Consider the following 55988-nt stretch of genomic DNA (forward strand, 5'->3'; position numbering starts at 1 on the left):
GCCTGGAACGCGCGCGTCACTTCGGCCGGGGAAAAGACGACTTCGAGCGGCACGTTCAGAATGGTCGCGTACGTGCGCAGCTGATCGACGGCCGCGATCCGGTACGTATCGGATGTGATGAAGCCGACTTTCCGGCCGGCCTTCAGCGTTTGCTCGGCGGCCAGCTTCGCGATCGACGTCGTCTTGCCCACGCCCGTCGGTCCGACGAAGTGCACGACTCTCGTCTCGCTCCCGATCCGGCCGTCCTCGAAGCCGCTCAGCCACGCCAGCAGCGTGCGTTCCGCGATCCCCCATACGGCGTCGCGATCGGAGCCCCCGCCGATTGCGGAATGGGCCGCGTCCGTCGCCGCCAGTTCGGCTTCCACCGCTTCGAGAAGCCGTTCGCTCCACGGTTCGCCGACCTCCTGGGCCGTCAATCGGTCGTGGAGCGCCTGCAGCGCTTCCGGTCTGGCCGCCAGCTGCTGCTGCTTCGACATGCGCATGATCCACTGCTTCATGTCGCGTATCTCGTTCATGAGCGCCTCCTCGGTCATGCGGCTCTTCATGGGCTGCATGGACGCCGCCGACGGCTCGGCTGCGATGCGGGCCGCGACCGGCGCAACCGCGCGCGAGTGCGGCACCGAATCGGCCGCCCCGGCCGCATCCGACTGCGGCTCGGCCGGTTCCGCGCTGCGCGCGCGCTCCGCCGCGGCCGACGGGCCCGCCGCCGGCTGCGCCGTGCGCGCGGCATAGACGGCCGCGGGGCCGCCACCCGCGGGCTTCGGCTCGCGGGCCGCCGCCGGAGCGGCTTGTCCGCCCGCCGCCGGAGCGACCGGCTTCTCGCGGCTCGCCGCCGCCGCGGACAGCGTCGCGGCCATCGCGGCGGCCGCTTCCGGCGTCAGGGACGCCCTCGCCGCCGGCGCCGGTCTGGCCGCCGGTTTGGCGTGATCGGCGCCGTTCGATTCGGCCGCCGCGATCACTTCCGTTTTTTTCTTGCCGAACAGGCCAAGAAATCCGCCGACGCGAATTTCCTTCGTATTCAGGATGACGGCGTCCGCACCGAGCTCGCTGCGGATCATGGGCAGTGCCTCCGGCAACGCGTTGACGACGTAGCGTTTCACCTTCACAGATTCACCACTCCCATGCTTTGAACTTCAATGCTCGGTTCCAGTTCGCTGTACGACAGGACGGGCACGTCCTGCATCGTGCGCTCGACGATTTGGCGGAGGTACATGCGGATCGTCGGCGACGCGAGCACGATCGGCTGGTTGCCGGACTGAATTTGCCGGTTCACCTGTTCGTTCAGCTTCTGATAGATCGTCTGCGTCGAAACCGGGTCGAGCGCCAAGTAGCTGCCTTGATCGGAGCTTTGCACCGATTCCGCGATTTTCTTCTCCAGCGACGGCCCGACGGTAATGACGCGCAGCGTGTCGCCCTGGTGGCTGTACTGCTGCGTGATTTGCCTCGAGAGCGCCTGGCGGACGTATTCCGTCAAAATATCGGGATCCTTCGTGAAGGGACCGTGATCCGCCAGCGACTCGAAGATCGTCACCATGTCGCGGATCGAAATCTTCTCGCGGAGCAGCTTCGCCAGCACCTTCTGAACGTCGCCGACGTTCAGAATCGAAGGAATGAGCTCGTCCACGAGCGCCGGGAACGCATCCCTGACGTTGTCGATGAGCGCCTTCGTCTCCTGGCGGCCGATGAGCTCGTGCGCATGGCGCTTGATCAGCTCCGTCAGATGCGTCGCGACGACGGACGGCGGATCGACGACGGTATATCCGGTCAGCTCCGCCCGTTCCTTCATCGCCTCGTCGATCCAGATCGCCGGCAGGCCGAACGCGGGCTCGGTCGTCTCGATGCCGACGATGCCTTCGTCGTCGAAGCCCGGGCTCATGGCCAAGTAATGGTTGAGCAGCAGCTCGCCGCGCGCGACGGTATTCCCTTTGATTTTGATGACGTACTCGTTCGGCTTCAGCTGAATGTTGTCCCGGATCCGGATGACCGGCACGACGAGTCCGAGCTCCAGCGCGCACTGACGGCGGATCATGATGATCCGGTCGAGCAGGTCCCCGCCTTGCTGCGTATCCGCCAGCGGGATGAGGCCATAGCCGAATTCGAATTCGATCGGATCCACCTGGAGCAGGCTGATGACGCTCTCCGGGCTGCGGACCTCTTCGATTTCCTGCTCCTCGACCATTTGTTCTTCGGCCTGCTGCCGCTTCGCCAGATTTTGCTGCATCCGGTAGCCCGCGAACGCGATCACGGCCGCGAACGGAAGCGTCGCGAGCGGTCCGATCGGCGTCGCGATGCCGAGCAGCCCGACCGTGCCCGCCACGATGTACAGCAGCTTCGGGTAGCGGAACAGCTGGGACGTCACGTCCTGCGCCAGGTTGCCGTCGGAGGCGGCGCGCGTCACGATCAGGCCGGTGGCGGTAGAGATGAGCAGCGCCGGAATTTGGCTGACCAGGCCGTCGCCGATCGTCAGCACCGAGAACGTGTTCAGGGAATCGGAGAACCCCATGCCATGGACCGCCATCCCGATGACGAAGCCGCCGATCAGGTTGATGAACAAAATGATGATGGAAGCAATCGCGTCGCCCTTGACGAATTTGCTCGCGCCGTCCATGGAGCCGTAAAAATCGGCTTCGCGCTCGATTTTTTGCCGGCGTTCCTTCGCGCCCTGCTCGTTGATCAAGCCGGCGTTCAGATCCGCGTCGATGCTCATCTGCTTGCCCGGCATCGCGTCGAGCGTGAACCGCGCGGCCACCTCGGCGACGCGCTCGGAGCCCTTCGTGATGACGATGAACTGCACCACGACCAGAATCAGGAACACGACGAAGCCGATGGCGATCTGGCCGCCCGCCACCCAGTTGCCGAACGTGCCGACGACCTTGCCCGCGTGCGCGTGCGCCAGGATGTTGCGCGTCGTGGAGATGTTGAGCGCCAGCCGGAACAGCGTCGTGATGAGCAGCAGCGCCGGGAAGATCGAGAATTGCAGCGCGTCCTGCGTGTTCATGGAGATGAGCAGGATCATCAAGGCCGCGGAGATGTTCACGATCAGCAGCACATCGAGCAGCGGAGTCGGAATCGGAATGACCATCATCAGCACGATGCCGATAATTCCGACGAGTATGGATAAATCCCTGGCTTTCATGACGTTCCCTCCACCATCGATGATGCGACGTTATTTCACTCGGTTCTTAAGCTTATATACATAGGCCAGCACTTCGGCCACAGCTTGGAACAAGTCGGCCGGCACCGTATCCCCGATATCCGTCCGCTCGTACAGCGCTCTGGCCAGCGGCTTGTTTTCCATCGTTATGACGTCGTGCTCCTTCGCGATCTCCCGGATCCGAAGCGCGACGAAGTCCATCCCTTTCGCGACGACCTTCGGGGCTTCCATTTTCGTGCCGTCGTACTGCAGCGCGATCGCGAAGTGGGTCGGGTTCGTGATGACCACGTCCGCCTTCGGCACCTGCTGCATCATGCGTTGGAGCGCCGCGCGGCGCTGCCGTTCGCGCATTTTTCCTTTAATGAGCGGATCGCCTTCGGCTTTCTTGTGCTCATCCTTGATGTCCTGCTTCGACATGCGCAGGCTCTTCTCGTGCTCGAACCGTTTGTAGAAATAATCGAAGACGGCGATCGCGACGAGAATCGCGCCGATCTCGACGCCGAGCCGGATCGTGACGCTCGCGATGAAGCCGAAAATGTTGCCGATCGACACGGTGGCCAGTCCTAGAATGCGGTCTTTCTCGCTCATGAGGGTCGCATAGACGACGAGTCCGATCACGAGCAGCTTCAAAATGTTTTTGACGAACTCGACGACGGAATGCATCGAGAAAATATTTTTCAACCCTTTGACCGGGTTAAGCTTGCCGAATTTCATTTTGAGCGGTTCGCCCGTGAAGAGAATGCCGATCTGCATGTAATTGCCGAGCAGCGCCACCAGCAGGGCGATGACGAAAATCGGCGCAAGCAGCGTCAGCCCTTGCATCATCAGGTCTGAGAACAACGTCACGACGTTCTCGGTCGTCACGTCCATCAGCAGCTTCTGTTCCAGCAGCAGGCCGAACAAGGACATGAGCCGTTCCTTGTAGTACCCGCCGAGCATCAGGAAGCTGAGGAAAACGAACAGAAGGATGAACGCGGCCGGGAGCTCCGGACTCTTGGCCAGTTGGCCTTTTTTGCGCGCTTCCTCCCGTTTTTTCGGCGTTGCGCGCTCCGTCTTTTCCTGGGAGAACAGCTGCAAGTCAAGCGCCCAACGGTAATTCTTCATCGCGGAATCCTCCCACTCAAGATGCCGGACCTTGCAAGATCGAAAAGAGCTTCTGCATCGCGTCGAACATCTGCGCGAAGATGTGCTCGTACAGCGTGACCAATCCCGGCATCAGGACGGCCAGCATGAGGAAGCCGACGAGAATCTTGATCGGAATGCCGATGACGAATACGTTGTACTGCGGCGCGGTCCGGGCGAGAAACCCGAGCCCGACGTCCGTCAGGAACATCGCCGCGACGAGCGGCGCGGACATCTGGAGCGCCAGCATGGACGTCTGGGCGAACATCTGAACCAGGAAGGTCGAGATGCTCCCGGTCTTCAGGTGCAGAAACAGCGTGTTGGACAGCGGAATCCAATCGTAGCTTTGCAAGAGCGCGGACAGCAGGTAATGATGCCCGTTGATCGAGAGAAACACCAGCGTCGCGATCATTCCCTTGAAATTGCCGAGGAGCGGAGCCGAAGCCCCCGTCATCGGGTCGATGATGCTCGCCATGCCGAAGCCCATCTGCATGTCGATGAAGCTGCCGGCGGTGTTGATGACCGCGAAAAACAAGTAGGCGGCGAACCCGAGCAGGACGCCCGCCAGGATCTCGCGAACGATGGCCAGGATGTATTCGGCGTCCGGCACGATGGTTTGCTTCATGCCGTACGTCAGAAACACGAGGAGCGATACGAAAAAACAGAGTCCGATTTTAAACGTCTTCGGCACGTTTCGCGTTGAAAAGACCGGCGCCACGACGAAAAATGCTGTAATTCGACAAAAAATAAGCAAAAAAATAGGAAACCCCTTGTAAACCAGCTCCACCCGACTCACAGCCTATCCGATGTATTTATACAAGTTGTTCAGCAGGTTGTAAGTGAAATCGACCAACGTGTTCAAAATCCATGGACCGAACAGCAGCACGGACAGAAGGACCGCCGCCACCTTCGGCACGAAAGCCAGCGTCTGCTCCTGGATTTGCGTCGTCGCCTGAAAAATGCTGACGATCAATCCGACGATCAGCCCGACGACCAGCATCGGGGCGCTTGCTTTTAACACCGTATAGACCGCCTGTCCGGCCAGCGCGATGATGAAGTCCGTACTCATGATGCACTCCTTCCCAGCAGGGCTATGTCGTGTTAAAGCTGAGCAATAGCGACTTGACGACGAGATACCAGCCGTCCACGAGCACGAACAGGAGGATTTTGAACGGCAGCGAAATCATGACGGGCGGCAGCATCATCATCCCCATCGCCATCAAGGTGCTCGCGACGACCATGTCGATGATGAGAAACGGGATAAAAATCATGAAGCCCATTTGGAACGACGTTCGCAGCTCGCTGAGCGCGTAGGCCGGAACCATGACGGTGATCGGAATGTCCGAGTATGTCTTCGGCGTCTCCGTCTTGGTGTATTTCATGAATAGCTCGAGGTCCTTCTCCCGCGTCTGGTTGAACATGAATTTCTTCATCGGATCCGCCGCTTTGCTGAGCGCTTGCGTCTGCGTCAGCTCGCCCTTCAAGTAAGGCTGGAGCGCGGCGTCGTTCACCGCGCCGAGCGTCGGGGACATGATGAAGAACGTCAGGAACATCGCGAGGCCGACCAGCACTTGGTTCGGCGGCATCGATTGCGTGCCGAGCGAGGTACGCACGAAGCCGAGCACGATGACGATTCGCGTGAAGCTGGTCATGAGAACCAAGATGCCCGGAGCCACGCTGAGCACGGTAATGATGAGCAGCAGCGACAAGGCGCTCGTTCCGGGCGATTCGCCGCTTTCGCCGCCGATGTTGACGCTGACGTTCGGGAGCGGTTCCGCGAACGCGTGCGCATGGAACAGCAGTCCGGCGAACAGGAGAGCCAGCGTCGTCAATACGATTTTTTTGTTCATTCGTCCAGCAACCGATCCTTGTGATTTTGCTCGTTAAGCAGGTCTTCGACTTTCTGTTTCCGGTCGGCCTGGCGCTTCATTCCGTCGTTCAGCAGCTCCTTGAACGACACGGCCGACGACCAGTTCTCGTCCGCCGGCGCGGAAGGCGTCTGCTTGTTGCGAAGCCGACCCAGCCATTCGGCCATCGTCGGCGGGTTCCACGCGCGGCCGTTCTGCTGCTCGATGGCGTCCAGGATGGCCGCCACGGCTTCGGGATCGTCGATTTTGTCCAGCATCGTAATGTCTTCCCCCACCCCGACCACGTACAACCGCCCCGACAGCTCGACGACCTGCAGCGACTTGTTCTGGCCGAGCGGAATGCCGCCGAGCGACCGCAGCGCCTTATTGGTGCCCCAGCCGCGGTTGCGGCTGGCCAGCCACTTGATCAGCAAGACGATGAGGCCGATCACCAGCAGGAGCGCGACGATGACCCAGATCAAATAGCCGATGCCGGTTCCGGAGCCGAAGTCGGGCTGGCTTTCGTCCGCCGAAGGCGCCGCCGACGCGAGGCTCGCCGTCGCCGGCCAAGCGGAAACGGCCGCTCCCGCGAGCCGGAATCCTTTCCGAACCTTCATTCGGTTAACCCAGCGTTTTCTTGATCGCTTCGATGACGCGGTCGGCTTGGAACGGCTTGACGATGAAATCCTTCGCGCCGGCTTGGATGGCGTCGATGACCATCGCTTGCTGGCCCATGGCCGAGCACATGATGACTTTGGCGTTGCCGTCGATTTTTTTGATTTCTTTCAGGGCGACGATGCCGTCCATCTCGGGCATCGTGATGTCCATCGTGATCAGGTCCGGCTTCAGTTCCTTGTACTTCTCGATCGCCTGCGCGCCGTCCTGCGCCTCGCCGACCACTTCATAGCCGTTCTTCGTCAAAATGTCGCGGATCATCATTCTCATAAAAGCTGCGTCGTCAACGATCAAAATGCGGTTTGCCATTGCTTCTTCCCCCTAGATGTTATTGTAACTTTTGAATCCGATCCCATTGACTGACGATGTCGGTTACCCGAACTCCGAAATTTTCGTCGATAACGACAACCTCGCCTTTCGCGATCAGCTTGTTATTGACCAAAATGTCCACGGGCTCGCCCGCCAGCTTGTCCAATTCAATAATGGAACCTTGAGACAATTCAAGAATATCTTTGATTTGCTTCTGTGTCCTTCCTAATTCTACTGTGACCTTCAACGGAATGTCGAGCAATAAATTGAGGTTGGAATCGTCCGTTTGCACGTACGGCGCGCCTTGAAAATTCGCGAATTGGACCGGCTGAACCGTCGCGCTCCGGTTCTGCATGGCGCCGTAAGTTTGCGGCCCCGCGGGCGGCGCGGCGGCATACTGCGGCATCGGCGGCTGCGCGTAAGCCGGGGGCTGCTGCATCGGCGCGGCTGGCGGCTCCGTCGGCATCGTCGTCGGCATAGGCGACGGCGCAGGCGCAGGCGCGGATGCGTACGGCTCGGCGTACGAAGCGGCGGTTTCCGCCATCGTCGCATGGGCCGCGGCGGCGACGGGTGCGGCCGTCGGCGTCGGTGCCGGCGCTGCGGCCGGTGTAGGCTCGGATGCTCCGCCCATCAGCGTGTCGACCATTTCCTTCGCGAACGCGATCGGCAGCAGCTGCATGATGGTGGAATCGATCAGATCGCCGATCATCAGGCGGAACGATACTTTAATGAAGCGATCGTCGGGCGGCAGGTTTTCGACGCCTTCCCCATTGGACACGTCGAGAATGTTGATGCCCGGCGGCGAGATGTTGACGAACCGGTTGAAGATGGTCGACATCGACGTCGCCGAAGAGCCCATCATTTGGTTCATCGCCTCTTGCACGGCGCTGATGTGAATCTCGTTCAGCTCCGATCCGAGCAGCTTCCCTTCGCCGCCCAGCATGAGATCCGCGATCGTCTGCGCGTCCTTCGTCTTGATGACGAGCGAATTGATGCCTTGGAAGCCGTCTACATAGCTGACCGACACGGCGACGTGCGGGCGCGGGAATTCTTCGTCCAGCTCGCTGCGGCGGATCAGGGATACCTGCGGGGTCGTGATGTCGACTTTGCGGCCGAGCAGCGTCGAGAGCGCGGTTGCCGCGCTGCCGAACGTAATGTTGCCGATTTCCCCAAGCGCGTCCTGCTCGATCGAGCTCAAATAGGTGTTCAATTCTTGTTCCCGGCTCAGCGGCTCCGGCGCCGAAGCGGGCATATCGGGCTCGTCGGAGGTTTGACGCAGCAAGGCATCGATCTCTTCTTGCGATAAGTAATCTTTACTCGTCATATTCTTCTTCGACTCCTTCGGTGAGAACTTCATTGATCTGAACGGCCATGCGATCCTTGACCGATCCGGGACTTCCGACGAATTTTAACTTGTCCCCGACTTTGATATCCAGCCCCTGATCGATGGATTTGTTCAATGAAATGACATCCCCAATCGAAAGACCCAGAAACTCGCGAATCGAAATGCTGGAGTTGCCGAGTTCGCAAACGATCGGCAGCTTGGCCTTGCTGACCCGCTGCTTCAGCACCTCGATCTCCTCGGGCGCCCGCGTCTTCTTCTGCGAAACGAACCAATGGTGGACGGATAGGCGCGGCATGATCGGCTCGATGACGACGTGCGGAATGCAGAGGTTGATCATGCCCGTCGTGTCGCCGATTTTGGTGCTGAGCGATATGAGCGCGATCGTCTCGTTCGGCGAGACGATCTGCATGAACTGCGGGTTCGTCTCCAGCGCTTCGAGCCGCGGCTGAAGATCGACGATCGTCTTCCACGCCTCCTGCAGGCTCTCGAACGTGCGGCTGAATATCCGTTCCATGATCGTCGTCTCGATTTCCGTCAAGGCGTTGATCTTGGAAGGCGCCAGCCCCTGGCCGCCGAGCATGCGGTCCAGCATCGCGTAAGCGACGTTCGGATGCACTTCGAGCACCATGCGGCCTTCGAGCGGCTCGGCTTCGAAAATGTTCAGAATCGTCATCTTCGGGATGGACCGGATAAATTCGTCATACGGCAGCTGTTCGACCTGAACGACGTTGATCTGAACGAACGTGCGAAGCTGCGCGGAGAAATAAGTGGTCAAGTATCGCGCGAAGTTTTCATGGATCCGCGTCAAGCTCCGGATATGATCCTTCGAGAACCGGACGGCGCGCTTGAATTCGTAGACGCGGATTTTTTTCTGCGTTTCTTCCTTCTTCAGTTCCTCCGCGTCCATCTCGCCGGACGACAAGGCGGCAAGCAGCGCGTCGATCTCGTTCTGCGACAAAACGTCAACCATTTTTCTCACCTCCTTGAACGGAATGCGGCAAAATCCTGATGCTTACAGCTTCGTTACGATATAGTCCGTGATTTCGACGTTGATGAGCTTGCCGTGCGGCAGCTCGGGATTTATCAAATTAAGCAGTTCCGTGCAAAGCTTGTCTTTCCCCTGCGAGCCGTTGATTTCTTCCGGTTTCATGTCGGAAAGCGTTCGAATGATGATCGGCTTGATCTGGATGTCCTTGATTTTATCGAAATCTTTCTTCGTCGACTTTTCGTCCAGTTGAAAAGCTAAGCCGAGAACCGCAACGTAATCGGAGTCCACTAAATTCGTTTGAATCTTGTCGATCGTGCTGGTCAATTCCACGCGTTTATCCGCGGAAAGCTTCTCCGTCTTGACGTCCGCCGCTTCGTTGGCCGCTTTGGCCGACGCGTTTTGGGTACCGCCTCCGTCGATGACGGAGTTGAACAGAATGACGGCCACGACCGCGATCAGCGTGATCGCGAGCAAGGTGGTAATGAGCCAAGGCAGCATTTTCTTCATGGGAATGTTCCCTCCGTTTGATCGCTCTTAATGGTCGCCGCATAGACGCCGATCGACCGAAGATAAGACTGTATGGAGGAAATGACGTCGTTTGCTTTCTCCAACACCAGTATTTTTTTGCCCGTCGTGAGCGTGATCAGCGTGTCGGGCGTTTCTTCGACTAACTCGATGAGCAGCGCGTTTAGATGTACCGTCTTGCCGTTCAAACGCGTTACAGCAATCATGGGCTTCCTCCTTAACCTGTCGGGGAGGCGGTCGCGCCTCCCCTCGGCTGTTTACCTAGTGTTTAAGATTGACGACCTCTTGCAAAATCTCGTCCGAGGTCGTGATGATCCGGGAGTTCGCCTGGAAGCCGCGCTGCGCGACGATCATTTCGGTGAACTCGGACGTCAGATCGACGTTCGACATTTCCAACTGCCCGGCGATGATGGCGCCCGTGCCGGCTTCGGGATCGTTCGCCGTCGTCAGCGTCACTTCGCCGTCCACGTTCGCGTTCGGCGTCATGCGGTACAGGTTGCCGCCGATTTTTTCCAAGCCGTTCGGGTTCGTGACCTTCACGATGCCGAGCTGGATGCCGGTCGCCGTCGTCGTGCCGTCCGCGTTCACGGCGATGATGCCGCCGTCCTGCGCGATCGAGAACGCTTTGACCTCCGCGGGATCGAGCACGATCGGCGCGCCGTTGGAATCGAGGACGAACATGCCGTCGCCGTTCACCATTTGGCCGGCCGCGTCGACCTTGAAGTCGCCCGCGCGGGTCAGGTAAGGCGTTCCGCCGTCCGCGTTAGGCGCTACCGCGAAGAATCCGTCGCCGTCGATGCGCACGTCCGTCGGCACGTTGGTCGTCATCGCGCTGCCCGGCGTATGGATCGTGTCGATCGAGGCGATGGCCACGCCGAGTCCGACCTGCTTCGCGTTCACGCCGCCGGTGGTGCCTTCCTCCGGACGCGTGACGCCGGAGACCGTCTGGCTCAAAATATCCTTGAACATGACGCGGCCCGCCTTGAAGCCGACCGTATTCACGTTCGCGATGTTGTTGCCGATAACGTCCAGCTTCGTTTGGAACCCTCGCATGCCGGATACGCCGGAGTACATTGATCTTAACATTCGATGGACAACCTCCCACGGGTTATAAGTCGATTCGGAATTGCGTCGTGCGGGCGAATCGTTCGTTCGGGCCGCTTCCTTCGATCCGCGGCCCGCGGCTTCCTGGCTGCAGGTCCGGCCGCTTTACGACACGATGACCGCGCTGTCAATCTGGGTGAACACGTTGCCTTGCATGGAGTTGCCGTCCATGGCCGTCACGACGGTCCGGCTGGGTACGTTGACGATCATGGCGATGTCCCGGTACACGACCAGCGAATCCTTCGCGCCTTTGGCGGCGGCTTGGTCGATGGCTTGGCCGATCTTGGTCAACGCGTCCGGCTTGAGCGTGATGCCCCGTTGGGCGATGCGCTGTTCGGCGTGATGGCTGAAGTTCAGGACGGTGCGGTCCAGCACGTCTTTAAATGAAGCGTTGCCCGCCGCGCCGTCGGTTTGCGCCGGCTTGCGTATCGGCGCGCCGGCCGTCAAGCGCAAATGGCCGATTTTCATGACGTCATCCATTCGCGGCTTCACCGCCTTCGTCGCCGCCATCGCTTCCGTTGCCGGCTCCGCTAGCGTCGCCGATCGATACGATGTCGTCCAGGCTGACGTCGGCGTCGCCGACGCGCGCGTACTGCGCATGGTCTTTGATGATGATGGAGTCGACGATGCCGTTCTTCGGAATCATCTCGCCCGTATCCGAGTAGTCGTACCATTCGACGTTCTTGCCGATCATCGAGGAGGCCATCCCCAGATTCTGGCGAAGCGCCGAAAGCTGGTCCGCCATGTTCACGAGCTGCTCGACCGATGTGAACTGCGCCATCTGCGCGATGAAATCCTTATCCTGCAGCGGCTGCATCGGGTCTTGGTTCTGCAGCTGCGTTACGAGGATTTTCAAGAAATCGTCTTTGCCCAACGATTCGTCCGCCGGCTTGTTCGCCGCCTTCTGCACGTTGCTCGAGCTGTAATAAGGCCACACATTGGTAGTGGATGCGCGATCTCCCATTGGTTCGCGTCACCTCCGTTCCTTGGAGTTGGCGCTAAGCGCTGCTTGTCAGCGGATATCGGTTAAGCGATCGTATGGATGCCTCTTCCGAGGCCCAAATCCCGGTCGACCGCTTGCTGCGTCGTGACGGTTTCGAGGTCGGACGAAAAGTCGATTTCGTCGATCGCCTCGCCGCGGGACTTGTTCCGCTTCGGCGCGTCGTGTTCCTGGCCTTGATGGCCTTGGCGCTGTTGGAACGGATTGCCGCTCTGTACCGCCGACTGCGAGACGACCAGCTTGTCGACCTGCAAGCCTTGCGATTGCAGCGCGGAGCGCAATTGCGCCAGCTGGGTCTCCAGCATGTCCTTCGCCGATGCGGTGTCCGTGACGAACTGCGCGGTCAGCGTGCCGTTATGCACGGAAATAGTCACGTTGACTTGGCCCAGATGCTCCGGAAACAGCGTCAGCAGCGCTTGGGAAGCGCCGTTCTCGCCCGCGGTCACGTTGAACTGCTTCACGACGAGCCCTTGAATCGTCCCCGCGAACTGTTGGACCGGCACCGGCTGCGAGACGACCGTCTTCGGAAACGCCGCGGTCATTCGCGGCAGTTCGAAGGCCGCGCCGGCAGGCAGCGTGGCCGAATCAGGCGCTTCCGGGACCGCGCCGGCTTGCGCTTCTACGGCACCGTCGCCCTCCGGCTTCCGCGACGCGTCCAGCACGCTCGCATGGAGCATGCGATGCGCCATGCGCTGAAGATGGATGCTGGCTTGCGGCGCGGCGTCCTGCGATGTCGTCGTCAGCGCGCTGACCATGTCGGCCGAATCCGCGACGCTTGCTCCGTTATCCGCGGACCGCGAGGCGGCAGTGGCATCCGCCTTCGGCGACTTGCCGCCGAGCAGCGCTTCGAGCGCCGTCAGTTCCTTGCCGATCAGCGCGAGCTGATCCCGATTCGTCGGCGCTCCGTTTGGCTGCCGAAGCAGCTCGCCGAGATCCGTCAACGCTTCCTGCAAACCGGCTTTCAGCTCATCGCTATCCGGCGCGGCTTCTACCAGCGTATTCGCGGCCGGTTGCTGCGGCATCGGTATACCCGCGAGCAGGCTGAGCAAATTATCCAACTGCTGCAGCGCATCGCCCAAATCGGCGTTCGAAGGCGCGTCTGGCGGCTCGTCGTCCGTTTGCGGCTCATCGGTCTTGCCGCCCTCGGTCAACCCCAGCTGCCGAAGCAGCGCTTCGATCGCCTTCAGGAGATCCGCGGCCGATCCATGCTCGCCGAGCGGCGAAGCCGGCGTCCCCGGCGCGTTGGCGACGCCGGAAGCGGTCTCTCCGCCGGGCTGGGCGTTCGTCCCTTTCCCCTGCGCGCCGGTCATCGTCTGCGCGAAGGCCCGATTGAACTTGACGCCATCCGAGCCCTTCGCCGTGGACGCGTTTCCGGCTGCCGGAGCAGGCGAGGGAGAAGCGGCGGTTATCGGCATTTGCATATGTTTCACCTCCTTTCGACGATGGCGTAAAGGCGGTTTCCTTACTTGCCGACCATAAGATTCGATACCAGCTGCGCGGTAACGGCTTTATTCGCCGTCGACATCTCCGCGATGATTTTCGAGCGGGAGGCGTCGCTTACGGCGTTCAAGATGCGCAGCACCTTGCTCGGGCTGACGTCGGCCATTTTGAGCAGCAGGTCGGCCGCGCTTTTCGGATCCATCGCCGAGAACGTCGCGTTCAGCTGCGTCGCGCTCAGCACGGACTCCGATTGCGTCGAAGCGGCTTCCTGCTTCTTCACCCGCGCTTGCAGCGCCGCGATCTCGCGGTCCTTCGCCGTCTTCGCGTCCTTCAGCATGACCGCCGCGTCCGCCGCTTTCGCCGGCGTCATCTTGGCGAGAACGTTCGCCCGCTCCTCCGGCCGCATCGCGTCCAGCACGAGCACCGCTTCGGCGGTTTCCATGCTCTCCATGATCGGTGCCGCTTTGCTCGGCGTCATCGTGCCGAACATCGAAGCCAATTCGCCGATCTTGCTCTGATAAGCCGCATCGTCGAGCGCCTTGTCGGCGTTCGATTGCTTCAGCTGGTCCACCTGCTGCTGAAGCTCCTTGACCGAGCCGTTCAGCTTCTCGTTCTCCGCGGCCGTCTTGCTCAGCTCGGCTTCCTTCGCGGTCAGTTGCGATTGAAGCTCGGCGATCTTCGCCGTCGCGTTGGCCGACTTGACCGTCTCTTCGTCCGCCGCCTGTCCGTCCTTCGCGGCCGGATCGGGCAAAATGCGGTTCAAGAACGGAATGTCGTTCCCGATCTCCAGCGCCTTGTTCCGCAAATTAAAATTGAACAACGTGACGAGCACGCCGAGCAGGATGAGCGTAAACAAGATCGGCGTCACGAAAAACATGAACCGCTCCATACCGCTGTAGCCTTGCTTCTCCATTTCCAAATCTGACATACTAGGTCCCTCCCTCGGGCATCGGCTCCCGATTCGCGCAAAGGCTTCCGTCCTTGTTAAGGCGCCGCGTACATGAAACGTACGGAAGCGAGCTCGTCCGATTCATGCTGTTCCTTCACCGTCATCTCGGCCATGAACCGCTTATGCGCATGTTCTTTCGTCTTCAGCCATACTTTTTCGTCTACCATCCGGTCCGACAACGTCTTTCTGCCCGCGTCCACGGCCGATTCCGCCTTTTTCACGTCGCCGATTTTGCGGAGAATGCCGTCGTCCAGATAATCGATGTACGTTTGGATCGTCATGATCTCCGAGAGCGATACCGCGCGAAGCGATGCGTTCTGCAGCTTCTCGCTCCAGACGGCGCGTTCGGATTGCAGCTGCCGGAGGCTCTGTTCTTCCTGCGCCAGCTTGCCGACGACCACGGACAGCTGCCATTCCGCCTGCGATTTCTCGCTTGTTTTCAAATCGACGATCTTCTGGTAGGCATAGTGAAATCGAGCCATGGATCAAGTTCAACTCCCGTGATGGATGTAAAATTCGTCGATCAGCCGGTCGCGCGACGCGTCGTAATCGATCTTCTCGTTCGTCTTCTGCGTCGCGTAGGACCGGATGAGATCGTTGGCTTCGATCGCCTGATCGATTTTTTCGTTCGAACCCCGCTGGTACGCCCCGATATTGATGAGGTCTTCCGAATCTCTATAAATGGCGAGCAGCCGCTTCAATTCGTTGGCGGCATCCTGCTGTTCTTCCGGCACGATTTCTTTCATGACCCGGCTAATGGAAGCCAGAATGTCGATGGCGGGAAAATGGCCCTTGTTCGCCAGCGCCCGGCTGAGCACGATATGGCCGTCCAAGATGCCGCGGACCGCGTCCGCGATCGGCTCGTTCATATCGTCGCCGTCGACGAGCACCGTGTAGAAAGCGGTAATCGTTCCCTTCTGCCCCGTCCCGGCCCGCTCCAGCAGCTTCGGCAGGGCGGCGAATACGGAGGGCGTATAACCGCGGGTCGCCGGCGGCTCGCCGATGGCCAGCCCGACTTCGCGCAGCGCCATCGCATAGCGGGTGACGGAGTCCATCATCAGCATGACGTTCATGCCGCGGTCCCGGAAATATTCCGCGATCGTCGTCGCGATCAGCGCGCCTTTGATTCGTATGAGCGCCGGCTGATCGGACGTGGCGACGATGACGACGGAGCGCGCAAGCCCTTCCGGACCGAGGTCTTTCTCGATAAACTCAAGCACTTCGCGGCCGCGCTCGCCGATCAAGGCGATGACGTTGACGTCCGCGGACGTATTCCGGGCGACCATCCCGAGCAGCGTGCTCTTGCCGACGCCGGAACCGGCGAAGATGCCGACGCGCTGGCCTTGCCCGACGGTCAGCAGGCCGTCGATGGCGCGGACGCCGATGCTGAGCGGCTCTTTCACCCTCGGACGCATCAGCGGATTGTTCGGCTGATTGTGCGTCGAGTGGTGCGGCATCCGGCTCGGGATATGGGAACCGTCAAGCGGCTGCCCCAACCCGTCCAGCACCTTGCCGAGCAGCTCGGAGCCGACCTGCACGGTGAGCGGCTTGCCGGTGCCGACGACGTCGCAGCCCGGACCGATCGATTGCAGCTCGCCGAGCGGCATCAGAATGACTTTGTTGTCGCGGAACCCGACGACCTCCGCTTTGAGCGGTTTCGACGATTTCGCGGGGTAGATCAGGCACACGTCGCCGATGCTGGCATCGGGGCCTTCCGATTCGACGGTCAGTCCGATGACCTGCGTCACCTTCCCGTTTACGCGAACGGAATCGATCGGCCGCATATGCTCGATATAGCGTTCGGCGTCCAACCGGTTAGGTTTCATCGTCGCCGCCTCGCTCTTCCGCCTGCAGGGCAAGCTGGATCAGCTCGCGTTTGATCTCGGACAGCTGCGTGTCGATCCGGGCGTCGATGCTTCCGAACGAGGAGCGAATGACGCACCCGTAAGACTTGACGGACACGTCCGGAACGATCTGCAGCTCGGCTTGGGAATCGATGACGAGCGACAGCTCTTCGCGCGCGGCCTGCACGTAGGCCAATTGCTGCGGCGAGACGCAGAGGGTGATTACGCCTTGCTCGCGGCGCCGTTCCAACGCTTTGCGTATCATATCGAGCGACCACGCCGGCTCGACGGTCAGCTGCTTTTGTATGATTTTCTCGGCGATCGCCGCGCTGAGCGCGACGACGAACGGCTCGGCTTCCTGAATGATCTGTTCCTTCGTTTCGTAGGACGAGTCCAGGATCGATCTGGCTTCCGTCAGCATCGCTTCCCATTGGGCGCGCACTTCGGCTTCGGCCCGGGCCTTGCCTTCCTCGAACCCGAGCGCGTGGGCTTCGCCGCGGATGCGTTCCATCGTCTCCTCGTCCTGCAGGCGCTTCTCCAGCCACCATTGGTCGATTTGCGCGGCGGCTTTCGCGAACAACGTTTCGATCTGTTCGCCGGTCTCTTGAAGACGCTGGTTGGCGAACGCCTCGGCATCGCCGAGAATTTGGTCGCGGAGCGTAACCGTTTCGGCGCTCGGCCCGGCAGGCGCTTCTGGTTCGGCCGGTTGGACGTAGCGGTTATACCATTCAAGCCGTTTTAAATCTTCGACCGAGATGACGTTCGTCGATTTATACAACTTAGACAATGATGTCATCCCCTCCGCCGCGGGCGATGATGATTTCGCCGGACTCTTCCAGCCTGCGGATCGTCGCTACGATGCGCGTTTGCGCTTCTTCGACGTCGCGCAGCCGGACGGGACCCATATATTCCATTTCTTCCTTGAACGTCTCCGACATGCGTTTGGACATGTTCCGGAAAATCGCTTCGCGCACTTCTTCGCTGGCGACTTTGAGCGCAAGCTGCAGGTCGGCGTTCTCGATGTCGCGGATAATGCGCTGAATGGAACGGTTGTCGATGTTGACGATATCCTCGAACACGAACATCCGTTTTTTGATTTCTTCGGCCAATTCGGGATCTTGGATTTCGAGCGCGTCCAAGATCGTACGCTCCGTCCCGCGGTCGACGCCGTTCAAAATTTGCACGATTGATTCAATACCGCCCGCGCTGGTGTAATCTTGGGTAACGGTCGCGGACAACTTCTGTTCCAGCACGCGTTCCACGTAGGAAATGACCTCCGGCGACGTGCTGTCCATCAAGGCGATGCGTCTCGCGACCTCCGCCTGCTTCTCCTGCGGCAGGGACGACAAGATTTGCGAAGACTGATCCGGCTGCAAATACGAGAGCACCAAAGCGATCGTCTGCGAGTTTTCGTTCTGGATGAAGTTCAAGATTTGCCCGGCATCCGCTTTGCGCGCGAAATCGAACGGGCGAACCTGAAGCGTCGCCGTCAGGCGGCCGATCACTTCCATCGCTTTCTGCTCGCCGAGCGCTTTCTCCAGAATCTCGCGGGCATACGTGATGCCGCCTTGCGAAATGTATTCCTGCGCGACGCAGATTTGGTGGAATTCGTTCAAAATCGTTTCTTTGTCGAGGGTGTCGACTTTGCGCACGTTCGCGATTTCGAGCGTGAGCTGCTCGATTTCCTCTTCGCGCAAGTGCTTGAAGATTTGCGCCGATACTTCAGGACCTAGAGAAATTAGCAAAATGGCTGCTTTCTGCCGACCGCTGAACCCTTGTAATTTCGCCATTCCGGCCACCTCTATTCTTCAACGAGCCAAGTCCGGAGCAAATTCACGAACTCTTCCGGTTTGCGCTTGGCGAGCGTTTCGAGCTGCTTGCGAACTTGACTTTCGTTTTGGACGCTATCGAGATCGATCGTCGGGTACTCGACTTTGCCCGGCGCCGCGGCCAGCTCTTCGACGAGCTCCGCTTGTTTCCTGCGGCGGACGACGACGTAGCCGAGACCGCCGATCATCGCGAGCGCCGCGAGGCCCAGGCCGATCAGCCAGCCCGTCGACAGTCCGGAAGACGCCGCGGCTCCGCCGTTGTCGATAAAACTTTGAGCCATGACCGAAACTTTTTTGTCGATCAGCGCGTCATTATTGACATCTTGTCCGGACTCGATCAACTGGGACCGAACGAGCGACGTAAGCACGTTCGTCATCTCCGTTTTCGCTTCGGCACTTAACTTTGATTTTTCTACGCCGATACTAATAGAGAGATCTTTAATGACGTACGGCCCGGACTCGATTTGAATGTTGCTCTTGTTGTAATCGTAATTGGTCGTCCGGCTGTTCTCCTCCGAGCTTCCGCCCGTGGCGGTATCCGCCGTATAGCCCGGCACGTCGGTCGCGCCGGTGCCGGCGACGCCGCCAGCCGAGCTTCCGCCCGTCGCGGATTTGGACGAGGTCGACTCGCTTAGGACGATGCCGTTATTGTTGTTGTTCTCGAGCGGAGATACGAGCTGCTGGTCCGACTTCTTCTTATCGAAGTTGATGGAGCTGGAGACGTTCACGACCAAATTGTCCATGCCGACCATCGGCGCCAGGAACGATTGGATCTTTTGTTTCAAGTCGTTTTCATATTTGCGCTGAATTTGATAATGCGTCTCCAGCAGATCGCCTCCGGCACCCGCGCCGCCGACATCGCCGGATGCGAGCAGTTCGCCCTCCGGACTGGAGATCGTAATGTTTTCCGGTTTGATGTTCGGGATTGACGTTTTAACGAGATTGTAGTAACCGTCGACTTCTTTCTGAGTCGGCCGGTACCCCGGGCGAAACGTGATCATGATCGACGCGGACGCTTGTTCCTTCTCCTCCGTCGTCATGAACGGCGTCGATTCCGGCAAGTTCACGAGCACGTTCGATTTTTGCACGCCCTGCATGCCGTTCAGCAAGCGCTGGACTTCCCCGTTCAGGGCGCTCCGGTATTTCACGTCGAATTCGCGGTCCGTCGAACCGAACATCGAGGAGCTGTCGTTGAAGGATTCGAAGCCGATGGAACCGTTGCGGACGATGCCCTGGGACCCCGCCTCCACTTTCACTTTCGCGGCGTCGGCCGTCGGTACCGATATCGTCTGGCCCGCGTCGGACAGCTTATACGGAATCTTGCCGGCATCCAAATACTCCATGACCGCGGCCGCATCCGTGCTGTCGAGATCGCGGAACGCGACTTCGTAATGCGTCTTCGAAAACAGCACGGTCAACAGGATGATCGTCAGGATCAGGATCGCGGCGGACGCCCCCAGCCAAATCTTCTGTCTTTTCTCTAGTACGTTCCAATACTGAGCGACTCTCGCTCGATATTGGGCAAATTTCTCGTTCACGATTCCACCTCACTGTTAGCTTCTAATGCTGGGAAAGAGGCCATTAGATTTGCATCCGCATGATCTCCTGGTAGGCTTCAATCACTTTGTCGCGGATTTGTGAGGTAAGCTGCAGACTGAGTTCGGCTTGCTGGCTCGCAACCATGACTTGCGACACATCGACGTTGCCGAGCATATATTGATCGTTCATCGTATGTACGTTTTGTTCCTGGGCGCTTACGCCGTCAAGCGCCTTTTGCAGGAAATCGCCGAATGTTTTTGTAATGTCGGACGGCGAAGAAGTACTAAGGCCGTTCGATTCGGCCGGTTTGACGGTCTGGAGCTGCACCGGATTGAACGTCATCGGGTTAATCAACTGTAATCCCTCCGCGGTTTCTCTGTTTACTTGCCGATTTCAAGCGCTTTGACATACATGCTCTTCGTGGCGTTCAGCGCCGTGACGTTCGCCTCGTAGGAACGCGAAGCGGAGATCATGTCCACCATTTCCTTCAGGACGTCGACGTTCGGCATCTTTACATATCCATTCTCGTCCGCTTCGGGATGCGTCGGATTATAGACCAGCTTGGAAGGGGTCGTATCCTCGATGATTTTCGAAGCTTTCACGCCCGGCGCCGATGCGGAACCGTTCATTTGGCTGTTCAAGGCGTCGGCGAACGATGTCGAACCCGGTTCAAGCACGACCATTTTGCGTTTGTAAGGTTCATAGCGTCCGTTTACGTATGAAGCTCTAGTCGTTTCTGCATTCGCGATATTCGAAGAAATAACGTCCATGCGGAGGCGCTGAGCCGTCAGCGCCGAAGCGCTGGCGTCGAATCCGTTAGTCAATCTCATCATCAGCTTCTCCCTTGGATCCCGATGCGCATCATTTTCACATCATGGCTAATCTGCTGTACATAAAAGTTGTAATTCAGTTGATTTTTGGCGAGAAGCGACATTTCTCGATCAATATCGACATTGTTGACGTCGTTATTCATGACGCTCGTCTCGTCGGTCACGACCTGAGTCTCTGGCACTGCCGCGGATAGGCCGATCGGAATATGCCTTGGATCCGTGCGCTTTCCGCTTAATTGAAGCGTTCCCGAGCCCATGCTCTGCTCTAACAGCTCTTCGAACATGACGTCGGACCGCTTGAATTTTGGCGTATCTACATTTGCGATATTGTTGTTTATGACGCGTTGGCGCATTTCCGATGCATTCAGCGCGCCCTGTAAACGACTGAATTCCGGGCCGTTCAACAAATTCACCAAAAAACCCCACTTTCGAGTGCTTGTGTTGTTAATATTCAACAGAATCCTTCGCATTCCTTCTTCGTTCGACAAAGAATTATTAAATTTATGAGAGCTTCTTGTCGAACAAATCTGCCAATCTAATCTTCCTCAACTTCCTAAATTATTACAATAAGAAAAAAGCCCTATCTTTGTCGAAGATAGGACTTAAAAAGGGGCTATTTGTACTGGTTTCGGAATGAAAATGTAATGAAAATTTAATACTTTAGCTTTTGTTTTTTTTCAGCTCCTGGAGAAGCTGCGCATTCAAGATCCGGATATAGGTCCCTTTCATACCTAAGGACCTGGTTTCGATCACGCCGGCGCTTTCCAGTTTTCGCAGCGCGTTGACGATGACCGACCGGGTGATGCCGACGCGGTCCGCGATCTTGGAGGCGACCAGCAGTCCTTCCTTTCCGTCCAACTCGTCGAAAATATGCTCGACCGCTTCCAGCTCGCTGAAGGACAGCGATCCGACCGCGACCGCGACGACGGTCCTGCTTCTCGCTTCCTGCTCGATCTCTTCCGCTCGCTCGCGCAAGATTTCCATGCCGACGATCGTACTGCCGTACTCCGCCAAAATGAGTTCGTCGTCGCCGAACGGCTCGGAGCTGCGAAGCAAGATCAGCGTGCCCAATCGATCGCGGCCGCCTACGATCGGGACGACGGTCATAATTTCTTGGGCGCCCATCATCGGGAACGACTCCGCGATGCCGCTGTCGGATTTCACGTTCGTCGCCGTTTCCTGCATGTTCATGAAACGGTCGTTGCTCTCGGGAGACAAGCGGAGCTCGCCGGCTGGCAGCGCCCTCAGCTGCTCGTGCTGATAAGGCCCCGCCGCCGCGGATCCCAGTACTTTCCCTTTGCGGCTGACGACGAACACGTCGGCTTGAATGGTCGTACTCAGAACCTCCGCCATCTCCCGGAAGTTGAGCGCCCCTCCGGCCGCGCGCTGCAGCAGCCGGTTGAGCGTTCTTGTCTTTGCCAATAAAATCATTGCCGTTTGCCTCCTACTTTCCTGTCCGTTCCTTACAGTATATATTGACTCAGATCGCGATTTTTCGCAATATTGCCCAGCTTCTCGCGCACGTATTCCGGCGTGATGGTCATTTCTTCAAGCGACAGCTCGGGCGCTTCGAACGACAGATCCTCGAGCAGCTTCTCCAAAATGGTATGCAGTCTGCGAGCCCCGATATTTTCGGTGTTTTTGTTCACGTCCGCCGCGATCGAAGCCAGCTCCCGCACGGCTTCGTCCGAGAACGTGATTGTAATGCCCTCGGTTTCGAGCAGCGACGTGTACTGCTTCGTCAGCGCGTTCTTCGGCTCCGTCAAAATCTTTACGAAATCCTCAAGACTCAAATTCGTCAATTCCACCCGGATCGGGAACCGGCCCTGCAATTCCGGAATGAGATCGGAAGGCTTCGCCATATGGAAAGCGCCGGCCGCGATGAACAGCACATAGTCGGTCTTGACCGGACCGTACTTCGTCATAACGGTCGAGCCTTCGACGATCGGCAAAATATCGCGCTGTACGCCTTCGCGGGAAACGTCCGGACCGGAGCCGCGGGACGAGCTTGCGACCTTGTCGATCTCGTCGATGAAGATAATGCCCGACTGCTCCGCCCGGTTAACGGATTCGGCGATGACGTCGTCCATGTCGATCAGCTTGTTCGCTTCCTCCTGGGTGAGCGCCTTGCGCGCCTCCTTGATCGGCAGCTTCCGCTTCTTGGAGCGCTTCGGCATGAGCTGGCCGAACAGCTCCTGCATGTTCGCGCCCATGCCCATGCCTTCGTTGCCTTGTCCCGCCAGCATGTCGAGCATGTTCGGCGAATTGTCTTCGACCTCGATCTCAATGATCTCGTTTTCAAGCTTGCCGGTCGCCAACTGCTCCTTGACCTGCTTGCGTCGCTCTAGAACCGACGCGCTTTCTTCCGGCTCCGCTTCCGGTTCTTTAGACCCGGAGGAAGAGTTGCCGAACAGCATTTCCAGCGGGTTTTTCGACGACTTGGCTTTTACGGACGAAGGCACCAGCATCGCGACGATCCGTTCGTTCGCCATCGCTTCCGCCTTGTCCTTCACCTTCTCCGTCTTCTCCAGCTTGACCATGCGGATCGCCGTTTCCACGAGGTCGCGGACCATTGATTCGACGTCGCGCCCAACGTAGCCGACTTCCGTGAACTTCGTCGCTTCCACCTTGACGAACGGCGCATTGACCAGTTTGGCCAGCCGTCTCGCGATCTCGGTCTTGCCGACGCCTGTCGGCCCGATCATGAGTATGTTTTTCGGTACGATTTCGTCGCGAATCGCTTCATCCAAGCGGCTGCGGCGATAGCGGTTGCGCAGGGCGACCGCGACGGACCGCTTCGCTTGCTTCTGGCCCACGATGTATTTATCCAGCTCGGCGACGATCTGTTTCGGTGTCATAGCTTCGTTTGGCATCTCGAATCCCTCCGATTTACGTCCAAATATTCCTTATACTAGCAGTCTATTCGATTTCTTCCACAATAATATTCCGATTCGTAAACACGCAGATGTCGGCCGCGATTTCGAGCGCCGATCTCACCATGTCCTTCGCTTCGAGCTGCGGCGCGTGCTGACGGATGGCTCTTGCGGCCGCAAGCGCGAAGCTGCCGCCGGAGCCGATCGCGAGGATGCCGTCGTCCGGTTCGATGATCTCCCCGCCCCCCGAAATAAGCAGCAGTCCCGTCGCATCCATGACGATCATCATGGCTTCCAGCTTGCGCAATACGCGGTCCGAACGCCAATCTTTGGCCAGCTCCACCGCCGCGCGCTGCAGGTTGCCGTGATGCTCCTCCAGCTTGCCTTCGAATTTCTCGAACAGCGAAATCGCGTCGGCGACCGATCCCGCGAATCCGGCGATGACTTGGCCGCGGTAAAGTCGCCGTACTTTCTTCGCGCTGTGCTTCATGACCATGCTGTTCCCGAACGTCACCTGGCCGTCGCCGGCAATCGCGCCCTTCCCGTTGTGGCGGACCGCGCAGATCGTCGTAGCATGAAACTCCATATTCATCGTAAACCCTCCTTCATCGAAATGGACCAAGCATGAACGGCTATGTATGTCGGAATAGAGAAAATGCTAATCGTGGAAATAGCTTGATTTTTGAAAAAACTTCAAAAAAAGTAAACAGCGGCCGCTTGTCGTTCGTTGCTGCCGCTGTTGGCTTATCCTGAACCGCATGCTTTGCGGTTAATCGTACAGCGCTTCGGTTTTGCCGGCGTCCGCCAGCTGCGACTCTTTGAACCGAGCCAGCTGCTCGAGCGCCCGGTTAGCGATCGCGTCGTTCTTGTCCTTCTTGCTGCGCATCCGCTTCTCGAGCGGCGGGAAGAGGCCGAAATTAGCGTTCATCGGCTGGAAATGCTTGAAATCCGCCGTCGTAATGTATTGCGCCATGCTGCCGAGCGTCGTATCTGCCGGGAAGACGACGGGCTCCAAGCCCTTCGCGACCCGTCCGGCGTTGATCCCGGCGATGAGCCCCGATGCCGCCGATTCGACGTATCCTTCTACGCCGGTCATTTGGCCGGCGAAGAACAGATTGTCGCGTTTGTTCGTCTGGTAGGTCGGCTTAAGCAACCTCGGCGAGTTAATGAACGTATTCCGGTGCATGACGCCGTACCGCACGAATTCCGCGTTTTCCAAACCCGGAATCAGGGACAGGACGCGCTTCTGCTCGCCCCACTTGAGATGCGTCTGGAAGCCGACCAAGTTGTACAGCGTGCCTGCGGCATTATCCTGACGCAGCTGCACGACCGCATGGGGCAGCTTGCCCGTATGGGGATTAATCAGTCCGACGGGCTTCATCGGCCCGAACAGCACGGTCTGCTTGCCGCGGCCCGCCATGACCTCGATCGGCATGCAGCCTTCGAAGTACTGCTCCTTCTCGAATTCCTTCACCTCGGCCGTCTCCGCCGTAATGAGCGCGTCGTAGAACCGTTCGAACTCCTCTTCCGTCATCGGGCAGTTCAGATATGCCGCCTCGCCTTTGTCATACCGGGAGGCCAAATATACTTTCGACATATCGATGGAATCCTTCTCGACGATCGGCGCGGCGGCATCGTAGAAATAAAAATATTCTTCGCCGAGCAGCCCTTGAATTTGCGCCGAGAGACGCGGGGCCGTGAGCGGCCCGGTCGCGATCAGCACGATTCCGTCGGTTGGGATTTCCGTCATTTCTTCCGTACGCACGTCGATCAGCGGATGTTCCTTCAGAATCCGCGTCACGTCGCCGGAGAAGCCGTCGCGATCGACGGCGAGCGCGCCGCCAGCCGGAACGGCGTTCCGGTCCGCGCAATCCAAGATGAGCGAGTTCATGCGGCGCATTTCTTCTTTCAATACGCCGACCGCATTGGTCAATCCGTTCGCGCGGAGGCTGTTGCTGCATACCAGCTCCGCGAATTGGTTCGTATGGTGAGCCGGCGTTTTGGTAGCCGGCCTCATTTCGTAAAGCGTAACCGGCACGCCTTGCGAGGCGATTTGCCAAGCGGCTTCGCTGCCCGCGAGACCCGCGCCGACGACCGTAACACGTTGCACTTCAGACACTGCGTTTACCTTCCTTTCAATTCCGAAGCCTTCCTCTACAATTCAGCGGATTCCGGCTCTTCCACCACTTCTTCGTTATGTTCGCATTGGGTGCAGACGAGCTTCGCGCCGCTTCGGTTGCGTTTCTCGACCATGAGCCCGCCGCAATTCGGACACGGCTTGCTCGCCGGTTTATCCCAGGAGACGTAGTCGCATCCCGGATACTGGTCGCAGCCGTAGAAGTACCGTCCCTTCTTGCTGCGCCGCTCGATGATTTTGCCGACTTTGCATTTCGGGCAAGCGACGCCGATGTCTTTGACGATCGGTTTCGTATTCCGGCATTCCGGGAAACCGGAGCAAGCCAGGAATTTGCCGAAACGCCCCATTTTGAAGACCATATGCCGTCCGCATTTCTCGCAAATTTCATCGGACACTTCGTCCTGCAGCTCGACTTCCTTCATTTCCTCTTCGGCGACCTCAAGCCGCTTCTCGAACGAATCGTAGAAATTGCCGAGCACGCGGACCCAGTCCACTTTGCCGTCTTCCACGTGGTCAAGGTCTTCTTCCATATGAGCGGTAAATTCGGCATCCAAAATTTCAGGAAAAAATTCCTCCATCATTTGAATGACGAGCTCGCCAAGCTCCGTCGGAATGAACCGTTTCTCTTCCATCGCGACGTAACCGCGCTTCTGGATCGTCTCCAGCGTCGGCGCGTACGTACTTGGCCGGCCGATGCCGATTTCCTCCATCATGCGGACGAGACGCGCTTCGGAATACCGCGGCGGCGGCTGCGTGAAGTGCTGCTTCGGCTCGACGGCATCCGCCGCAATCGATTCCGCGACGGCGAGCGGAGGCAGGAACTTCTCTTCGTCGGCCGCGCCTTCGTCATCGCTGCCTTCCACGTAAATCTTCATGAAGCCCGGGAATTTCACCTTCGACCCGACGGAACGGAAAATGGCGCCGTTGCCGACGTTGAAGTCGACCGTCATCGTGTCCAGCACCGCCGAAGACATCTGGCTCGCGACGAACCGCTCCCAGACGAGCTTATACAGCCGGAATTGATCGCGGCTCAAAAATTCCTTCACCGTTTCGGGGTCGCGCAGCACGGATGTCGGCCGTACCGCTTCGTGCGCGTCCTGCGCGTTGCTGTTCTTCTTGGCATACACGCGCGGCTGTTCCGGCGCGTAGGTCGGTCCGTACTTCTCTTCGATATAGCCTTTCGCTTCTTCTTGCGCGACCGGCGAGACACGCGTCGAATCCGTTCTCATGTAAGTAATGAGACCGACGGTGCCTTCCTTGCCCAAATCGACGCCCTCGTAAAGCTGCTGCGCCACGGACATCGTCTTGGACGCGCGGAAGCCAAGCTTTCGCGCCGCTTCCTGCTGAAGCGAGCTCGTCGTGAAAGGAGCCGCGGGATTGCGCATCCGTTCCTTCTCTTTCACTTCGCTTACGGTAAACGGAGCGGATCCCATCGCGTCCAGCACCGTCTGCATTTGCGCTTCGTTGCCGAGTTCCAGTTTCTCGCCGTTCAGCCCGTAGAACTTGGCTTCGAACGCCGTGTTCCCTTTTTTCAGCTGCGCGGTGATGGTCCAATATTCTTCCGGCACGAACGCGTCGATCTCGTTCTCGCGATCGATGATCAGCTTCACGGCAACGGACTGCACGCGGCCCGCGGACAGCCCTTTTTTGACTTTCTTCCATAATAGAGGGCTGATTTTGTAGCCGACGAGCCGGTCCAAGATCCGGCGCGCCTGCTGCGCGTTCACCAGATCCATATTGATCGGCCGCGGCGTCTTGAACGCGTCTTTTACGGCCTGCTTGGTAATCTCGTTAAATACGACGCGGCACGTATCGCTCTCGTCGATCTCGAGGTAATGCGCCAAGTGCCACGCGATCGCCTCGCCTTCGCGGTCGGGGTCAGCCGCGAGATAAACTTTTTTTACTTTTTTGCTGGCATCTTTCAGTTCCTTCAGGACACTGCCTTTGCCGCGAATGGTAATATATTTGGGTTGAAAGTCGTTTTCGACTTCGACGCCGATTTGGCTCTTGGGCAAGTCACGGATATGACCCATCGACGCTTTGACGATAAATTTGTTGCCGAGATATTTGCCGATCGTTTTTGCTTTCGCCGGCGACTCGACGATGACCAATGAATCCGCCATGGCGTGCCCTCCTCTCCGCTTATTCGTTACAATACACTATATATGGAACCGGGATGCTGTTCAATCTTCCGTTTTATAGTTAAATTTATCAGAACTGAATGCAAAAGTCCAAACGGGAAGCCCGAGAGCTCGTGCAGCTCGTCCGTCGTGCGCGCTTCTTCCCGCAAAAAACGATAGATCAACGCCTCGTTTTCGTCCAGCGCGACGTCTGCTTCAACCGCGGTTCCGGCCTTGTCCGGACTAGCCGTACGGCCGAAATCAAACAGCCCCTCGTACTCCTCGAGAATGTCCTGAACCGATGCCACGAGCTTCGCGCCTTGCCGAATCAAGCCGTTCGTACCCGCGCTCTTCGGAGACGAGACCGGCCCCGGAACGGCGAAGACGTCTCTCGACATGTCCAGCGCTTGATCCGCCGTGATGAGCGACCCGCTACGCTCGGCGGCCTCCACGACAACGGTGCCGTGCGACAAACCCGCGATGATGCGATTGCGCTGCGGGAACAACCCGGGATGAAACGGCGTGTTCGGCGGAACCTCCGAGACGATCAGCCCTTGGCTCGCGATTCGCTGGTAGAGCAGCCGGTTCTCGGCGGGATATACGCGGTCTACCGGCGTCCCCAGGACGGCGATCGTGCTGCCGGCGCCATTCAGCGCTCCTTCGTGCGCAAGCGCGTCTATGCCGCGCGCAAGGCCGCTCACGACGGTAACGCCTCTCTCCGACAGCCCTTCGGCCAGCGAAGACGCCGTCTTCCTCCCGTAAGACGTCGGCCCTCTCGTGCCGACGATCGCGATCGCATGCCGCCTCAGCAGTTCGGCGCGACCGATGAGATAAAGCACCCAAGGCGGCTGCGGCGATTCTCGGAGAAGTTCCGGGTAGTCATCGTCGAAATAGGTCAAGTAGGATATCCCCCGCTCGCACGCTTGCAGCCGGCGTCTAACGGGATCAACGGTTGAAAACGCATTCGTTAATGCCAGCGCCTGTTCCGGCTTCAGCCCGACGGAGCTGATCCATGCTTCCGGCTTGAAGCGTTCATAATCCGGCCATTGGCCGCTTTCGACGGCCTTGCGTACCGACTTCCAGCCGACGGACGGCGTTTCGTGCAGCGTGATGAGCGCTTCCGCTCTACGATTCAATTCGTTCATTGGAATGTCCCAGCCCCTTAAGGACCCGCATCCTATTTTGCTTGAGGCATCAACAGAATGCAAGCCGATTTTTGCAAAACAATAAAAAAAAGCAACCTCTCCGGCCCGTCAAGGGGTTGGAAAGGTTGCTTACCTTCTAGAATGGACTATGCGATTCAAGCGAACGTTAGTGCGTTTTGCACTTCTCGAGCATGCCGCGCTCTTCAAGCACGCTGACGAGCGTGGAGCCCATTTCGGACGGCGTAGGAGCAACGCGGATGCCGCATTTCTCCAGCGTCGCGATTTTTTCGGCAGCGGTACCTTTGCCGCCGGAAATGATGGCGCCCGCGTGGCCCATCCGTTTGCCCGGAGGCGCCGTTGCGCCGCCGATGAAGCCGACGACCGGTTTCGTCATGTTCGCCTTGATCCACTCGGCCGCTTCTTCTTCCGCGGAGCCGCCGATTTCGCCGATCATGATGACCGCGTAGGTGTCCGGATCATCGTTGAACATGCTCAGGATGTCGATGAATTCCGAACCTTTGACCGGGTCGCCGCCGATGCCGACCGCGGAGGATTGTCCGATGCCGCGGGTCGTCAGCTGATGAACCGCTTCATATGTAAGCGTTCCGCTGCGGGATACGACGCCGACGTGGCCTTTCGTGTGAATATAGCCCGGCATGATGCCGATTTTGCATTCACCGGGCGTGATGACGCCCGGACAGTTCGGTCCGATCAGACGCGTTTTGCGGCCTTCCATATACCGCGTCACTTTGATCATGTCGATGACCGGAATGCCTTCGGTGATGCAGATGACGAGATCCAGCTCCGCGTCGACGGCTTCCATGATGGAGTCTGCCGCGAAAGCCGGCGGTACGTAAATGACCGATGCGGTCGCGCCCGTCTTGGCGACGGCGTCCGCCACCGTATTAAAGACCGGAAGCGATACGACCGATCCGTTTTCGAGCGTGATATCGACGTTTGTGCCGCCTTTGCCCGGCGTTACGCCGCCGACCATTTGCGTGCCGTAATCGAGTGCGCCTTTCGCATGGAACAATCCCGTAGCGCCAGTAATGCCTTGGGTAATGACTTTCGTGTTTTTGTCTACCAAAATGCTCATCGAGACTCACATCCCCTAAATGAATTCGTGTGCCGCCAAATCGCGACAATAGTTAACTTACTTCACAAGCGCGACGATCTTCTGAGCACCGTCGGCCATGGAGTCCGCAGCCACGATGTTCAGTCCGGATTCGTTCAACATTTTTTTGCCGAGCTCGACGTTCGTGCCTTCGAGGCGAACGACCAGCGGACGGTCGAGACCAAGCTCTTTCGCCGCGGAAATGACGCCGTCCGCGATGATGTCGCACTTCATGATGCCGCCGAAAATATTAACGAAAATGCCCTTAACCTTCTCGTCGGAGAGAATGATTTTGAACGCTTCCGTTACTTTTTCTTTCGTAGCGCCGCCCCCTACGTCCAGGAAGTTGGCAGGGTCGCCGCCGTAATATTTGATAATGTCCATCGTCGCCATTGCCAGACCGGCGCCGTTGACCATGCAACCGATGTTGCCGTCGAGCGCGATGTAGCTCAGATCGAATTTGGATGCTTGGATTTCCTTCTCGTCTTCCTCTTCCAGGTCGCGCAGTTCGACAACGTCCTTATGACGGTACAGCGCGTTGGAATCGAAGTTCAGCTTGGCGTCGAGCGCCATGACGTTGCCGTCGCCCGTTACGACAAGCGGATTGATTTCGGCAATGGAGCAGTCCTTGTCCACGAATGCCGCATACAGCGAGAGCATGAACTTGGCCGCTTTGTTGACGAGCTCGTTCGGGATGTTGATCGCGTAAGCGAGCTTGCGCGCTTGAAACACTTGAAGTCCGACGGCAGGGTCGATGACTTCTTTGAAGATTTTCTCCGGCGTGCGCGCCGCGACTTCTTCGATCTCCGTGCCGCCTTCTTCGGAAGCCATCATGACGATGCGTCCCGTTACGCGGTCCACGACAAGACCGATGTAGTATTCCTTCTTAATGTCGCAGCCTTGCTCGATGAGCAGGCGTTTCACTTCTTTGCCTTCCGGTCCCGTTTGATGCGTGACCAGTACTTTGCCAAGGATTTGGCTTGCGTACTCGCGCACTTCGTCCAAACTTTTCGCGACTTTGACGCCGCCGGCTTTACCGCGGCCGCCCGCATGGATTTGCGCTTTCACAACGGTTACGGGCGTGCCCAGCGATTTTGCCGCTTCAACAGCCTCGTCCACGGAGAATGCCACTTTGCCTTCCGGCACGGCAACCCCATATTGCTTCAGCAATTGTTTACCCTGATACTCATGGATATTCATTTACGAAAATCCTCCTATCCGCAGTTAAATCCTACGTATGTACACAAAACCAATAAGTATTGTAACACGATTCGATATGGCTTTCCTAATTTTTTAGGACGAAAAACCAGCTTTTTTGATATCATTTTCATCTCAATGCGAGATGAAAGCGGACTACTTTCCCACGGTTTGGGGATGTCTTGATCCAGACCCTAGTATTTCCAAAGACCATCAATTTATTGATACGGAACACATGTTCGTCATGGATCGATTGTAACATCTTCAAACGAAGAGAGCAACGGATGCACTTCGCTTAATGCGAACTGCGACGCCTCTTAGATGGGACAAGACCAGCAGCGCCGCGCGCAGTTCGAAGGTTACTCGGCATTCTGCGCGGTTGACAATGATTTTGCTCCTCCATTAAGATGAATGGAGAATGATTTTGCAACGGTTCTGTGAGGAAGCACCTTCGGCCGAATTCAGCGCGGAGGTGTTTTTTGTCATGTACACGCAAATATGCAGCGGCAGCGTCTACGGCGTCGAAGGGCGAATGATTGCCGTGGAGGTGGACATATCGAGCGGTCTGCCGCAGGTCAACGTCGTCGGCCTGCCGGATCCCGCGGTGAGGGAATCCGTCGAACGCGTGCGGGCGGCGGTCAAGAACTGCGGGTTTGCGTTTCCGATGGAACGGATTACCGTCAATCTGGCGCCGGCGGATTTAAGAAAAGAAGGAACGGCTTTCGATCTCGCCATCGCCGCCGGGGTACTGGCCGCAAGCGGCCAGCTGCGGAGCGCGTTGTTTCGGGATTTCCTCGTCCTGGGCGAACTGGCCTTGAACGGCGAATTGAGAGCGGTCCCCGGGGTGCTGGCCATGGTCGAGCAAGCCAAGCAGCGCGGCATCTCGAAGGTGCTGCTGCCCCGCGGCAACGCCGCCGAAGCCGCTTGCATCGAAGGCATGGAACTGTTCGCCGCCTCCCATCTGCGCGAGCTGGGCGATCCCAAATCCGACCGACAATCGTGGGAAGCGCTTCGATATGATTCTGCGGGCGATGCGGAACTTGCCCCGCCCGCTGGCGCCGGTTACGGCGGTAACGCTGCGGGGCACGGCGACTTCGGAGACGTGCTGGGGCAGCATCACGCGAAGCGCGCTCTGTTGATCGCGGCCGCCGGCAGTCACAACGTCTTGTTGGCCGGACCGCCGGGCACGGGGAAAACGATGCTCGCCAAACGGCTCCCCGGGATTATGCCGCCGCTTCAGGAAGAGGAGGCGCTGCAGGTCACGAAGATCTACAGCGCGGCCGGCAAGCTGCCCGGCGGAATTCCGTCGCTAATGCGGGAGCGGCAATTCCGGAGCCCGCACCATACGATATCCGCGGCCGGCTTGATCGGCGGAGGGTCCATCCCCCGGCCGGGCGAAGTGACGCTTGCGCACCGCGGCGTGTTGTTCTTGGACGAGCTCCCCGAATTTTCGCGGGCCGCGCTCGAGGTGCTCCGGCAACCGCTCGAGGACCGGGAAGTGACGATCGCCCGTTCGCGCGCGGTCTTCCGCTTCCCCGCTTCCTTTCTGCTCGCGGCCTCTATGAATCCATGTCCGTGCGGTTACTACGGCCATGATTCAGACGATCAGCGCTGCATTTGCTCCGAAATTCAAATCGCCCGATATCGGGCGAAAATATCCGGTCCGCTCCTGGATCGCATCGACATGCACATCGAGGTGCCGAGACCGCTTGCTTCGGAGGGGTTGACGAGCGGCATGACGACGTCGGAGATGCGCGCGATCGTGCTGCAAGCCGTTCGCCGGCGTTCGGAGCGGCCAAGCGATAGCCGCGGGCTCGGCGAATTGGCCGGCGCGTCGCTGCGCAAAGCGGTCGAGATGACGAAAGCCGCGGAAGAGCTGCTCCGCAAAGCGTTCGATTCGCTGGGCGTGAGTCTGCGGGCGCATGACCGCATTTTGAAGCTAGCCCGAACGATCGCCGACCTCGACGGCCAAGATCGCGTCGACCAGGAGCATGTGGCGGAAGCAATCGGCTACCGGAGCTTGGATCGCAAGCTGCATACGTTATGACGTGCGCGGCAATCTTAACTGTCCCCCGTTCGCCGTCATCGCCGTTTGCCACGCAATCAACATCGCCTTGTACCCGCTCCAAAAAGAGATGCCGCGCCGGCATCTCTTTTTGCATCCCTATTGTAGTTTAAAACGCGGCTTCCACGTGCCGAAGCTCTACGACTTCGAAGATTTCCGGCGCTATGTCCCGTTGGCGAAGCGTGATGGCAATGACATCGAATCGCAGGCGCGATCCATGCAGCTTGTTCATCGACAGGTACACCTCGGCGATTGACCGGACTTGCAGCCGTTTTCGGCCGTCCACCGATTCCACCGCGGTTCCGAATCGCCCGCCGGCCCGGCGCGTGCGTACCTCGACGAAGACGATCCCCGACTCATAGCGGGCCACGATATCCAATTCGCCCGCGCGGCAGCGCCAATTCCGGTCCAGGATGCGGTAGCCGCGGTCTTCCAAATATTCGGCCGCCTTCGTTTCGCCGTAAAGGCCGATCGCCCTTCTTCCGTCCGGCTTGACTTTACGTTGATTCTGTCTCATCGGCGCTCTTCTCCTCCCGCCCGTTGGTCGGATCGATACACGAAGGACAAAATTTCCGCGACGAGCGTGTACAACTCCGGCGGAATCTCCTGGTCGACGTCCAACTTCGACAATACCTCGACGAGCGAAGAATCCTGCTGAACCGGTACGCCGCTTTCCGCGGCCTTGTCCAGAATGGCTTCGGCCAGCTTGCCTTTGCCCTTCGCGACGACGACCGGCGCCGCATCGACGCCTGGCTCGTATTTCAGCGCGACCGCTTTTTTCGACGGCTCGTACGACTCGGTCATCGGCGCCGCGCGCCTCTTATGCGCTCCGTTCATACGCGAAGGTCCACTCCCTTGTACGGCTTTGCCGCCCATTTCAGGCCGTCGGCCGTCGCCTTCGTTCCGTCCTGGCCGTTCAACCGCTCCGCCATGCGTTCGGGCATCGGATCCGCGCGAAACGTCAATAACGCATACCCCGCCTTCGAGAGCGCTTCGTCAAGCTCGCCGCGCGAAGTTTCAAGCAGCCGCTCCGTGGCGGGATGATCGTTCCACAGCTGGAGGTTGACGATTCTATTGACGACCTGCACGTCCACGACCGTGTCCCCGAGCGTATGCATGCGCAGATCGAACAGCAGTCTGCAAGTGTCCCCGTCAAGCTCGCCCTTTCGTCCTCTTCGCGTCTGAATATGGACGGAAGCCGTTTGGCTGCCGTCCGGCCCGTTCATCGGCACGAACAGCGTCACATGGGAAAATAACGCGCCGTTTTTCTCCGGCGTCATCAATAGCTGCTGACCGGTAATATGCGAGACCAGCTGTTGCGCCGCATCGCGAATCGCCGGAGGGACGTCGTTGGCGGCCGCCACGGTCATAAGCGCGCTCTTCAGCGACTCGGTCGCGCTGAGCTTGCCGGAATCCCCCGATAAATCGAGAAGCGGCATTCCAGCGGTCGACGCGCCCGGCAGAGCCGCGTTTCGCGCTTGCATCGCTACCTCGCGTTCCGGTCCGTCCGATGTCGGCTGCCCTTCCTGGATAGCCGCCTTTACAGCCGATGATGACGTTGCGTCCGCGGCGGCTTGACGGGCGTTTCCCGACAAGGGGGGAACCGGCGATGAGGTCGCGGACGACGATGACCGGATCGTTGCCGCAGCCAGCAAACGTTCATGATCGACGCCCATCCACTTCATCAGCTGTCCGACCCAGGTGCCGCCGGACGAAGACGCTTGCGGCTGAGCCGTATTCGCATTCAAGCCCGCATGCGGCCCGTTAGGTGCCGCCGAACTCGCCGCTTCGGGCGCTGCCCCCGGTCTGGCGGCCACTGTCCCGTTCCGCTGCATGGCGGCTTCTCCCGGTGCGATACGCGGCTCTTGCGGCAGCCCTTCAACGCCGCTTCGCGCGGATGCACCGGGCGTCGGCGCGCCGGCGGACGCGCGGCTAAGCTCGCCCGCCTTCGGCGGCGGACCGCCCGCTCCCGCCTCCGCGGCCGCCCCATGCGCTTCGCGCATCAGCGCCGCGCCTTCGGCCAGCAGCGCCTGCAGCTTCGCTGCGGCCGCTTGCGCCGCCCCGACGGGCGGCGGCGCGGATCCGGCCGCGGCGCCTTGCTCCGCGCCCGCGCAGCGCCAAGCGGCAAGCCCGGCCTCCAGCGCGTCCAGCAGCGCGTGCGCCGGCGGCCCGGCAAGCACCTGCCGAAGCGCGCCGATCGTCGCGCCCGTCATCGGCAGGCCGCGCTTGAACGCCAGCGCGGCCGCCCGCAGCCAAGACTGCGCATCGCCGCCGGCAGGCATGGCGGCCAGCGCGGCTTTGAATTGACTCGCCGCGTCGCGGGTCAAGGCGAGCCCGTCTTTTCGCAGCTCTTCGACCAGCGACGCGGACGCTTTCGTATCCGGCAGCCCGAGCGCCTGGATCCACGCCTTGACGCTCGCCTCGGGCGCCGGGCCTGCATCCGGCTCCGCCTGCTTCAGCACGAGCGCGCCGTCGGCGGATTCCGGCTGCACCTGCAGCAGCACCGCGTTGCCGGGCTCGAGCGGCGTGTCCAGCTTCGCCTGGACGGGTACGCCGTTGATTTGCACGATGCCTTCATGGTCGCCGGTCATCTTCACCAGCCTGCCGCGCACCTTTTGCCCCGCCTTCAGCTCGAGCGCGCGGACGTCCCCGGGCTGCGCATCGCCGACCAAGCCTTTCATTAACTGTCCGATCGACATCGACATGTGCCGCACTTCCTTCCGCTTGCGCAAAAACCTATAGCCCTTTTATCGGCCAAACCGCCGCCCGGTTGAACCCCCGCCGCATGCGCGGCAAATCAATGGCCGAATACGCGGCTCGCAGCGGCCTGCTGCACAGGGTCAATGAGAATCGGTCGCGGGCTCCAAGCACTACGATCCCATTACGCAATTGCGCTATGTCGCAATTGCAATTACGCAATCATCCCTTCACGCAATCACCTGGCGAGCCCTCGTCAAATCCGTATTGCTTAATCGCCGTCTTTCGGCCGGCTCTTTAAAACAACGCCTGCTGCTCCGCAAACAGCTTGCCGAGGAAGCTTTGCCGGTGCATCGGGCTGGGGCCGTGGGCGAGCAGCTTCTCGCGGTGCAGCTTCGTGGCGTACCCTTTATGTATCGCAATGCCGTAATCGGGATACAGCTTATCCCATTCGTCGCGGCACAGCCGGTCCCGCGTCACCTTCGCGAGAATGGAAGCCGCGGCGATGGATTGGCTTCTTGCGTCCCCTTTGACGATCGCCTCCTGCGGCACGTCGACGTCCACCTTCTCGGCATCGACGAGCAAGTAGGCCGGTTGAACGCCCAGCGACGCGACGGCTTGCTTCATCGCCAGCCGCGCGGCCTGTTTAATGTTGACCGCATCCACCGTCGCGGCGTCGACGCGGGCGACCGACCAGGCTTCCGCGCAGTCGATGATCTGCCAATACAAGGCCTCCCGCTTCTTCTCCGTCAGCTTCTTGGAATCGTTGACCCCTTCCAGCACCAATCCTTGCGGCAAAATGACGGCGGCCGCCACGACGTCCCCGAACAGGCAGCCCCGTCCCACCTCGTCGATACCGGCGATGCCGCGGATTCCTTGCTCCCATAACGGCTTCTCGAATTCGTCCAACATGCCGTTCTCTCCTCTCTCCACAAACGCGACGCGTAAAGGCCGCGTCTGCATATCCCGTCCATCCGGCGGCAACCCGATAGATCACCCCATGCCTGCCGGATCTACGCTATATCAATATCCGAAAACGATTCTCCCAAACGATTATGAACGGTACACGAGCAAGCGGTTTCGCGTTCCTCTATTATCGCAAGCGCCGCCTCGTTTGTCATGACCTTGAGCTTGAACGGTCGTTGGAAAATCCGCGCAAACGAACAAGAGGCCAAGGCTTCCCGGGTCGCTTTCGGAAACGGACCGCTTCTTAGATGCCCGAATGCCGCTTGCCTTCATCACCAAAGCTGCCTCTTGCTTGCGCCCTTTCCACATATACGCTCCGCATGCCAATAAAAAACGGCCGCCCCGTCTATACAAGGCAGCCGTTCCCGTTAACGCGCATCCTCCGGCGACTCGAGCGTGATGCGGCCCAAATTCCCCGCGCGCAGCTCGCGCAAAATAATGCCCGACGCTTTCTCCAAATCGACGCGGCCGCCGCTGACGAGGCAGCCCCGCTTGCGCCCGATGTCTTCCATGACGCGCACGAGCTCCTCATTATCCTCCGGATCCCGCGGCGGCTCCGTCAGGCCGAAGCGTTCCGCGAGCGCGTCCCAATAGCGATCCGCCAGCTCCTTGATCGCGAAGAACGCCACGTCCTCCACGTTCAGCACCTGTTCCTTGATCGCTCCGGTCATCGCCAGCTTGTAGCCGACGAGCTGATCCTCGAATTTCGGCCACAAAATCCCCGGCGTATCGAGCAGCTCCATTTCCGTGCCGACCTTGATCCACTGCTGGCCTTTCGTGACGCCCGGGCGATCCCCGGTCGCCGCGATGTTCCGGCCCGCAAGCCGGTTGATCAGCGTCGATTTGCCGACGTTCGGGATCCCGACGATCAGTCCGCGCACCGCGCGAGGCGTCATGCCTTTGGCGATTTGCCGGGCAATCTTCTCGTGCAGCAGTTCTCGCACCTTGGCGGGAATTTCATTCACCCGGCTGCCCGTCGAAGCGTCGATCGCCAGGCTGGCATAGCCTAAATTCGCAAAATGCGCCCGCCACAGCTCCGTCGTCCGCGCATCGGCCAAATCCGCCTTGTTCAGCAGGATCAACCGCGGCTTGCCGTGCAAAATCTCGTCCACCATCGGGTTCCGGCTCGAAAGCGGAACGCGGGCATCCAGAAGCTCGATCGCGATGTCGATCAATTTCAGCTTCTCTTGAATTTCCCTTCTCGCTCTCGTCATGTGGCCGGGAAACCACTGTATCGTCATGCCGAAAATTCACCTCATCCTTGTTTCACGAAAGCCAATTTGTCGAGCGGCCAAAAAATAACGTCCGCCCGGCCGACGATCTCTTTGTCGTCGACGAAGCCGATAATCCGGCTGTCCTTGCTGTTGCGGCGGTTGTCCCCGAAAGCGAGCACGTGGCCCGGAGGCACGACGTCCGTGTCGAAATTCGAATTCGGGAAGTTCCGTTCTTCCCCGCCGTTATTGTTGAATATCTCGCCCTTCGCCTTCGCGGCCGCGATCGATTCCTTCAAGTACGGCTCGTCGACGAGTTTGCCGTTCACGTACAGATTGTCGTCCTCGTACTTGATCTTATCCCCGGGGACGCCAATGACGCGTTTGATGAAATCGCGGCCTTCTTCCGGCACGTGGAATACGATGACTTCTCCGCGCTTCGGCTTGCGCAGCTCGAAGATCGCCTTGTCGACGATCAACCGCTCGCCGGTGTAGAAGTTCGGTTCCATGGACGGCCCGTCCACGATGAACGGCGCGAACAGGAAGTAGCGGATGACCAGGACGAGAATCGCCGCGATGGCCAGCGCCTTGACCCATTCGAACAGCTCCTTCTGCGCCTTGCCTTTGACCGGAGGCTTATTCGGCGAATCGGGGGCATCCGTGCCGTCAACGACATCCCGATGCTCCTCAGGCTTTACGCTTTCCTGCTCGACTTGCTGTTCGTCATTGCGATGTTGTTGGTCCATGATTACACCCTCTTCTGTGCAGGAGTAATAGCCTTGTTCGCCGATGCGATACAATGGTCAGCTATGTAAGAAATAAACGGATTTTCGGCGCGGCAAGTTTCACCCGGCTGGATTTGCCCGCGGTTTTGCCGCCGGCCGACTTCCGAAATTTAAACGTAAAAAAGCGAAAAGGGACTTGTTTGCGCAAGTCCCCCCCTTGTCGTGTGCATTAGCGAATTTCTTTGATTCTCGCAGCTTTGCCGCGAAGATTGCGAAGATAGTACAGTTTCGCGCGACGGACTTTACCGCGGCGAGCAACCTCGATCTTCTCGATTTTCGGCGAGTTCACTGGGAACGTTCTTTCAACGCCAACGCCGTACGAAATTTTACGTACCGTAAAAGTAGCGCTGATGCCGCCGCCGCGACGCTTGATGACGACGCCTTCGAACAGCTGGATCCGTTCGCGGGATCCCTCGATGACTTTTACGTGTACCTTAAGCGTATCGCCCGGGCGAAAGCTTGGAAGGTCAGTACGAAGATTTTCTTGCGCAATAGTTTGCAAAAGATTCATTTGATTTCAACTCCTTCCACCATAGACGTTCTTATAAGCTACCGGTTTCGCTAGGAAGGCCGGATCTTCGCTTATAGCGGACCGTCCGAGTTAACAAAGCAACATCTGATATATTAACACAATCCCGCCTAGAATACAATAACGGGATCCGCCGAATTCCTTATTTTTCTGCATCGGACGCGGAATGCGCCTGAAGGTCCCGCTCCTTGATTCGTTCCGCCAGCCAAAGCCGTTCTTTTTTGCTCAACTCCGCGGTTTCGAGCAGCTCGGGACGGCGTTCCAGCGTCCGCAATATGGATTGTTGGCGCCTCCAGGTCTCCACGTTGGCATGATGGCCGGACGTCAGCACCTCCGGCACCTCCCAGCCCCGGAAAACCGCCGGGCGCGTATAATGCGGATGCTCCAGCAGCCCGGTGCTGAAGGAGTCCGTCACGGCTGAATTCTCGTTGCCGAGCGCGCCTGGAAGCAATCGGACGATGCTGTCGATAACGACCATGGCCGGCAGTTCCCCGCCGGTGAGCACGTAATCGCCGACCGAAATTTCGTCGGTCACGAGATGCTGGCGAATCCGTTCGTCGTAGCCTTCGTAATGGCCGCAGACGAACACCAGGTGCTCGCTAGCCGACAGCTCCTCGGCCTTTCGCTGCGTATAGGGCTCGCCTTGCGGGCAGAGCAGGACGACGCGCGGCTGCGATCCGCCTTCCGGCATGAGATCCTCGACCGCCGCGAACAGCGGCTCGGGCTTCAGCACCATGCCCCCGCCCCCGCCGTACGGATAGTCGTCTACCGTATTATGCTTATTGTTCGCGTAATCGCGAAAGTTAACCGCGTTCAGGCTGACGATTCCTTTTTCCCGGGCTTTGCCGAGAATGCTGGCGCCGAAGACGCCTTCGAACATCTCCGGAAACAGGGTCAAGACGTCGATGCGCATGTCTTAGATCAGCCCTTCCATCAGATGAACCTTGACCGTCTTGTTCGGCACGTCGACGTCCAGCACGACCTCGTCGATGACCGGTATCAGCACCTGCTTGCCCTTCTTCGGCTGCACCACCCACACGTCGTTCGCGCCCGGCACCAAAATTTCCGTAATGACGCCAAGGTCTGCGCCTTCGTCCGTCACGACGGCGCAGCCGATAATTTGGTGATGATAATATTCGCCTTCCTCCAGCTCGACCATGTCTTCCTTCGGGACTTTCAAAGCCCAGCCTTTGTATTTCTCGACGTCGTTGATGTTGTCGTAGCCCTTCAGCTTCAAGAAATACATGCCCTTATGCTCTCTGGCGCTCTGTATTTCCACGTCCAGCTGCTGCCCGTTCTCTTCGTTCAAGAGCGTCAGTTTGGAATTGGGCGCAAACCGCTCCTCGGGAAAGTCGGTTTGGGAGATGACCTTCACTTCGCCGCGGATGCCGTGAGTGTTGACGAGCTTCCCGACCGATAGCCATTGTTGATTCATGCGTTGTCTCCTGCCTTATTCGTATTTTGCATCGAAAAAGAGCTAGGATAGCCATCCTAGCCCTGTCTCGATGCACGATCGCTACGAAATGATATCGACCATGACGCGCTTCTGCGATTTGACGGCCGCCGAAGCGACGACCGTTCTCAGCGCTTTGGCGATCCGTCCCTGCTTGCCGATCACTTTCCCGACGTCGTCGGGATTGACCGACAGCAGGTAAACGGTGCCGCGATCGTCTTCCTTCACGTCGACGCGCACATCCTCCGGGTTATCCACTAAAGCCTTCGCTATGACAAGAATCAAGTCCTTCATCACAATAGGCCCCCCGCACCGAGTAGGTTATTTTTGAAGTTTCAGCTCGTGAAGCTTCGTCATTACGCCCGCTTTGGAAAGCAAGTTGCGGACCGTATCGGAAGCTTGTGCTCCGTTTTGGAGCCATTTCAGAGCTTTTTCTTCATCGATGTTGACTTGAGCCGGTTGAGCGACCGGATTATAAGTCCCGATTTCTTCAATGAAGCGACCGTCGCGCGGGGAACGGGAATCGGATACCACTACGCGGTAGAAAGGCGCCTTGTGCGCACCGATGCGTTTCAAACGAATACGTACTGCCATGAGAATTCACCTCCTTCAAAGAATTTCGCCTGTCCGGAACCGTCCGGAATCAAGCGGTCAGAACGGGAATTTCATCCCTTTGGGAAGCATGCCCTTGAGCCCTTTCAGGCCGCCCTTCGGTCCTTTCGGCCCCATCATGGACGAGAACTGCTTCATCATTTTTTTCATGTCGTCGAACTGCTTGATCAGCCGGTTGACCTCCGCGACGGAGGTTCCGCTGCCGAACGCGATGCGCTTGCGACGGCTATGGTTGAGAATTTCGGGCTTGCGTTTCTCTTCCTTCGTCATCGATTTGACGATCGCTTCGACGCGGCCGATCTGCTTCTCGTCGACCTTGAAATTCTTCATGTCCTTCATCTTGCCCATGCCCGGCATCATGTCGAGCAGTTGGTCGAGCGGTCCGAGTTTGCGCACTTGCTCCATCTGTTCGAGGAAATCCTCGAAGGTGAATTCCGCCGTGCGCATCTTGCGCTCCATCTCCGCGGCTTTCTCGGCGTCGATGGCGGTCTGGGCTTTCTCGATCAGCGACAGCATGTCGCCCATGCCGAGGATCCGGGACGCCATCCGTTCCGGATGGAACGGCTCGAGCGGCTCGATCTTCTCGCCCGTCGCCGCGAATTTGATCGGGCAGCCGGTGACGGCTTTGACCGACAGCGCCGCGCCGCCGCGCGTATCGCCGTCGAGCTTCGTAAGCACGACGCCCGTCAGTTCGAGCTGGCTGTGAAAGCTCTGGGCGACGTTGACGGCTTCCTGGCCCGTCATCGCGTCGACGACGAGCAGCACCTCGTCGGGCTTGGTCGCTTCGTGGATGTCGCGAAGCTCCGTCATCAGCGCCTCGTCGATGTGCAGCCGGCCCGCAGTATCGATGATCACGTAGTCATGGCCGTTGTCCTTCGCGAGCTGCAGCCCTTGGCGGGCGATCTCGACCGGCGACGTCTGGTCGCCGAGCGTGAAGACCGGCACGCCGATCTGCTCGCCCAGCACCTGCAGCTGCTTGATGGCGGCCGGACGGTAAATGTCGCCGGCGATCATGAGCGGCTTATGCTTCTCTTTAAGGAGCAGCTTGGCGAGCTTGGCGGACGAGGTCGTTTTGCCCGCGCCCTGCAAGCCGGCCATCAGGATGACCGTCGGCGGCTTGTTCGCTTTGGCGAGCTTCGTGTTCGTGCCGCCCATGAGCTCCGTCAATTCTTTATTAACGATGTCGACGACGACCATGCCGGGCGTGAAGCTCTTCGTCAATTCGAGGCCGATCGCGCGTTCTTTCACCTTCGCGATGAAATCCTTGACGACCTTGAAGTTGACGTCGGCTTCGAGCAGCGCCAGGCGCACCTCGCGCATCGCCTCGTTGACGTCATCCTCCGTCACTTTCCCTTTGCCGCGCAATTTGCCGAACACGTTCTGCAGCCTGCTGGACAACCCTTCGAATGCCATGACCGTCACCTCCTGAAAATAATTTATGTAGCGCTCCCGCCTTCTCCGCGAAGCCCCTGCACGATGGCCAGGAGCTCGGCGCGCATGTCGCTGTCTCCCGCGAACCGCTCCGCCATATGGTCCAGCTTGGCCAGCCACCGCTCGGCCGCTTCATGCTTGGCGAGCAGCTGCAGCTTGCTTTCGCAGCTCTCGAGCACGGCCTCCGCGCGCTTGACATGCTCGTAGACCGCTTGACGGCTAATATCGAACTCGGCCGCGATCTCGCCGAGCGAGTAATCGTCATGAAAATAATATTTCAGAAACGTCTGCTGTTTCTCCGTAAGCAGCGTTTCGTAAAAATCGAACAACATGTTGATCCGGTTCGTTTTCGCCAGGGCGTCGGTTTCGTGCATGTTCATGCGATCCGCTCCTTTGCGTCAAGGCAAACGCCTTTACACCATTCCACGACGACTATCATAGCGCAGCGGCCTATGCCCTGTCAAGCTGATTTCCTTGTCACCTAATCCCGGTCCGCTTCGGCTTCGTCCTCGGCGGCTTGCAGCAGCCCGCCGAACAGCGCGTGCACGAACTGCTCGGAATCGAATTCCTGCAGATCCTGCATCTTCTCGCCCAAGCCGACCAGCTTCACCGGCAAGTCCAGCTCGTTGCGGATCGCGATAACGATGCCGCCCTTCGCCGTGCCGTCGAGCTTCGTCAGCACGAGGCCCGTCACGCCGCTCTTCTCGCCGAACAGCTTCGCCTGGCTGAGCGCGTTCTGCCCGGTCGTCGCGTCGAGCACGAGCAGCACCTCGTGCGGCGCGTTCGGCACCTCGCGCTGAATGACGCGGAAGATCTTGTTCAGCTCTTCCATCAAGTTATGCTTGTTCTGCAGCCGGCCCGCCGTGTCGCACAGGAGCACGTCGACGCCCCGCTGCTTCGCCGCGTGGACGGCATCGTACATGACCGCCGCCGGATCCGCGCCGGATTCCTGCTTGATCACGTCGACCCCGACGCGCTTGCCCCACACCTCGAGCTGCTCGATGGCGCCGGCGCGGAACGTATCGCCCGCCGCCAGCAGGACGGATTTGCCTTCGGACTTGAATTTATGCGCGAGCTTGCCGATCGTCGTCGTCTTGCCGACCCCGTTGACGCCGACGAACAGAATGACGGTCATCCCCTGGTCCGCCATGCGCAGCGACGTCGCCGCGTTTCCCTTCAGCAGCTCCACCAGCTTCTCGGACAAAATCGGCTGCAGCTCGGACGCTTCCTCGATTTTGCGCTTCTTCACTTCCGCGCGCAGCTCGTCGATCAGCTGCATGACCGTGTTCACGCCGACGTCCGCGCCGATCAAAATCTCTTCCAGCTCTTCGTAAAACGCTTCGTCGATCTTCTTCCGGCGCAGAATCAGCTCTTCGATTTTGCCGACGAACGCGGTCCGCGTCTTGGTCAAGCCTTCCTTGAAAATGGACGTGACCGCCTCGGTCTTCTGGGCGATGCTTTCTTTCAAACGTTTAAAAAAACTCATGATTGGACCTCCATCCCTTTACTCGCAAAAGCCGGGCCATGCGCGGCACGCGCAGGCTCCGGCTTCTTGTATACGTTCGAAACGGTTGTTCGGGTGCAGCGATTACGCGGAGACCGGCTCGTCGTCCTCCAGACGGACGGACACGAGCTTGGAGACGCCGCCCTCTTCCATCGTGACCCCGTAGAGCACGTCGGCTTCCTCCATCGTGCCCTTGCGGTGCGTGACGACGATGAATTGGGTCAGTTCCGAGAATTCCCGCAGATACTGGGCGAAACGCGCCACGTTCGCTTCGTCGAGCGCCGCTTCGACTTCGTCGAGCACGCAGAACGGCACCGGCTTCACCTGCAGAATGGCGAAAAGCAGGGCGATCGCCGTCAGCGCTCGCTCGCCCCCGGAGAGCAGCTGCAGGTTTTGCAGCTTCTTGCCCGGCGGCTGCGCGACGATGTCGATGCCGCTGTCGAGCACCCGATCGGGCTCCACCATGATCAGGTCGGCGCGCCCGCCGCCGAACAGCTTCGCGAAGACGACGACGAAATGCCCGCGGATCGCTTCGAACGTCGTCTTGAACCGGCGGCTCATCTCGTCGTCCATCTCGCGGATGACCTGATACAGCGTCGTCTTCGCCTCGATGAGGTCGTTCTTCTGGTCGTTCAGGAACGTGTAGCGCTCCTTGACGCGCTCGTATTCGTCGATCGCGCCGAGATTCACTTCGCCCAGGCCGGAGATGCGCCGCTTCAAATCGCGCACTTCGTTCTGCAGCGCGAGCACGTCCTCCGGAACGGGATAGCGCTCCTTGGCAAGCTCGTAGCTGAGCTCGTACTCTTCGCTCAGCTTGCGCAGCAGGTTGTCGAGCTCGACGTCGAGCCGGTTGACCGCGATCTCGATCTGGCGCAGCTGGTCTTCGACGCTGCGCAGCTGGGCCCGCTGGTCCTTCGTCTCGCTCTCGCCTTGCTCGAGCTCGCGGGTCAGCTCCGCGCGCGCCGCGCGCTTCAAATCCGTCTGCTCGGCGCAGCCGTCCTTCTTCAGCTTGAGCGCGTTCAGCTGCTCGAGCTGCTTGGCGCTTTCTTCGCCGTGCAGGCGCAGCTCCTCGTCCTGGCGCTGCAGCATGTCGCGGATGCCCGACAGCTCCTGCTTGGCCCGTCCGATATCGGAACGGATCCGGGCGGCCTGGTCCTCGAACGACATTTTCTCCTGATCGGTCTTCGCGAGCGAAATCTTGAGATCCGTCAGCTGATCCTGCAGCTGCTCCTTCGCGGATTCGCCGGCCTTCCGCCGTTCTTCCGCCTGGCGGATCGCTTCCTGAAGCCGCGCTTCCTCCCGCGTCAGTGCCTCGAGCCGCTCTTCCGCCGCCTTGGCGGAATGGCTCAGCTGCTGCTTCTCGGTCTTATGGCCGGCGCTGTCCGCCTGGAACAGCTGCGCCTGCTCGTCCAGAATCCGCTTTTCTTTGTCCACGGACTGCAGCTCCGCGCGGAGATGCTGCTCGTCGATGCGCAGCTTCTCGCCCAGCTCGCGCAGCTCGTCGACCTTCTGGTTGCGGATCGACTGCTCCTTGCGCAAATCGCTGATCTTGTCGCGCAGCTTGGCGAGCTGCTCGTCCGTCGTTTTGATTTCTTCGTCCAACTGCTCGATTTGGCGCTGCCGCCCGAGCAGGTTGGCGCCTTTCTTCTGAATGCTGCCCCCGGTCATGGAGCCGCCGGCGTTCACGACGTCGCCTTCCAGCGTCACGACCCGGAACCGGTACTGAATCCGGGAAGCGATTCGGTTCGCCTGCTCCAGCGTCTCGGAGATGAGCACGTTGCCGAGCAGGTTCTCCACGATGTTCGCGTATTTCGCGTCGCAGGACACGAGCTCGGACGCGACGCCGACGAAGCCTTCCAATCCCGCGATCGTCCGGCGGTCATGGTCCGGAATGTTCCGGCTGCGGATGACGTCGAGCGGCAGGAACGTCGCGCGTCCCAGCTGACGCGACTTCAGGAACGCGATCGCCGCCCGCGCGCTGCGCTCGTCGTTCATGACGACGTGCTGCAACGCGCCGCCGAGCGCGGTTTCGATCGCGAGCTCCACTTTCTCCGGCACGCGGACGAGCTCCGCGACCGCGCCGTGCACGCCTTCGACCCCGCCCGTCGTGCGGCGCGACGCCTTCAGGATTTCCCGGACGCCGTGCATGAAGCCGTCCAGATCGTCCTGCATTTCCTTCATCGTATCGCGGCGCGACGTCAGCGCGTCGAACTTCTGTTCCCACTTGCGCGCGGCCGTTTGCGATTCTTCCAGCAGCTTCTGGCCGTTCTGCAGTCCTTCGGCTTCCGAGATGTAACGGTTCCGCATCTTGTTGATGTCGGCAAGCGTCGTCTCGAGCTTATCGTTCAGCTCCGTTCGCCTTGCCGTCAGCTGCGCGTGCTGTTCCTGCCACTTGGCATGCTCGTCGCCGAGCCGATCCATGCGGCGCTGCAGCGCTTCTTCCTGCTGCATCGCGTAGCGGATCTCGTTGCGCAGCTGCGCCATCGTGCTCAGCACGTCCAGCAGCTCGCCCTTGAGCGATTCCTCCGCGTCGCCCGATGCGGACGCGTTCGTGCCGAGCAGCTGCGCCTCTTCCGCGGCCAGCTTCTTCCGCAGCGCCTCGAGCTCGTTGTCGAGCAGCGCGGCCTTGCTGCGGAACTCCGCCTCTTCCTTCGTCAAGGCGGCGATCCGCTCGTTTTGCGCCCCGAGCGACGCGTCCAGCTGCGCGCGGTTTTGCTCCAAGTTGCGCTTGCGCTCCTTCAGCACCTCGCCGTAGCCTTCGCACTTCTCGTATTCCTCGCTGTACTGCAGCATCGCCTCGTGCAGCCGGTCGAGCGACTCTTCCAGGTCGCGCAGCTTGAGACGGTCCTTCTCCAGCGTGGCGTCGTGCTTGCTCACGACCGTGGACAGCGCCAGCTGCTCTTCCTGCAGCTTGCCCATCCGCGCGTTCGACTCCGTCCACGTTTTGTGCACCGACTCGATGTTATGTACGTACATGGAGATTTCCGCGGTTTTCAGCTGATCGCGCAGCTGCTTGTACTGAATCGCCTTCTCCGATTGGACGCGAAGCGGTTCCACTTGATCTTCGAGCTCCGTGACCAGGTCATGAATGCGCAGCAGGTTGGATTCCGTGTCCTCCAGCTTTTTCTGCGCCTCGCGCTTGCGGGACTTGTATTTCACGATTCCGGACGCCTCTTCGAAAATCCCCCGGCGATCCTCGGAACGCGTGCTCAAAATCTCCTCGATCCGGCCTTGTCCGATAATGGAATACGCTTCTTTCCCGATTCCCGTATCCATGAACAATTCCGTTATATCCTTCAGTCGGCACGACTGTTTGTTGATCAAGTATTCGCTTTCGCCGCTGCGATGCACCCGGCGCGTCACGGTCACTTCGTTGTAATCGAGCGGAAGCGCCCCGTCCCCGTTGTCCAGGGTCAGCGAAACTTCGCCGAAATTGACCGCCTTGCGCGCGTCGCTTCCCGCGAAGATGATGTCTTCCATTTTGCCGCCGCGCAGGCTCTTCGCGCTCTGTTCGCCCAATACCCAGCGGATGCTGTCGCTGATGTTGCTCTTTCCGCTGCCGTTCGGCCCGACGACCGCCGTAATGCCGCGGACGAATTCCAGCTCCGTCTTGTCGGCAAACGATTTAAATCCAGCCAACTCTATCCTTTTCAGGAACATCGCTTACCTTCACCTCAACGCCTATTGTACCATATTTGCCGCTTCAGGGCAGGTCGAAATCCGTCGAAACCCTTGTCGAACGCGCCGGTCATCGGTCGTCCCCAACCCCATATTTGGGATTAAAACCCAAACATTCAAGATCGCCTGAAAATGAAAAAATCCCGGCACCAGGGGTAACCAGAATTTTCAACATGCCGCTATTCCGTTACTTCGACAGCTTCCGCCATGCTTCCGCCGCCGCCTGCTGCTCGGCTTCCTTCTTCGTCCGTCCGCTGCCGGAGCCGTACGCCGTCTCGCCGATGAAGACTTCGACGACGAATTCGCGGTCGTGCGCGGGTCCCCGCTCCTCGACGATGCGGTATTCGATCGCGCCCATGCCCGCTTGCTGCGCCTTCTCCTGGAGCGTCGACTTGAAGTCCTTGCCGACCATGACGCCGTCGTTGTCGATATGCGGAAACAAGTGCAAGGCCAGAAACGACCGGACCGTGTCCAATCCTTGATCCAAATAAATCGCGCCGACGAACGCTTCGAACAAATCCGCGAGCAGCGCGGGACGCTGCCTTCCGCCGAGCTGTTCCTCGCCGCGTCCGAGCAAAATATGCTTGCCGAGGTCGAGCATCTCCGCGAACCGCGCGAGCGACGCTTCGCAGACGATCGAGGCGCGCATGCGGGTCAGCTGCCCTTCCGGCCGATCCGGAAACGTCCGGTACAAATACTCCGATACCGTCAGCTGCAAGATGGCATCCCCGAGAAACTCGAGCCGCTCGTTATGCTCCGTGCCGCTCTGCCGGTGCTCGTTGACGTACGAGGTATGCGTGAACGCCTGCCGAAGCAGCTTATTCGCACGAAAACGGAGCTGCAGACGTTGCTGCAGCTCTTCGAAATGATCATGCTTCATATTTCTTCATCACGATCGTCGCGTTATGGCCGCCGAAGCCGAACGAATTCGACAACGCGATCTTGACGTCCGCATGACGCGGCACGTTCGGCACATAATCGAGATCGCATTCCGGATCTTGATTGTCCAGGTTGATCGTCGGCGCGATGATGCCGTTCGTCAAGGTCAAACCGAGAATGACGGCTTCCACGCCGCCGGCCGCGCCGAGCAAATGGCCGGTCATCGATTTCGTGGAGCTGACCGCCAGCTTGTACGCATGCTCGCCGAACGTTTTCTTGATCGCCGTCGTTTCCGACTTGTCGCCGACCGGCGTCGACGTGCCGTGCGCGTTGATGTAATCGATCTGCGACGGTTCCAGTCCGCCGTCGCGGAGCGCCTTCGCCATGCAGCGGGCCGCGCCGTCCGGATCCGGCTCCGTCATATGATGGGCGTCGCCGCTCATGCCGTAGCCGATGACTTCGGCGTAGATGCGGGCGCCGCGCTTTTGCGCGTGTTCCAGCGATTCCAGCACCAGGATGCCGGAGCCTTCGCCCATGATGAAACCGTCGCGGTCCACGTCGAACGGACGGGACGCTTTCTCGGGCTCTTCGTTGCGCGTCGACATGGCGCGCATGGAGCAGAAGCCCGCCAAGCCCGTGGGCCGGATCGTCGCTTCCGCGCCGCCGCAAATCATCATGTCGGCGTCGCCGCGCTGGATCAATTTATAGGAATCGCCGATGGAGTGCGTCCCCGTCGCGCACGCCGTGACGGCGGTGCTGTTCGGGCCTTTCGCCCCCGTTGCCATGGACACTTGGCCCGACGCCATGTTCGCGATCATCATCGGAATGAAGAACGGGCTGACGCGCTTCGGACCTTTCTCCAGCAAGATGTTATGCTGGTCCTCCCATGTGCCGAGGCCGCCGATGCCGGAGCCGATCATGACGCCTACGCGTTCCGCGTCGACGTCCGTGCCGATTCCGACGCCGGCATCCTTGACGGCATTCTGGCTCGCGACGACCGCGAATTGCACGAAGCGGTCCATGCGGCGCGCTTCTTTCTTGTCGATCCCGTAATCTTCCGGGTTAAAGTTCTTGATCTCTGCCGCGATGCGGGTCGGATATTCGGTCACGTCGAACGCTTCGATCTGCGAAACGCCGGACTTCCCTTCCATCAAATTGCCCCAAAACGTATCCAGTTCGGAACCGAGCGAAGTCATAACCCCCATGCCCGTAACGACTACTCTCTGTTTCATGTCTATTCACCTCGAAATGGGGACTCGAAAATCCCTGCTCTATCTATAAAAACGCTAATGCGCTTTCAGCTGTTAGGAATGCAAAATCATTCGCATCGCACGAATATGGAGAGAAGTCCCGCTTTGCAACGGGACTTGTCATTTTTTATTACTTCGCCAGAGAAGTTATGTAGTTAACGACTTCCCCTACACTCGTAATTTTCTCTGCATCTTCATCAGAGATTTCCATATCGAATTCGTCTTCCAGTTCCATGACCAATTCGACGACGTCAAGAGAGTCCGCTCCGAGATCTTCTTTAAACGAAGCTTCAAGCGTTACTTCCGACTCGTCAACGCCAAGGCGGTCGACAACGATGCGCTTTACACGATCATATACATCGGACATCCGGTTCACCTCCTCCATGGTATTATACGAGAATCGCGGACAAAATGCCATACATCAAACGGCTCGCCCGCTTTTACAGGCCGTGTGCGAAAAAACTACATGTACATGCCGCCGTCGACATGAATCGTCTGGCCGGTCATGTAAGCAGCCGCCTCCGACGCCAGGAAACGGACCGCGGACGCGATATCCTTCGGATCGCCGAGCCGGGCGAGCGGAATGTCCCCCTGCAGCTTCTCGCGCATCTCCTGCGGCAGCTTGTCCGTCATGTCCGTCTGGATGAAGCCCGGCGCGACGCAGTTGACCGTGATGCCGCGCGAAGCCAGCTCGCGCGCGGACGCCTTCGTCAGGCCGATAACGCCGGCTTTCGCGGCGACGTAGTTGGCCTGGCCGGGATTTCCCAGAACGCCGACAACGGACGAGATGTTGATGATGCGGCCGGAACGCTGCTTCATCATTTGGCGCGTCACGGCCTTGACGCCGTTGAACACGCCTTTCAGGTTCGTCTCGATGACTTGGTCGAACTCTTCTTCCTTCATGCGCATGATTAGGTTGTCACGCGTAATGCCCGCGTTATTCACCAAAATGTCGATCGCGCCGAACGTTTCGACGACTTGCTTGACCATGCCGTCGAACTCGTCGGCTTTGCCGACGTTCGCTTTCAGCACGAGCGCGCGGCGACCGAGCGCCTGCACCGCTTCCGCGGTTTCGGACGCGGCCGCTTCGCTGCCGGAATAGTTGATCGCGACGTCCGCGCCGGCTTCCGCCAAGGCGATCGCGATCGCGCGGCCGATGCCGCGGGATGCGCCCGTGACGAGCGCGGTTTTGCCTGTAAGGTCTGCGAACACTGTGATTCTCCTTCCCCTAAATCCCCCTTCCCAGGAAGGGGGACCCCAAAGGACTCCGTCCTCTAGGCACCTGTATGGTATAACGTTGGCGAGGCCGAGAAGCGCCCCCGGGTCACGTCGTGCCGGGCCTCGCTTTCGTCCCTCGCGGGACACGCTTGACGCATGGCGCTCGCGAGTTCCCCGGTGTCCCTTGCGGGACCATGAGAACGTCGCGCGGCGCCGAGACGCGGGTTGCGGCCGTTCGAGCGTATCCCCGCTTTCGTCCCTCGCGGGACACGCTGCACGGCGCGATGCGAGCCGTCGCCTTCGGCTGGCTTGCCGCAAGCGGCAGGTCCCCGCCGCTGCTGTTGGTCAGTTGCCTGCGGCATCCGCCGCATGCGACGACTACAGCGCGGCGGCTTTCAGCGCTTCCAGGCTGTTGATCGAGACGACGTTGACGCTCTTGTCGATCTTCTTGATCAAACCGGCCAGCACCGTGCCCGAGCCGATTTCGACGAACGTGTCGACGCCTTGCTCGATCAGATGGCGGACGCTGTCTTCCCAGAGTACCGGCGAGTAGACTTGCTCTTCGAGCAGCCCCCGAATGTCGGCGCTCGACGTGACCGGGCGCGCCGTGACGTTGGCGATCACCGGCACGGCCGCATCCTGCATGGCGACGTTCGCCAGGACAACCTTCAACCGTTCGGCGGCCGGCTTCATGAGCGACGAGTGGAACGGTCCGCTCACTTCCAGCGGGATGACGCGCTTGGCGCCGGCTTCCTTGCCGCGCTCGACAATGGCTTGTACCCCCGCCGCCGTGCCCGATACGACGATTTGGCCCGGGCAGTTGACGTTCGCGAGCTCCACCGCGCCGGCGTCGGCCGAGACCGATGCGCACAGCGCCGCCAGCGCTTCGCGTTCGGCGCCGAGCACCGCCGCCATGGCGCCTTGGCCGCTCGGCACCGCCTGCTCCATGAACTCCCCGCGCGCGCGAACCGTGCGCACCGCGTCCGCGAAGGACAACGCGCCGGCCGCGACGAGTGCGCTGTATTCGCCGAGCGAGTGGCCGGCGACGAAGTCCGGCTTCAGCGGGCCGTCCTTCAGCGCCTCGAGGAACGCGGCGCTGACGGCAAGCAGCGCGGGCTGCGTGTTGACCGTCTGCTTCAGCTTCTCCTCAGGCCCTTGGAAGATCAGCTCGCTCAGCTTGAAGCCGAGCGCCTCGTCGGCAGCGTCGATCACGTCCCGGGATGCGGGAATCGCTTCATAGATATCCTGCCCCATGCCCACCGTCTGCGCGCCTTGGCCGGGAAATACGAATGCGGTTTTGCCCATCGATAAACGACCTCCGACTTTAAAATTCTGCGAATAAGATAACCGATAATGGGTCGATGATTACCAAACCAAGACCGACGCGCCCCACGTCAACCCGCCGCCGAAGCCGACCAGCACGATCGTGTCGCCTTCGCCCACGCGTTGCTGCTCGACGGCTTCCGCCAACGCGATCGGAATGGACGCCGCCGAAACGTTGCCGTATTTATCGAGGTTGATCATGCATTTCTCCTGCGGCAGATCCAACCGGTTCAGCGCCGACTGGATGATCCGGATGTTCGCCTGATGCGGCACGAGCAGGTCGATCTCGCTCTTGTCGACGCCCGCTTTGCGAAGCGCCTCTTCCGCGGCGTTGCCCATGATCCGCACGGCGAACTTGTACACCTCGTTGCCGGCCATATAGATGAAGTGCTGCTTGCCTTCGACGCTGTCCGCCGTGGACGGCATCCGCGATCCGCCCCCGCACACGCGAAGCAATTCGCCGCCACCGCCGTCCGCGCCGAGCTCGAACGATTTGAACCCGCGGCCTTCGGGCACTCGGCCCAATACGACCGCGCCCGCGCCGTCCCCGAACAGGATGCACGTATTGCGGTCGGTGTAATCCGTAATCCGGGACAAGCATTCCGCGCCGACCACCAGCACGTGCTTGTACATGCCGGTCGCGATCATGTTGCTCGCCGTCGCCAGGCCGTAGATGAAGCCCGAGCAGGCCGCCGACAGATCGAACGCCGCCGCTTTCCGCGCGCCGAGCTTATCCTGCACCAGGCAGGCGGTCGACGGGAAAAACATGTCCGGCGTAATCGTCGCGACGATAATCAGGTCGATATCCTCGGCCGTCAGCCCGGCCGCCGCGATCGCCTTGAGGGAAGCCTGGTACGCGAGGTCGGAGGTCGCCTGCTCCGGCGCGGCAATGCGGCGCTCGCGCATGCCGGTCCGCGTGACGATCCACTCGTCGTTCGTCTCCACCATCTGCTCCAGGTCTTTATTCGTCAAAATGCGTTCGGGCACGTATTTGCCGGTGCCGATGACGCCTACGGGGTGCAGCTGCATGTTCATGCTTCCACTCACTTCCTGCTAATTTCGGCGGCGATCGAAGCCACCAGGTTGCTTTCGATCGCCAATTTGGCTTGCCGGACCGTGTTTTTGACGGCTTTGACGTCGGACGACCCGTGACATTTGAAGACGAGACCGTTGATGCCGAGCAGCGGCGCGCCGCCGTGCTCGTTGTAATCCATCTTTTTGCGAAGCAGGCGGAGCTTCGGCATGACGACCGCGGCGGCCAGCTTCGACAGCAGCGAGCTCGAAAAGACGTCGCGAAGCGTCTTGAACAACGTGCCGGCCGTGCCCTCCATCGCTTTCAGCATGATGTTGCCCGCGAAGCCGTCGCAGACGAGCACGTCGCAGTTGCGCAGCAGCACGTCCCGGGCCTCCACGTTGCCGATGAAGTGAATCGGCGCGGCTTCCAGCAGGTCGAACGCCGCCTTCGTGAGCTCGTTGCCCTTCATCGCCTCGGTGCCGACGTTCAACAGGCCGACGCGCGGCTTGTTCAGTCCGTTCATTTTGGCCCGGTAGATGCTGCCCATGATCGAGTACTGCAGAAGATGCTCCGGCTTGGCGTCCATGTTCGCGCCCAGATCGAGCGCGAGCACGCCGACGTCGTCCATCGTCGGCAGCATGGAGACGAGCGCCGGGCGCTCGATGCCCTCCAGCCGTCCGACGACGAGCAGCCCGGTCGTCATGAGCGCGCCGGTGTTGCCCGCCGAGAGCATGGCTTCCGCCTTGCCTTCGCGGACCAACTGCCCCGCCATGACCATCGACGACGACTTTTTGCGGCGCACCGCCTTCACCGGCTCGTCGTCCGGGCCGATGACGTCGTCCGCGTGAACGATCTCGATGTTCGGCGGCACCTGCGCGCCGAGATGCGTCTTGATTTGATCCGCGTCCCCTACGAGCAGGATCCGGACGCCGTGCATTTCCGACGCTGCTTCCAAGGCGCCCTTAACGATAAGCGAGGGGGCATGGTCGCCTCCCATCGCGTCAATTGCGATCCGCACCATCCAATCCTCCTTCGATGACCGACTCGCCAGCGGAACGATAAATGAGAAAGTTGCCCTGGAATACCATTTCGTCGCTTACATAAGAAATGACTTCGACCTTCGCTTTGCTGCGGCCGCCGGAAATGGACCTTACGTATGCTTTTGCAATGCATTTCTCGCCAAGCTTGACTTGCCGGACGAAACGGATGTCCGCTTTCGCCGTCAAGGCGATTTCATCGTTGATGACCGCGACCGCGAGCGAATTCGCCTGCGCGAACACGTGATGGCCGCGGGCGATGCCGGTTCTGGAAAAAACATGCTCGTCTTTGATTTCGAATACGGAAATGCCGCTGCAGTCCAGCTGCAAATCCACGATATCGCCGATCACTTCGTGCAGCGGCAGGGAACGGACCGGATCGTACGAACGTTCGGCCATCAGCTTCATCCGCTCCCGAAGCTCGGGAATGCCGAGCTCGAGCCGGTCGAGCCGCACCGTCTGGATGCTGACTTTCAGCCTGCGCGTCAGCTCTTGGTCCGTTATGAAAGGATTGTCTTCGATCAGCGACGTCAACAGCTGGTGACGCTCTCGTTTGGGAAGCCGTTCGATGGTCCGCACCACCTTTGCCTGTTGGTCTAAGTATATGCCCCGGCCCGCGTTCATACGCGGCGAGGCCGAACCGGCGCCCGTACCCGGGAAAGACAACCGCGTTACAATCAGCTATTATAACCAGGTACTAACAGTATATAGAAGAACGCCGCTCCGCGCAATGTCGGGCGGCCGGCCGGCATAAAAATAGCACTTCATCCGACGATGAAGTGCCGCTCGCGCCTGCCATCAAGAAATAGCACCCCATCTTGCGATGAAGTGCTATTCGCGCTCAAACTATTGTTTGATGATTTCTCTCGATTTGTAGGTTCCGCAAACTTTGCATACGCGGTGAGCCAGTTTCAATTCTCCGCATTGATCGCACTTCACCATGCCCGGCACCGCCAGTTTGAAATGCGTGCGGCGTTTGTCACGACGCGTTTTGGACGTTCTACGTTGTGGTACTGCCATGTTTCCCACCTCCTTAACAGAATTGCATCGAACCGCGCCCAGGAGCGAAGGCTCCTAGGACTGCGTATCCTTAAACAAGTCCTTCAATGCGGCAAGCCTCGGATCGATCCGATCGTTCGAGCATCCGCAATTGTGCTCATTCAGATTGGTTCCGCACGTATGGCACAGGCCCTTGCAGTCCTCGCCGCAGAGCGGCACGAAGGGCAACGCAAGCAGCAGCATCTCTTCG

The 55988-nt window shown here is 59.5% G+C and carries 59 protein-coding genes (2 of these 59 only partly in view); 1 reads left to right on the forward strand and 58 read right to left on the reverse strand.

Going from position 1 to position 55988, the window contains the following annotated elements; translation table 11 throughout:
- The 33 genes from flhF to sucC all read right to left on the reverse strand — a co-directional run.
- Positions 1 to 1106: the 5' portion of a flagellar biosynthesis GTPase FlhF gene (gene flhF / locus BMZ79_RS06115; RefSeq protein ID WP_090637605.1), read on the reverse strand. Its footprint begins 367 nt before the window's first position; 1106 of the gene's 1473 nt are visible here — the first part of the coding sequence; the start codon lies at positions 1104 to 1106; its stop codon lies beyond the left edge, outside the window.
- Entirely contained in the window at positions 1103 to 3136 is a 2034-nt protein-coding gene (flhA, locus tag BMZ79_RS06120; RefSeq protein ID WP_090637607.1) for a flagellar biosynthesis protein FlhA, read from the reverse strand. The genes flhF and flhA overlap by 4 nt, the downstream gene beginning before the upstream one ends.
- Before the next feature lie 30 nt (positions 3137 to 3166).
- Positions 3167 to 4258 carry a flagellar biosynthesis protein FlhB gene (gene flhB, locus BMZ79_RS06125; RefSeq protein ID WP_090637609.1) on the reverse strand — a complete coding sequence of 364 codons (1092 nt, stop codon included), beginning with the start codon at positions 4256 to 4258 and terminating at the stop codon, positions 3167 to 3169.
- Between the two features lie 16 nt (positions 4259 to 4274).
- Positions 4275 to 5063: a flagellar biosynthetic protein FliR gene (gene fliR / locus BMZ79_RS06130; RefSeq protein WP_090637611.1), complete on the reverse strand. Its 789-nt coding sequence runs from the start codon at positions 5061 to 5063 to the stop codon at positions 4275 to 4277.
- A 12-nt stretch (positions 5064 to 5075) separates the two neighbouring features.
- The gene (gene fliQ, locus BMZ79_RS06135) at positions 5076 to 5345 is read right to left on the reverse strand and encodes a flagellar biosynthesis protein FliQ (protein WP_090637613.1); all 270 of its coding nucleotides are present in this window, start codon (positions 5343 to 5345) and stop codon (positions 5076 to 5078) included.
- A 22-nt stretch (positions 5346 to 5367) separates the two neighbouring features.
- The gene (gene fliP, locus BMZ79_RS06140; RefSeq protein ID WP_090637615.1) at positions 5368 to 6126 is read right to left on the reverse strand and encodes a flagellar type III secretion system pore protein FliP; all 759 of its coding nucleotides are present in this window, start codon (positions 6124 to 6126) and stop codon (positions 5368 to 5370) included.
- A complete protein-coding gene (locus BMZ79_RS06145; protein ID WP_090637617.1) occupies positions 6123 to 6740 on the reverse strand; it encodes a flagellar biosynthetic protein FliO in 618 nt (205 codons plus the stop codon). Before BMZ79_RS06145 ends, fliP begins: the two co-directional genes overlap by 4 nt.
- 4 nt (positions 6741 to 6744) lie before the next feature.
- Positions 6745 to 7107, reverse strand: coding sequence for a response regulator (locus BMZ79_RS06150; RefSeq protein WP_090637619.1), 363 nt, complete (start codon positions 7105 to 7107; stop codon positions 6745 to 6747).
- A gap of 19 nt (positions 7108 to 7126) precedes the next feature.
- Positions 7127 to 8431, reverse strand: coding sequence for a flagellar motor switch phosphatase FliY (gene fliY / locus BMZ79_RS06155; protein ID WP_090637621.1), 1305 nt, complete (start codon positions 8429 to 8431; stop codon positions 7127 to 7129).
- Positions 8421 to 9422, reverse strand: coding sequence for a flagellar motor switch protein FliM (gene fliM / locus BMZ79_RS06160; protein WP_090637623.1), 1002 nt, complete (start codon positions 9420 to 9422; stop codon positions 8421 to 8423). Before fliM ends, fliY begins: the two co-directional genes overlap by 11 nt.
- A gap of 42 nt (positions 9423 to 9464) precedes the next feature.
- Positions 9465 to 9947 carry a flagellar basal body-associated FliL family protein gene (locus tag BMZ79_RS06165; RefSeq protein WP_090637625.1) on the reverse strand — a complete coding sequence of 161 codons (483 nt, stop codon included), beginning with the start codon at positions 9945 to 9947 and terminating at the stop codon, positions 9465 to 9467.
- Entirely contained in the window at positions 9944 to 10171 is a 228-nt protein-coding gene (locus tag BMZ79_RS06170) for a flagellar FlbD family protein (protein WP_090637627.1), read from the reverse strand. Before BMZ79_RS06170 ends, BMZ79_RS06165 begins: the two co-directional genes overlap by 4 nt.
- A gap of 55 nt (positions 10172 to 10226) precedes the next feature.
- Positions 10227 to 11051: a flagellar basal body rod protein FlgG gene (flgG, locus tag BMZ79_RS06175; RefSeq protein WP_090637629.1), complete on the reverse strand. Its 825-nt coding sequence runs from the start codon at positions 11049 to 11051 to the stop codon at positions 10227 to 10229.
- A gap of 123 nt (positions 11052 to 11174) precedes the next feature.
- Positions 11175 to 11549: a TIGR02530 family flagellar biosynthesis protein gene (locus BMZ79_RS06180; protein ID WP_090638724.1), complete on the reverse strand. Its 375-nt coding sequence runs from the start codon at positions 11547 to 11549 to the stop codon at positions 11175 to 11177.
- A complete protein-coding gene (locus BMZ79_RS06185; RefSeq protein ID WP_090637631.1) occupies positions 11542 to 12033 on the reverse strand; it encodes a flagellar hook capping FlgD N-terminal domain-containing protein in 492 nt (163 codons plus the stop codon). Before BMZ79_RS06185 ends, BMZ79_RS06180 begins: the two co-directional genes overlap by 8 nt.
- A 62-nt stretch (positions 12034 to 12095) precedes the next feature.
- Positions 12096 to 13490, reverse strand: a complete 1395-nt coding sequence (locus tag BMZ79_RS06190) for a flagellar hook-length control protein FliK (protein ID WP_090637633.1) — start codon at positions 13488 to 13490, stop codon at positions 12096 to 12098.
- Between the two features lie 41 nt (positions 13491 to 13531).
- Positions 13532 to 14437 carry a MotE family protein gene (locus tag BMZ79_RS06195; RefSeq protein ID WP_090637635.1) on the reverse strand — a complete coding sequence of 302 codons (906 nt, stop codon included), beginning with the start codon at positions 14435 to 14437 and terminating at the stop codon, positions 13532 to 13534.
- A gap of 56 nt (positions 14438 to 14493) precedes the next feature.
- Positions 14494 to 14940: a flagellar export protein FliJ gene (fliJ, locus tag BMZ79_RS06200; RefSeq protein WP_090637638.1), complete on the reverse strand. Its 447-nt coding sequence runs from the start codon at positions 14938 to 14940 to the stop codon at positions 14494 to 14496.
- Positions 14941 to 14949: 9 nt separating this feature from the next.
- Positions 14950 to 16284, reverse strand: a complete 1335-nt coding sequence (gene fliI / locus BMZ79_RS06205; RefSeq protein WP_090637640.1) for a flagellar protein export ATPase FliI — start codon at positions 16282 to 16284, stop codon at positions 14950 to 14952.
- Positions 16274 to 17089, reverse strand: coding sequence for a FliH/SctL family protein (locus BMZ79_RS06210; RefSeq protein ID WP_090637641.1), 816 nt, complete (start codon positions 17087 to 17089; stop codon positions 16274 to 16276). Before BMZ79_RS06210 ends, fliI begins: the two co-directional genes overlap by 11 nt.
- Complete coding sequence (fliG, locus tag BMZ79_RS06215; protein ID WP_090637643.1) at positions 17082 to 18092, reverse strand: flagellar motor switch protein FliG; 1011 nt, start codon at positions 18090 to 18092, stop codon at positions 17082 to 17084. The genes BMZ79_RS06210 and fliG overlap by 8 nt, the downstream gene beginning before the upstream one ends.
- Positions 18093 to 18103: 11 nt before the next feature.
- Positions 18104 to 19669, reverse strand: a complete 1566-nt coding sequence (gene fliF, locus BMZ79_RS06220) for a flagellar basal-body MS-ring/collar protein FliF (RefSeq protein ID WP_090637645.1) — start codon at positions 19667 to 19669, stop codon at positions 18104 to 18106.
- A gap of 43 nt (positions 19670 to 19712) precedes the next feature.
- Positions 19713 to 20024: a flagellar hook-basal body complex protein FliE gene (gene fliE / locus BMZ79_RS06225; protein WP_371263636.1), complete on the reverse strand. Its 312-nt coding sequence runs from the start codon at positions 20022 to 20024 to the stop codon at positions 19713 to 19715.
- A 26-nt stretch (positions 20025 to 20050) separates the two neighbouring features.
- Positions 20051 to 20500: a flagellar basal body rod protein FlgC gene (gene flgC, locus BMZ79_RS06230; RefSeq protein WP_090637647.1), complete on the reverse strand. Its 450-nt coding sequence runs from the start codon at positions 20498 to 20500 to the stop codon at positions 20051 to 20053.
- Between the two features lie 2 nt (positions 20501 to 20502).
- The gene (gene flgB / locus BMZ79_RS06235; RefSeq protein ID WP_090638728.1) at positions 20503 to 20913 is read right to left on the reverse strand and encodes a flagellar basal body rod protein FlgB; all 411 of its coding nucleotides are present in this window, start codon (positions 20911 to 20913) and stop codon (positions 20503 to 20505) included.
- Positions 20914 to 21160: 247 nt separating this feature from the next.
- On the reverse strand, positions 21161 to 21931 hold the full coding sequence (gene codY / locus BMZ79_RS06240; protein ID WP_090637649.1) for a GTP-sensing pleiotropic transcriptional regulator CodY: 771 nt from the start codon (positions 21929 to 21931) through the stop codon (positions 21161 to 21163).
- Between the two features lie 32 nt (positions 21932 to 21963).
- Positions 21964 to 23373, reverse strand: coding sequence for an ATP-dependent protease ATPase subunit HslU (gene hslU / locus BMZ79_RS06245; protein ID WP_090637651.1), 1410 nt, complete (start codon positions 23371 to 23373; stop codon positions 21964 to 21966).
- Positions 23374 to 23419: 46 nt separating this feature from the next.
- Positions 23420 to 23965: an ATP-dependent protease subunit HslV gene (gene hslV / locus BMZ79_RS06250; RefSeq protein ID WP_090637653.1), complete on the reverse strand. Its 546-nt coding sequence runs from the start codon at positions 23963 to 23965 to the stop codon at positions 23420 to 23422.
- A gap of 177 nt (positions 23966 to 24142) precedes the next feature.
- The gene (trmFO, locus tag BMZ79_RS06255) at positions 24143 to 25492 is read right to left on the reverse strand and encodes an FADH(2)-oxidizing methylenetetrahydrofolate--tRNA-(uracil(54)-C(5))-methyltransferase TrmFO (RefSeq protein WP_090637655.1); all 1350 of its coding nucleotides are present in this window, start codon (positions 25490 to 25492) and stop codon (positions 24143 to 24145) included.
- Positions 25493 to 25527: 35 nt separating this feature from the next.
- Positions 25528 to 27633, reverse strand: a complete 2106-nt coding sequence (gene topA / locus BMZ79_RS06260; RefSeq protein WP_090637657.1) for a type I DNA topoisomerase — start codon at positions 27631 to 27633, stop codon at positions 25528 to 25530.
- A 26-nt stretch (positions 27634 to 27659) separates the two neighbouring features.
- Positions 27660 to 28775 carry a DNA-processing protein DprA gene (dprA, locus tag BMZ79_RS06265; protein WP_371263638.1) on the reverse strand — a complete coding sequence of 372 codons (1116 nt, stop codon included), beginning with the start codon at positions 28773 to 28775 and terminating at the stop codon, positions 27660 to 27662.
- A gap of 166 nt (positions 28776 to 28941) precedes the next feature.
- Positions 28942 to 29871 carry a succinate--CoA ligase subunit alpha gene (gene sucD / locus BMZ79_RS06270; protein ID WP_090637659.1) on the reverse strand — a complete coding sequence of 310 codons (930 nt, stop codon included), beginning with the start codon at positions 29869 to 29871 and terminating at the stop codon, positions 28942 to 28944.
- 57 nt (positions 29872 to 29928) lie between these two features.
- Entirely contained in the window at positions 29929 to 31089 is a 1161-nt protein-coding gene (gene sucC / locus BMZ79_RS06275) for an ADP-forming succinate--CoA ligase subunit beta (RefSeq protein ID WP_090637660.1), read from the reverse strand.
- Between the two features lie 481 nt (positions 31090 to 31570).
- On the opposite strand from sucC, the gene BMZ79_RS06280 reads away from it, so the two are divergent.
- Entirely contained in the window at positions 31571 to 33133 is a 1563-nt protein-coding gene (locus tag BMZ79_RS06280; protein ID WP_090637662.1) for a YifB family Mg chelatase-like AAA ATPase, read from the forward strand.
- Between the two features lie 127 nt (positions 33134 to 33260).
- On the opposite strand, the gene BMZ79_RS06285 is transcribed toward BMZ79_RS06280, so the two are convergent.
- The 25 genes from BMZ79_RS06285 to BMZ79_RS06405 form a co-directional block, all read right to left on the reverse strand.
- A complete protein-coding gene (locus BMZ79_RS06285) occupies positions 33261 to 33668 on the reverse strand; it encodes a YraN family protein (protein ID WP_090637665.1) in 408 nt (135 codons plus the stop codon).
- Complete coding sequence (locus tag BMZ79_RS06290) at positions 33665 to 33988, reverse strand: EscU/YscU/HrcU family type III secretion system export apparatus switch protein (RefSeq protein WP_090637667.1); 324 nt, start codon at positions 33986 to 33988, stop codon at positions 33665 to 33667. Before BMZ79_RS06290 ends, BMZ79_RS06285 begins: the two co-directional genes overlap by 4 nt.
- A complete protein-coding gene (locus tag BMZ79_RS06295; RefSeq protein WP_090637669.1) occupies positions 33985 to 35856 on the reverse strand; it encodes a flagellar hook-length control protein FliK in 1872 nt (623 codons plus the stop codon). Before BMZ79_RS06295 ends, BMZ79_RS06290 begins: the two co-directional genes overlap by 4 nt.
- A gap of 289 nt (positions 35857 to 36145) precedes the next feature.
- Positions 36146 to 36760, reverse strand: coding sequence for a ribonuclease HII (locus BMZ79_RS06300; RefSeq protein WP_090637670.1), 615 nt, complete (start codon positions 36758 to 36760; stop codon positions 36146 to 36148).
- A 422-nt stretch (positions 36761 to 37182) separates the two neighbouring features.
- Positions 37183 to 38055 (reverse strand): ribosome biogenesis GTPase YlqF, encoded by an 873-nt coding sequence (gene ylqF / locus BMZ79_RS06305; RefSeq protein WP_090637672.1) that lies wholly within the window; start codon positions 38053 to 38055, stop codon positions 37183 to 37185.
- Between the two features lie 14 nt (positions 38056 to 38069).
- Complete coding sequence (gene lepB, locus BMZ79_RS06310; protein ID WP_090637674.1) at positions 38070 to 38771, reverse strand: signal peptidase I; 702 nt, start codon at positions 38769 to 38771, stop codon at positions 38070 to 38072.
- Between the two features lie 208 nt (positions 38772 to 38979).
- Positions 38980 to 39321: a 50S ribosomal protein L19 gene (gene rplS / locus BMZ79_RS06315; protein ID WP_090637675.1), complete on the reverse strand. Its 342-nt coding sequence runs from the start codon at positions 39319 to 39321 to the stop codon at positions 38980 to 38982.
- 160 nt (positions 39322 to 39481) lie between these two features.
- Positions 39482 to 40252, reverse strand: coding sequence for a tRNA (guanosine(37)-N1)-methyltransferase TrmD (gene trmD / locus BMZ79_RS06320; protein WP_090637677.1), 771 nt, complete (start codon positions 40250 to 40252; stop codon positions 39482 to 39484).
- Positions 40253 to 40255: 3 nt separating this feature from the next.
- Positions 40256 to 40774: a ribosome maturation factor RimM gene (gene rimM / locus BMZ79_RS06325; RefSeq protein ID WP_090637679.1), complete on the reverse strand. Its 519-nt coding sequence runs from the start codon at positions 40772 to 40774 to the stop codon at positions 40256 to 40258.
- An 81-nt stretch (positions 40775 to 40855) separates the two neighbouring features.
- Positions 40856 to 41086 carry a KH domain-containing protein gene (locus tag BMZ79_RS06330; RefSeq protein ID WP_090637681.1) on the reverse strand — a complete coding sequence of 77 codons (231 nt, stop codon included), beginning with the start codon at positions 41084 to 41086 and terminating at the stop codon, positions 40856 to 40858.
- A 27-nt stretch (positions 41087 to 41113) separates the two neighbouring features.
- Positions 41114 to 41386 (reverse strand): 30S ribosomal protein S16, encoded by a 273-nt coding sequence (gene rpsP, locus BMZ79_RS06335; RefSeq protein ID WP_090637683.1) that lies wholly within the window; start codon positions 41384 to 41386, stop codon positions 41114 to 41116.
- Between the two features lie 57 nt (positions 41387 to 41443).
- Positions 41444 to 42817 (reverse strand): signal recognition particle protein, encoded by a 1374-nt coding sequence (ffh, locus tag BMZ79_RS06340; protein ID WP_090637685.1) that lies wholly within the window; start codon positions 42815 to 42817, stop codon positions 41444 to 41446.
- A gap of 23 nt (positions 42818 to 42840) precedes the next feature.
- Entirely contained in the window at positions 42841 to 43209 is a 369-nt protein-coding gene (gene ylxM, locus BMZ79_RS06345) for a YlxM family DNA-binding protein (RefSeq protein WP_090638732.1), read from the reverse strand.
- 107 nt (positions 43210 to 43316) lie between these two features.
- A complete protein-coding gene (ftsY, locus tag BMZ79_RS06350; RefSeq protein WP_090637687.1) occupies positions 43317 to 44321 on the reverse strand; it encodes a signal recognition particle-docking protein FtsY in 1005 nt (334 codons plus the stop codon).
- A 102-nt stretch (positions 44322 to 44423) separates the two neighbouring features.
- Positions 44424 to 47999: a chromosome segregation protein SMC gene (smc, locus tag BMZ79_RS06355; RefSeq protein WP_090637689.1), complete on the reverse strand. Its 3576-nt coding sequence runs from the start codon at positions 47997 to 47999 to the stop codon at positions 44424 to 44426.
- A 205-nt stretch (positions 48000 to 48204) separates the two neighbouring features.
- Complete coding sequence (gene rnc / locus BMZ79_RS06360; RefSeq protein WP_090637691.1) at positions 48205 to 48897, reverse strand: ribonuclease III; 693 nt, start codon at positions 48895 to 48897, stop codon at positions 48205 to 48207.
- On the reverse strand, positions 48887 to 50128 hold the full coding sequence (gene fabF, locus BMZ79_RS06365) for a beta-ketoacyl-ACP synthase II (RefSeq protein ID WP_090637693.1): 1242 nt from the start codon (positions 50126 to 50128) through the stop codon (positions 48887 to 48889). Before fabF ends, rnc begins: the two co-directional genes overlap by 11 nt.
- A 148-nt stretch (positions 50129 to 50276) precedes the next feature.
- Positions 50277 to 50513, reverse strand: a complete 237-nt coding sequence (gene acpP, locus BMZ79_RS06370; protein ID WP_090637695.1) for an acyl carrier protein — start codon at positions 50511 to 50513, stop codon at positions 50277 to 50279.
- Between the two features lie 95 nt (positions 50514 to 50608).
- A complete protein-coding gene (fabG, locus tag BMZ79_RS06375; RefSeq protein ID WP_090637697.1) occupies positions 50609 to 51358 on the reverse strand; it encodes a 3-oxoacyl-[acyl-carrier-protein] reductase in 750 nt (249 codons plus the stop codon).
- 384 nt (positions 51359 to 51742) lie between these two features.
- Complete coding sequence (gene fabD / locus BMZ79_RS06380) at positions 51743 to 52669, reverse strand: ACP S-malonyltransferase (protein WP_090637699.1); 927 nt, start codon at positions 52667 to 52669, stop codon at positions 51743 to 51745.
- Positions 52670 to 52729: 60 nt separating this feature from the next.
- The gene (locus BMZ79_RS06385) at positions 52730 to 53716 is read right to left on the reverse strand and encodes a beta-ketoacyl-ACP synthase III (RefSeq protein WP_090638734.1); all 987 of its coding nucleotides are present in this window, start codon (positions 53714 to 53716) and stop codon (positions 52730 to 52732) included.
- 14 nt (positions 53717 to 53730) lie between these two features.
- On the reverse strand, positions 53731 to 54720 hold the full coding sequence (gene plsX, locus BMZ79_RS06390; protein WP_090638736.1) for a phosphate acyltransferase PlsX: 990 nt from the start codon (positions 54718 to 54720) through the stop codon (positions 53731 to 53733).
- Positions 54704 to 55321 carry a transcription factor FapR gene (fapR, locus tag BMZ79_RS06395; protein ID WP_090637701.1) on the reverse strand — a complete coding sequence of 206 codons (618 nt, stop codon included), beginning with the start codon at positions 55319 to 55321 and terminating at the stop codon, positions 54704 to 54706. Before fapR ends, plsX begins: the two co-directional genes overlap by 17 nt.
- A 264-nt stretch (positions 55322 to 55585) precedes the next feature.
- Positions 55586 to 55759, reverse strand: a complete 174-nt coding sequence (gene rpmF, locus BMZ79_RS06400) for a 50S ribosomal protein L32 (RefSeq protein WP_090637702.1) — start codon at positions 55757 to 55759, stop codon at positions 55586 to 55588.
- Between the two features lie 54 nt (positions 55760 to 55813).
- On the reverse strand, positions 55814 to 55988 hold the 3' portion of the coding sequence (locus tag BMZ79_RS06405; RefSeq protein ID WP_090637705.1) for a YceD family protein. It continues 338 nt past the right edge of the window; 175 of the gene's 513 nt are visible here — the last part of the coding sequence; the start codon falls outside the window, past its right edge; it ends in the stop codon at positions 55814 to 55816.

It is taken from the genome of Paenibacillus sp. UNC496MF, assembly GCF_900113915.1.
GTDB lineage: Bacteria > Bacillota > Bacilli > Paenibacillales > Paenibacillaceae > Paenibacillus_Z > Paenibacillus_Z artemisiicola.

Excerpts from the sequence above, each read along its gene's own strand:
- lepB (WP_090637674.1), bottom strand. The coding sequence starts at position 38,771 with ATGGACCAACAACATCGCAATGACGAACAGCAAGTCGAGCAGGAAAGC.
- flgG (WP_090637629.1), bottom strand. The coding sequence starts at position 11,051 with ATGTTAAGATCAATGTACTCCGGCGTATCCGGCATGCGAGGGTTCCAA.
- fabF (WP_090637693.1), bottom strand. The coding sequence starts at position 50,128 with ATGAAACAGAGAGTAGTCGTTACGGGCATGGGGGTTATGACTTCGCTC.
- hslV (WP_090637653.1), bottom strand. The coding sequence starts at position 23,965 with ATGAATATGGAGTTTCATGCTACGACGATCTGCGCGGTCCGCCACAAC.
- fliP (WP_090637615.1), bottom strand. The coding sequence starts at position 6,126 with ATGAACAAAAAAATCGTATTGACGACGCTGGCTCTCCTGTTCGCCGGA.
- BMZ79_RS06195 (WP_090637635.1), bottom strand. The coding sequence starts at position 14,437 with ATGTCAGATTTGGAAATGGAGAAGCAAGGCTACAGCGGTATGGAGCGG.
- rplS (WP_090637675.1), bottom strand. The coding sequence starts at position 39,321 with ATGAATCTTTTGCAAACTATTGCGCAAGAAAATCTTCGTACTGACCTT.
- dprA (WP_371263638.1), bottom strand. The coding sequence starts at position 28,775 with ATGAACGAATTGAATCGTAGAGCGGAAGCGCTCATCACGCTGCACGAA.
- BMZ79_RS06165 (WP_090637625.1), bottom strand. The coding sequence starts at position 9,947 with ATGAAGAAAATGCTGCCTTGGCTCATTACCACCTTGCTCGCGATCACG.
- rimM (WP_090637679.1), bottom strand. The coding sequence starts at position 40,774 with ATGAATCAACAATGGCTATCGGTCGGGAAGCTCGTCAACACTCACGGC.
- ylqF (WP_090637672.1), bottom strand. The coding sequence starts at position 38,055 with ATGACGATACAGTGGTTTCCCGGCCACATGACGAGAGCGAGAAGGGAA.
- rpmF (WP_090637702.1), bottom strand. The coding sequence starts at position 55,759 with ATGGCAGTACCACAACGTAGAACGTCCAAAACGCGTCGTGACAAACGC.
- flgC (WP_090637647.1), bottom strand. The coding sequence starts at position 20,500 with ATGAGATTGACTAACGGATTCGACGCCAGCGCTTCGGCGCTGACGGCT.
- BMZ79_RS06190 (WP_090637633.1), bottom strand. The coding sequence starts at position 13,490 with ATGCAAATGCCGATAACCGCCGCTTCTCCCTCGCCTGCTCCGGCAGCC.
- flhA (WP_090637607.1), bottom strand. The coding sequence starts at position 3,136 with ATGAAAGCCAGGGATTTATCCATACTCGTCGGAATTATCGGCATCGTG.
- BMZ79_RS06290 (WP_090637667.1), bottom strand. The coding sequence starts at position 33,988 with ATGAACGGAGCGCATAAGAGGCGCGCGGCGCCGATGACCGAGTCGTAC.
- BMZ79_RS06150 (WP_090637619.1), bottom strand. The coding sequence starts at position 7,107 with ATGGCAAACCGCATTTTGATCGTTGACGACGCAGCTTTTATGAGAATG.
- ffh (WP_090637685.1), bottom strand. The coding sequence starts at position 42,817 with ATGGCATTCGAAGGGTTGTCCAGCAGGCTGCAGAACGTGTTCGGCAAA.
- fabD (WP_090637699.1), bottom strand. The coding sequence starts at position 52,669 with ATGGGCAAAACCGCATTCGTATTTCCCGGCCAAGGCGCGCAGACGGTG.
- BMZ79_RS06180 (WP_090638724.1), bottom strand. The coding sequence starts at position 11,549 with ATGGATGACGTCATGAAAATCGGCCATTTGCGCTTGACGGCCGGCGCG.
- topA (WP_090637657.1), bottom strand. The coding sequence starts at position 27,633 with ATGGCGGATTCATTGGTCATCGTCGAGTCGCCGGCGAAAGCAAAAACG.
- BMZ79_RS06385 (WP_090638734.1), bottom strand. The coding sequence starts at position 53,716 with ATGCAGCTGCACCCCGTAGGCGTCATCGGCACCGGCAAATACGTGCCC.
- codY (WP_090637649.1), bottom strand. The coding sequence starts at position 21,931 with ATGATTTTATTGGCAAAGACAAGAACGCTCAACCGGCTGCTGCAGCGC.
- rpsP (WP_090637683.1), bottom strand. The coding sequence starts at position 41,386 with ATGGCAGTACGTATTCGTTTGAAACGCATCGGTGCGCACAAGGCGCCT.
- BMZ79_RS06145 (WP_090637617.1), bottom strand. The coding sequence starts at position 6,740 with ATGAAGGTTCGGAAAGGATTCCGGCTCGCGGGAGCGGCCGTTTCCGCT.
- fliY (WP_090637621.1), bottom strand. The coding sequence starts at position 8,431 with ATGACGAGTAAAGATTACTTATCGCAAGAAGAGATCGATGCCTTGCTG.
- fliI (WP_090637640.1), bottom strand. The coding sequence starts at position 16,284 with ATGAAACCTAACCGGTTGGACGCCGAACGCTATATCGAGCATATGCGG.
- ylxM (WP_090638732.1), bottom strand. The coding sequence starts at position 43,209 with ATGCACGAAACCGACGCCCTGGCGAAAACGAACCGGATCAACATGTTG.
- BMZ79_RS06295 (WP_090637669.1), bottom strand. The coding sequence starts at position 35,856 with ATGTCGATGTCGATCGGACAGTTAATGAAAGGCTTGGTCGGCGATGCG.
- fliQ (WP_090637613.1), bottom strand. The coding sequence starts at position 5,345 with ATGAGTACGGACTTCATCATCGCGCTGGCCGGACAGGCGGTCTATACG.
- fliG (WP_090637643.1), bottom strand. The coding sequence starts at position 18,092 with ATGGCGAAATTACAAGGGTTCAGCGGTCGGCAGAAAGCAGCCATTTTG.
- BMZ79_RS06185 (WP_090637631.1), bottom strand. The coding sequence starts at position 12,033 with ATGGGAGATCGCGCATCCACTACCAATGTGTGGCCTTATTACAGCTCG.
- BMZ79_RS06170 (WP_090637627.1), bottom strand. The coding sequence starts at position 10,171 with ATGATTGCTGTAACGCGTTTGAACGGCAAGACGGTACATCTAAACGCG.
- hslU (WP_090637651.1), bottom strand. The coding sequence starts at position 23,373 with ATGCCAAACGAAGCTATGACACCGAAACAGATCGTCGCCGAGCTGGAT.
- BMZ79_RS06280 (WP_090637662.1), top strand. The coding sequence starts at position 31,571 with ATGTACACGCAAATATGCAGCGGCAGCGTCTACGGCGTCGAAGGGCGA.
- fliM (WP_090637623.1), bottom strand. The coding sequence starts at position 9,422 with ATGGTTGACGTTTTGTCGCAGAACGAGATCGACGCGCTGCTTGCCGCC.
- BMZ79_RS06285 (WP_090637665.1), bottom strand. The coding sequence starts at position 33,668 with ATGAGACAGAATCAACGTAAAGTCAAGCCGGACGGAAGAAGGGCGATC.
- flhB (WP_090637609.1), bottom strand. The coding sequence starts at position 4,258 with ATGAAGAATTACCGTTGGGCGCTTGACTTGCAGCTGTTCTCCCAGGAA.
- sucD (WP_090637659.1), bottom strand. The coding sequence starts at position 29,871 with ATGAGCATTTTGGTAGACAAAAACACGAAAGTCATTACCCAAGGCATT.
- fliJ (WP_090637638.1), bottom strand. The coding sequence starts at position 14,940 with ATGGCTCGATTTCACTATGCCTACCAGAAGATCGTCGATTTGAAAACA.
- ftsY (WP_090637687.1), bottom strand. The coding sequence starts at position 44,321 with ATGAGTTTTTTTAAACGTTTGAAAGAAAGCATCGCCCAGAAGACCGAG.
- sucC (WP_090637660.1), bottom strand. The coding sequence starts at position 31,089 with ATGAATATCCATGAGTATCAGGGTAAACAATTGCTGAAGCAATATGGG.
- acpP (WP_090637695.1), bottom strand. The coding sequence starts at position 50,513 with ATGTCCGATGTATATGATCGTGTAAAGCGCATCGTTGTCGACCGCCTT.
- trmD (WP_090637677.1), bottom strand. The coding sequence starts at position 40,252 with ATGCGCATCGACGTCTTGACCCTGTTTCCGGAGATGTTCGAAGGCGTC.
- BMZ79_RS06330 (WP_090637681.1), bottom strand. The coding sequence starts at position 41,086 with ATGAAGGACTTGATTCTTGTCATAGCGAAGGCTTTAGTGGATAACCCG.
- BMZ79_RS06300 (WP_090637670.1), bottom strand. The coding sequence starts at position 36,760 with ATGTTGGACGAATTCGAGAAGCCGTTATGGGAGCAAGGAATCCGCGGC.
- rnc (WP_090637691.1), bottom strand. The coding sequence starts at position 48,897 with ATGAAGCATGATCATTTCGAAGAGCTGCAGCAACGTCTGCAGCTCCGT.
- smc (WP_090637689.1), bottom strand. The coding sequence starts at position 47,999 with ATGTTCCTGAAAAGGATAGAGTTGGCTGGATTTAAATCGTTTGCCGAC.